The sequence below is a fragment of the Shewanella sairae genome, assembly GCF_023283535.1.
Lineage (GTDB): Bacteria > Pseudomonadota > Gammaproteobacteria > Enterobacterales > Shewanellaceae > Shewanella > Shewanella sairae.
The window spans coordinates 57672-115342 of the sequence record NZ_JAKILT010000004.1; the positions used below are offsets into that span (position 1 = coordinate 57672).

The 57671-nt window shown below is 43.0% G+C and carries 56 protein-coding genes and 1 other annotated feature (2 of these 57 cut by a window edge); of the genes, 38 read left to right on the forward strand and 18 right to left on the reverse strand.

Annotation, left to right across the window (positions count from 1 at the left end; translation table 11 throughout):
- The 3 genes from nhaR to L2748_RS02530 form a co-directional block, all read left to right on the forward strand.
- Nucleotides 1–22: the final stretch of a transcriptional activator NhaR gene (gene nhaR / locus L2748_RS02520; RefSeq protein WP_220779578.1), read on the forward strand. It extends 887 nt beyond the left edge of the window; only the last 22 of its 909 coding nucleotides appear in the window; its start codon lies beyond the left edge, outside the window; it ends in the stop codon at nt 20–22.
- Nucleotides 23–181: 159 nt separating this feature from the next.
- Nucleotides 182–421: an FAD assembly factor SdhE gene (locus L2748_RS02525; protein WP_220779670.1), complete on the forward strand. Its 240-nt coding sequence runs from the start codon at nt 182–184 to the stop codon at nt 419–421.
- Nucleotides 402–815, forward strand: coding sequence for a protein YgfX (locus tag L2748_RS02530; protein WP_220779580.1), 414 nt, complete (start codon nt 402–404; stop codon nt 813–815). Before L2748_RS02525 ends, L2748_RS02530 begins: the two co-directional genes overlap by 20 nt.
- Before the next feature lie 10 nt (nt 816–825).
- Here L2748_RS02530 and nadB read toward each other — a convergent pair whose 3' ends face one another.
- Entirely contained in the window at nt 826–2436 is a 1611-nt protein-coding gene (gene nadB, locus L2748_RS02535; protein WP_220779583.1) for an L-aspartate oxidase, read from the reverse strand.
- A gap of 220 nt (nt 2437–2656) precedes the next feature.
- On the opposite strand from nadB, the gene rpoE reads away from it, so the two are divergent.
- From rpoE to acpS, 11 genes are all read left to right on the forward strand, one after another.
- Nucleotides 2657–3235 carry an RNA polymerase sigma factor RpoE gene (gene rpoE, locus L2748_RS02540; protein WP_220779584.1) on the forward strand — a complete coding sequence of 193 codons (579 nt, stop codon included), beginning with the start codon at nt 2657–2659 and terminating at the stop codon, nt 3233–3235.
- A 25-nt stretch (nt 3236–3260) separates the two neighbouring features.
- Nucleotides 3261–3878: a sigma-E factor negative regulatory protein gene (locus tag L2748_RS02545; RefSeq protein ID WP_220779586.1), complete on the forward strand. Its 618-nt coding sequence runs from the start codon at nt 3261–3263 to the stop codon at nt 3876–3878.
- Between the two features lie 12 nt (nt 3879–3890).
- Nucleotides 3891–4823 (forward strand): MucB/RseB C-terminal domain-containing protein, encoded by a 933-nt coding sequence (locus L2748_RS02550; protein ID WP_220779588.1) that lies wholly within the window; start codon nt 3891–3893, stop codon nt 4821–4823.
- 13 nt (nt 4824–4836) lie between these two features.
- Nucleotides 4837–5301, forward strand: coding sequence for a SoxR reducing system RseC family protein (locus L2748_RS02555; RefSeq protein WP_220779590.1), 465 nt, complete (start codon nt 4837–4839; stop codon nt 5299–5301).
- 130 nt (nt 5302–5431) lie between these two features.
- On the forward strand, nt 5432–7222 hold the full coding sequence (gene lepA, locus L2748_RS02560; protein ID WP_220779592.1) for a translation elongation factor 4: 1791 nt from the start codon (nt 5432–5434) through the stop codon (nt 7220–7222).
- 136 nt (nt 7223–7358) lie between these two features.
- Nucleotides 7359–8276: a signal peptidase I gene (lepB, locus tag L2748_RS02565; protein ID WP_220779594.1), complete on the forward strand. Its 918-nt coding sequence runs from the start codon at nt 7359–7361 to the stop codon at nt 8274–8276.
- A 1-nt stretch (nt 8277) separates the two neighbouring features.
- Nucleotides 8278–8955, forward strand: a complete 678-nt coding sequence (rnc, locus tag L2748_RS02570; protein ID WP_220779596.1) for a ribonuclease III — start codon at nt 8278–8280, stop codon at nt 8953–8955.
- Nucleotides 8952–9944: a GTPase Era gene (gene era / locus L2748_RS02575; protein WP_220779597.1), complete on the forward strand. Its 993-nt coding sequence runs from the start codon at nt 8952–8954 to the stop codon at nt 9942–9944. Before rnc ends, era begins: the two co-directional genes overlap by 4 nt.
- 144 nt (nt 9945–10088) lie before the next feature.
- On the forward strand, nt 10089–10778 hold the full coding sequence (gene recO, locus L2748_RS02580; RefSeq protein WP_220779599.1) for a DNA repair protein RecO: 690 nt from the start codon (nt 10089–10091) through the stop codon (nt 10776–10778).
- A gap of 440 nt (nt 10779–11218) precedes the next feature.
- A complete protein-coding gene (pdxJ, locus tag L2748_RS02585; protein WP_220779601.1) occupies nt 11219–11956 on the forward strand; it encodes a pyridoxine 5'-phosphate synthase in 738 nt (245 codons plus the stop codon).
- 109 nt (nt 11957–12065) lie between these two features.
- Nucleotides 12066–12461: a holo-ACP synthase gene (acpS, locus tag L2748_RS02590; RefSeq protein WP_220779603.1), complete on the forward strand. Its 396-nt coding sequence runs from the start codon at nt 12066–12068 to the stop codon at nt 12459–12461.
- A 59-nt stretch (nt 12462–12520) separates the two neighbouring features.
- Here the strand turns inward: acpS and L2748_RS02595 are convergent, their stop codons facing one another.
- Both L2748_RS02595 and L2748_RS02600 read right to left on the reverse strand, forming a co-directional pair.
- On the reverse strand, nt 12521–13042 hold the full coding sequence (locus L2748_RS02595) for a GNAT family N-acetyltransferase (protein WP_220779605.1): 522 nt from the start codon (nt 13040–13042) through the stop codon (nt 12521–12523).
- 135 nt (nt 13043–13177) lie between these two features.
- Complete coding sequence (locus tag L2748_RS02600) at nt 13178–14119, reverse strand: Dyp-type peroxidase (RefSeq protein ID WP_220779607.1); 942 nt, start codon at nt 14117–14119, stop codon at nt 13178–13180.
- Between the two features lie 415 nt (nt 14120–14534).
- On the opposite strand from L2748_RS02600, the gene L2748_RS02605 reads away from it, so the two are divergent.
- Together L2748_RS02605 and L2748_RS02610 are read left to right on the forward strand one after the other, a co-directional pair.
- A complete protein-coding gene (locus L2748_RS02605) occupies nt 14535–15584 on the forward strand; it encodes a toxin-antitoxin system YwqK family antitoxin (protein ID WP_220779608.1) in 1050 nt (349 codons plus the stop codon).
- 316 nt (nt 15585–15900) lie between these two features.
- Nucleotides 15901–16440, forward strand: a complete 540-nt coding sequence (locus L2748_RS02610) for an Mpo1 family 2-hydroxy fatty acid dioxygenase (protein WP_220779610.1) — start codon at nt 15901–15903, stop codon at nt 16438–16440.
- Between the two features lie 75 nt (nt 16441–16515).
- Here the strand turns inward: L2748_RS02610 and L2748_RS02615 are convergent, their stop codons facing one another.
- Nucleotides 16516–17796 (reverse strand): HlyC/CorC family transporter, encoded by a 1281-nt coding sequence (locus L2748_RS02615; protein ID WP_220779618.1) that lies wholly within the window; start codon nt 17794–17796, stop codon nt 16516–16518.
- Between the two features lie 144 nt (nt 17797–17940).
- Entirely contained in the window at nt 17941–18729 is a 789-nt protein-coding gene (locus L2748_RS02620) for a cytochrome C assembly family protein (RefSeq protein WP_220779622.1), read from the reverse strand.
- A 406-nt stretch (nt 18730–19135) separates the two neighbouring features.
- Between L2748_RS02620 and ffh the strand changes: the two genes are divergently transcribed.
- From ffh to L2748_RS02675, 11 genes are all read left to right on the forward strand, one after another.
- Complete coding sequence (gene ffh / locus L2748_RS02625) at nt 19136–20509, forward strand: signal recognition particle protein (protein ID WP_220779625.1); 1374 nt, start codon at nt 19136–19138, stop codon at nt 20507–20509.
- A 217-nt stretch (nt 20510–20726) separates the two neighbouring features.
- The gene (gene rpsP, locus L2748_RS02630) at nt 20727–20978 is read left to right on the forward strand and encodes a 30S ribosomal protein S16 (RefSeq protein ID WP_012154307.1); all 252 of its coding nucleotides are present in this window, start codon (nt 20727–20729) and stop codon (nt 20976–20978) included.
- Nucleotides 20979–20998: 20 nt separating this feature from the next.
- Nucleotides 20999–21529 (forward strand): ribosome maturation factor RimM, encoded by a 531-nt coding sequence (gene rimM, locus L2748_RS02635; protein WP_220764433.1) that lies wholly within the window; start codon nt 20999–21001, stop codon nt 21527–21529.
- 15 nt (nt 21530–21544) lie between these two features.
- Nucleotides 21545–22291 carry a tRNA (guanosine(37)-N1)-methyltransferase TrmD gene (gene trmD, locus L2748_RS02640; RefSeq protein ID WP_220779627.1) on the forward strand — a complete coding sequence of 249 codons (747 nt, stop codon included), beginning with the start codon at nt 21545–21547 and terminating at the stop codon, nt 22289–22291.
- Nucleotides 22292–22327: 36 nt separating this feature from the next.
- Nucleotides 22328–22681 carry a 50S ribosomal protein L19 gene (rplS, locus tag L2748_RS02645; RefSeq protein ID WP_012276214.1) on the forward strand — a complete coding sequence of 118 codons (354 nt, stop codon included), beginning with the start codon at nt 22328–22330 and terminating at the stop codon, nt 22679–22681.
- 307 nt (nt 22682–22988) lie between these two features.
- Entirely contained in the window at nt 22989–24080 is a 1092-nt protein-coding gene (locus tag L2748_RS02650) for a 3-deoxy-7-phosphoheptulonate synthase (RefSeq protein ID WP_220779629.1), read from the forward strand.
- A 14-nt stretch (nt 24081–24094) separates the two neighbouring features.
- Nucleotides 24095–25234 carry a bifunctional chorismate mutase/prephenate dehydrogenase gene (tyrA, locus tag L2748_RS02655; protein ID WP_220779637.1) on the forward strand — a complete coding sequence of 380 codons (1140 nt, stop codon included), beginning with the start codon at nt 24095–24097 and terminating at the stop codon, nt 25232–25234.
- A 400-nt stretch (nt 25235–25634) separates the two neighbouring features.
- The gene (hcp, locus tag L2748_RS02660; protein ID WP_220779639.1) at nt 25635–27299 is read left to right on the forward strand and encodes a hydroxylamine reductase; all 1665 of its coding nucleotides are present in this window, start codon (nt 25635–25637) and stop codon (nt 27297–27299) included.
- A 105-nt stretch (nt 27300–27404) separates the two neighbouring features.
- The gene (locus L2748_RS02665) at nt 27405–28529 is read left to right on the forward strand and encodes an FAD-binding oxidoreductase (protein ID WP_220779641.1); all 1125 of its coding nucleotides are present in this window, start codon (nt 27405–27407) and stop codon (nt 28527–28529) included.
- A 164-nt stretch (nt 28530–28693) separates the two neighbouring features.
- Nucleotides 28694–29032, forward strand: a complete 339-nt coding sequence (locus L2748_RS02670; protein WP_220779642.1) for a hypothetical protein — start codon at nt 28694–28696, stop codon at nt 29030–29032.
- A gap of 35 nt (nt 29033–29067) precedes the next feature.
- Complete coding sequence (locus L2748_RS02675) at nt 29068–30354, forward strand: cation:proton antiporter (protein ID WP_220779644.1); 1287 nt, start codon at nt 29068–29070, stop codon at nt 30352–30354.
- A gap of 29 nt (nt 30355–30383) precedes the next feature.
- Here the strand turns inward: L2748_RS02675 and pheA are convergent, their stop codons facing one another.
- A complete protein-coding gene (gene pheA / locus L2748_RS02680) occupies nt 30384–32357 on the reverse strand; it encodes a prephenate dehydratase (RefSeq protein WP_220779646.1) in 1974 nt (657 codons plus the stop codon).
- Nucleotides 32358–32425: 68 nt separating this feature from the next.
- Nucleotides 32426–32544 (reverse strand) — a sequence feature (Phe leader region).
- Between the two features lie 121 nt (nt 32545–32665).
- A complete protein-coding gene (gene hpf / locus L2748_RS02685) occupies nt 32666–33028 on the reverse strand; it encodes a ribosome hibernation-promoting factor, HPF/YfiA family (protein WP_220779648.1) in 363 nt (120 codons plus the stop codon).
- 309 nt (nt 33029–33337) lie between these two features.
- Between hpf and L2748_RS02690 the strand changes: the two genes are divergently transcribed.
- Nucleotides 33338–34030, forward strand: a complete 693-nt coding sequence (locus L2748_RS02690) for a cytochrome b/b6 domain-containing protein (RefSeq protein ID WP_220779650.1) — start codon at nt 33338–33340, stop codon at nt 34028–34030.
- A gap of 71 nt (nt 34031–34101) precedes the next feature.
- On the opposite strand, the gene L2748_RS02695 is transcribed toward L2748_RS02690, so the two are convergent.
- Nucleotides 34102–34545, reverse strand: coding sequence for a c-type cytochrome (locus L2748_RS02695; RefSeq protein ID WP_373317180.1), 444 nt, complete (start codon nt 34543–34545; stop codon nt 34102–34104).
- A gap of 246 nt (nt 34546–34791) precedes the next feature.
- Here L2748_RS02695 and trpR point away from each other — a divergent pair, with 246 nt between their 5' ends.
- Complete coding sequence (gene trpR, locus L2748_RS02700) at nt 34792–35067, forward strand: trp operon repressor (RefSeq protein ID WP_220779654.1); 276 nt, start codon at nt 34792–34794, stop codon at nt 35065–35067.
- A 146-nt stretch (nt 35068–35213) separates the two neighbouring features.
- Here trpR and L2748_RS02705 read toward each other — a convergent pair whose 3' ends face one another.
- Together L2748_RS02705 and slyD are read right to left on the reverse strand one after the other, a co-directional pair.
- The gene (locus L2748_RS02705) at nt 35214–35588 is read right to left on the reverse strand and encodes a hypothetical protein (protein WP_220779661.1); all 375 of its coding nucleotides are present in this window, start codon (nt 35586–35588) and stop codon (nt 35214–35216) included.
- 167 nt (nt 35589–35755) lie between these two features.
- A complete protein-coding gene (slyD, locus tag L2748_RS02710; RefSeq protein WP_220779662.1) occupies nt 35756–36370 on the reverse strand; it encodes a peptidylprolyl isomerase in 615 nt (204 codons plus the stop codon).
- Nucleotides 36371–37082: 712 nt separating this feature from the next.
- On the opposite strand from slyD, the gene thrA reads away from it, so the two are divergent.
- The 4 genes from thrA (at nt 37083) to L2748_RS02730 (ending at nt 42347) form a co-directional block, all read left to right on the forward strand.
- On the forward strand, nt 37083–39548 hold the full coding sequence (thrA, locus tag L2748_RS02715; protein WP_220783288.1) for a bifunctional aspartate kinase/homoserine dehydrogenase I: 2466 nt from the start codon (nt 37083–37085) through the stop codon (nt 39546–39548).
- Complete coding sequence (gene thrB / locus L2748_RS02720; RefSeq protein WP_220783287.1) at nt 39545–40480, forward strand: homoserine kinase; 936 nt, start codon at nt 39545–39547, stop codon at nt 40478–40480. The genes thrA and thrB overlap by 4 nt, the downstream gene beginning before the upstream one ends.
- Nucleotides 40481–40524: 44 nt before the next feature.
- Nucleotides 40525–41811 carry a threonine synthase gene (gene thrC, locus L2748_RS02725; RefSeq protein WP_220783286.1) on the forward strand — a complete coding sequence of 429 codons (1287 nt, stop codon included), beginning with the start codon at nt 40525–40527 and terminating at the stop codon, nt 41809–41811.
- A 245-nt stretch (nt 41812–42056) separates the two neighbouring features.
- Complete coding sequence (locus L2748_RS02730; protein ID WP_220783285.1) at nt 42057–42347, forward strand: hypothetical protein; 291 nt, start codon at nt 42057–42059, stop codon at nt 42345–42347.
- 85 nt (nt 42348–42432) lie between these two features.
- Here L2748_RS02730 and nfo read toward each other — a convergent pair whose 3' ends face one another.
- Nucleotides 42433–43287, reverse strand: coding sequence for a deoxyribonuclease IV (gene nfo / locus L2748_RS02735; RefSeq protein WP_220783284.1), 855 nt, complete (start codon nt 43285–43287; stop codon nt 42433–42435).
- 246 nt (nt 43288–43533) lie between these two features.
- Between nfo and L2748_RS02740 the strand changes: the two genes are divergently transcribed.
- Nucleotides 43534–44073 (forward strand): hemerythrin domain-containing protein, encoded by a 540-nt coding sequence (locus tag L2748_RS02740; RefSeq protein ID WP_220783283.1) that lies wholly within the window; start codon nt 43534–43536, stop codon nt 44071–44073.
- Nucleotides 44074–44131: 58 nt separating this feature from the next.
- Here L2748_RS02740 and L2748_RS02745 read toward each other — a convergent pair whose 3' ends face one another.
- The 5 genes from L2748_RS02745 to L2748_RS02765 all read right to left on the reverse strand — a co-directional run bounded on the left by L2748_RS02745 (nt 44132) and on the right by L2748_RS02765 (nt 51141).
- Nucleotides 44132–44317, reverse strand: coding sequence for a DUF3545 family protein (locus tag L2748_RS02745; protein ID WP_220781052.1), 186 nt, complete (start codon nt 44315–44317; stop codon nt 44132–44134).
- Between the two features lie 241 nt (nt 44318–44558).
- A complete protein-coding gene (gene pgi, locus L2748_RS02750) occupies nt 44559–46196 on the reverse strand; it encodes a glucose-6-phosphate isomerase (RefSeq protein ID WP_220781053.1) in 1638 nt (545 codons plus the stop codon).
- Nucleotides 46197–46212: 16 nt separating this feature from the next.
- Nucleotides 46213–47169 carry a transaldolase gene (tal, locus tag L2748_RS02755; protein ID WP_220781054.1) on the reverse strand — a complete coding sequence of 319 codons (957 nt, stop codon included), beginning with the start codon at nt 47167–47169 and terminating at the stop codon, nt 46213–46215.
- Between the two features lie 286 nt (nt 47170–47455).
- Complete coding sequence (locus L2748_RS02760) at nt 47456–48547, reverse strand: OmpA family protein (protein WP_220781055.1); 1092 nt, start codon at nt 48545–48547, stop codon at nt 47456–47458.
- 227 nt (nt 48548–48774) lie between these two features.
- Nucleotides 48775–51141 (reverse strand): phosphoketolase family protein, encoded by a 2367-nt coding sequence (locus tag L2748_RS02765; protein ID WP_220781056.1) that lies wholly within the window; start codon nt 51139–51141, stop codon nt 48775–48777.
- A gap of 420 nt (nt 51142–51561) precedes the next feature.
- On the opposite strand from L2748_RS02765, the gene L2748_RS02770 reads away from it, so the two are divergent.
- Nucleotides 51562–53049: an alanine/glycine:cation symporter family protein gene (locus L2748_RS02770; protein WP_220781057.1), complete on the forward strand. Its 1488-nt coding sequence runs from the start codon at nt 51562–51564 to the stop codon at nt 53047–53049.
- A gap of 113 nt (nt 53050–53162) precedes the next feature.
- Nucleotides 53163–53936, forward strand: a complete 774-nt coding sequence (gene yaaA / locus L2748_RS02775; RefSeq protein WP_220781058.1) for a peroxide stress protein YaaA — start codon at nt 53163–53165, stop codon at nt 53934–53936.
- 57 nt (nt 53937–53993) lie between these two features.
- Here the strand turns inward: yaaA and L2748_RS02780 are convergent, their stop codons facing one another.
- Entirely contained in the window at nt 53994–55394 is a 1401-nt protein-coding gene (locus L2748_RS02780) for a M20/M25/M40 family metallo-hydrolase (RefSeq protein ID WP_220781059.1), read from the reverse strand.
- 136 nt (nt 55395–55530) lie between these two features.
- Here L2748_RS02780 and L2748_RS02785 point away from each other — a divergent pair, with 136 nt between their 5' ends.
- Nucleotides 55531–55845, forward strand: a complete 315-nt coding sequence (locus tag L2748_RS02785; RefSeq protein ID WP_220781060.1) for an ArsR/SmtB family transcription factor — start codon at nt 55531–55533, stop codon at nt 55843–55845.
- Nucleotides 55846–56229: 384 nt separating this feature from the next.
- On the opposite strand, the gene rpsT is transcribed toward L2748_RS02785, so the two are convergent.
- Nucleotides 56230–56496: a 30S ribosomal protein S20 gene (rpsT, locus tag L2748_RS02790; RefSeq protein ID WP_220781061.1), complete on the reverse strand. Its 267-nt coding sequence runs from the start codon at nt 56494–56496 to the stop codon at nt 56230–56232.
- 255 nt (nt 56497–56751) lie between these two features.
- On the opposite strand from rpsT, the gene murJ reads away from it, so the two are divergent.
- Nucleotides 56752–57671: the 5' portion of a murein biosynthesis integral membrane protein MurJ gene (gene murJ / locus L2748_RS02795; protein ID WP_220781062.1), read on the forward strand. 640 nt of this gene lie beyond the right edge of the window; the window shows 920 of its 1560 coding nt (coding positions 1–920); its start codon is at nt 56752–56754; its stop codon lies beyond the right edge, outside the window.

The window sequence follows — 57671 nt, forward strand, 5'->3', positions numbered from 1 at the left end:
TTTAACTGTGCAACAACTCTAACGATTATCGCCGCAGATCTTTTGCGATTAAAGTCAGCACTATTCGTGAGCTTGCTATTTAACATTATCGACATTAATACAGGGCTGCTGATACACTAGTTAGACTATAACAATATCAATACTTGGAGTGTTCACTTTGCCTGATCTAAACGCAGAACCAATGAAGTTACCAAGAGTTAAATGGGCCTGCCGTCGAGGCATGTTAGAGCTTGATGTATTATTTCAACCTTTCGTTGAACAGCACTACGAATCGATGTCGGCAGCAGACAAAAATGTCTTTGTGAAATTGCTAGAGTGTGAAGATCCTGAATTGTTCGCCTGGTTTATGGGTCATGAAGTCTGTCCAAATCCAGCGTTCGCTGAAATGATTATTAGAGTTCGTGGACGCCCAGCAGCATAGTTTTGATGTAAACTCCTCTTTCGGTCAATGTTTGTCATTGACCGTCGTTTCCCTCGTTTGTTTAAGTTCATTTGTCGTTTGGCCTTACTCTGATAACCTACTTTACCTGTGTTTTAAATATGTGCTTTTCATTATTTGTGTGAGTTTTTTTGCTTGGCAATTATGGTGTTTAAGGACCTGGCGTTGCCAATTTGTGCTGAGAAGTGATGGGGTGGGGAAGTTAGCTGGCCAAACAGCGTTTAACGTTATAGCAAAACCCGTTATCACGCCATTTGCAGTGATGTTTGATATTAAGCTTGCAACACAAACGCGTCGAATAGTGATTTGGGCTGATATGCTAGACGACATAAATTACCGACATTTATGTCGTCTATTGCAATTAGCAACGCAATAACCGTTTTCGATTAATCTGGTTGTAAGATTGTTGGTTTAGGCGACGCATCTTTATTAGGATGGTCAATATTGTAATGTAAACCGCGGCTTTCTTTGCGTTCCATGGCACAGCGAATAATTAGCTCTGCAACTTGCACCAAGTTACGTAGCTCAAGTAAGTTATTACTCACTCTAAAGTTACTGTAATACTCTTGGATCTCTTGTTGTAGCATAGCGCAGCGGCGAAGGGCACGTTCAAGACGCTTATCAGAACGAACAATCCCTACGTAATCCCACATAAACAAGCGTAGCTCATGCCAGTTATGGGCAATCACCACCTCTTCATCTGAATTAGACACTTGGCTTTCATCCCATGCAGGTAAAGTGCCTGGCATAGGAATTTTGTTTAGCTGACTTTCAATATCTTCAGCCGCCGCTCTGGCAAATACCAAGCACTCAAGCAATGAGTTACTGGCTAAACGATTTGCGCCATGTAGACCTGTATAGGCCACTTCACCAATAGCGTACAAACCATTGAGGTCAGTTTGCCCGTGCAAGTCTGTCATCACGCCGCCACAAGTATAGTGGGCCGCAGGTACAACAGGAATTGGGTCTGTGGTGATATCAATGCCCAACTCTAGGCAACGCTTATAGATAGTTGGGAAATGTTTGATAATAAATTCTGCGGGCTTATGGGTAATGTCTAAATAGACACAATCAGAACCTAAACGCTTCATCTCATAATCGATTGCGCGTGCCACAATATCGCGGGGAGCAAGTTCAGCGCGCTCATCAAAGTCTGGCATAAAGCGGCTACCGTCTGGGCGACGTAAAAATGCGCCTTCGCCACGCAGTGCTTCAGTCAGCAAGAAATTACGTGCATCAGCATGGTAAAGGCACGTTGGATGGAATTGATTGAATTCCATATTTGCAACACGGCATCCAGAACGCCATGCCATCGCGATACCATCACCTGATGCAATATCGGGATTAGAGGTATATTGATAAACCTTCGAACTACCACCCGTTGCTAAAGCGACAAAACGTGCTTTAACTGTTTCTACATGCTCTGCATCTCGGTTCCAAATGTAGGCACCTTGTACACGATTGCCTGGACGATTTAATTTACGTGTAGTAATCAAATCGATGGCATTGTATCTTTCTAGTACTTGGATGTTTGGATGGTTTCGCGCTTGATCTTGCAGTGTTACTTGCACTTCTTTACCGGTTGCATCTGCGGCATGCAGAATACGACGGTGGCTGTGCCCACCTTCACGGGTTAAGTGATAAGGCGCTTCAGCGGTACTACCTGCAGGGATCTCTTCTTTATCGAAAGCAACCCCGCAAGTGATTAGCCATTGCATCGCAGCTTTGGCATTTTCAGCGGTAAACTTAACGACAGGTTCATCGCAAAGACCCGCCCCGGCAACTAATGTGTCGGCAACATGAGACTCAATGGTGTCCTCTTCATCGAAGACTGAGGCAATTCCACCTTGAGCATAATAGGTTGAGCCTTCGCTGAGAGGCCCTTTTGAAAGCAGAATAACTTTTGATTTTTCAGCAAGATGCAAAGCGAGTGTGAGGCCAGCGGCACCGCTGCCGATAACCAAAACATCAGATTGGTGTTCAACTACTTGTTTCATCGGGTATCATAGCGTTATCAGGAAGTCTGACTATGGTAAACCATGCCGCTGAATATGGATACTTTCATTGGTCGCATATAAATAAATCAATGCCTGCAGAAAATAATTTAAGATCTTTGCGAAATTAATTAGAACTTTTTTGAAACGCGCTAGTCTACATAAGTGAATATGATTCGAGCGGCTGAGAAATCAGTATTAGATTTAGGAGTAGTCGGCTCGGATGAGTGGACAAATAAGTGATCAACAGTTAGTTGAGCGCGTACAGCGTGGAGACAAAAACGCTTTTAACCTTTTGGTACAGAAGTATCAAAATAAGGTTGCCAACCTGATATCTCGTTACGTACGAAATCAGGCCGATGTTGCTGATGTTGCTCAAGAAGCTTTTATTAAAGCTTATCGAGCATTACCCAACTTCCGTGGTGAAAGTGCGTTTTATACTTGGTTGTACCGCATAGCAGTAAATACTGCCAAGAATCATCTGGTTGCTCAGGGGCGTCGTGCTCCTGCCAATGATGTCGATGCTGAAGAAGCTGAATATTATGATGGTAGCGATGCGTTGAAGGAGTTTGCCTCCCCAGAACGCCTCGTTTTATCTGAAGAAATTCAAAAGGTGGTTTTCGATACCTTAGACACATTACCAGAAGAATTGAAGATGGCCATTTCTTTACGTGAGCTTGATGGTATGAGTTACGAAGAGATAGCCAACGTTATGGATTGCCCGGTTGGAACTGTTAGATCTCGAATCTTCAGAGCCCGTGAAGCAATCGATAAGAAGCTTAAGCCGTTGCTAGAACGTTAGCATCTTAAATAAAGATAGGTGAATAATGGATAAGTTAGGTCAGGAATGGGTGTCTGCTGCCGTCGATGGTGAAATTGATGAGCACACGTTAGCTGAATTAGCGGCTGACGCAGATTCACATGAGCAGTGGCGTGATTATCATATGATTGGTGACGCAATGCGTGGAGAGCTTCCTAAGGCAATGTCTTTGGATCTTAGCGCAAGCATTATGGCCGCTATTGAAGATGAGCCTGCTATTGTGGCGCCTCAACCAATAGTAACTGAAGAGCCGAAGGTCGCTGAGACAAAGGTTGCATCTACGGGCAAGATTATTCCGTTATTTAAGCAATTCGGCCAATATGCAATTGCCGCATCAGTTGCTTTAGTTGCAGTAGTTGGTGTGCAGAATTATAACCAAGAAACCTTAGTTGATAATTCACCTTTGCCAGTACTTAATACGCGACCATTAATTGGTAGCGCGTCACCTGTTAGTTTACAAACAGGTGCAGTACAACAAAATCAAAGCTATACCAATGATCAAGTGGTTGAGCAGAGACGTCGCATTAATGCTTATATTCAAGATCATATGTTGCAACAAAGATTGAATAATGGGGTCAATATCGACGACAATACTGAGGTCGATACTATACCTGTTGCTCAATAGTGAGGAGTTAGCTTGCGTCTAATCCTATTGGCTATCTTAGCCATGAGTTTTCCCGCGATGGCGCGGGAAGACATACCCGCCAAAGCTTGGCTAGATAATATGAGCCAAGCACTGCGAGAACAAGAATTTAAAATATCCCTTATCCAACTCCAAGCTGATCACATTCGTCCTTTGGTTTATATCCATGGCAAAGTGAATGATGAAGAAGTGGCTTTTTTAGAGCATTTAAATGGGCCACCTAAAAATGCTGTACGAGTTGGCAATACCGTCACTTTTATTGAGCATGACCAACCGGCTTATAGCGTGCATGCTAATCGCATTCAAGGCGTTATTCCTGCGGCTTTTGCTGATGATGTGTCTAAACTAGAAGATGGTTACCAATTTGTATTGGGTGGACGCAGTCGTATCGCCGGACGCCCAGGACAATTGATCCGTATTATTCCAACTGACAATAATCGTTATGGTTATCAGATTTGGGTTGATATGGATACTTTCTTACCGCTACGTTTTGACATGATAAGTGGCGATAAGCAGTTACTTGAACAATTGCTAGTCGTTGAGCTATTAGTGTTAGACGAAGTGCCTGCGATTTTAAAGGAAGCTTACAAACAAGAGTGGCCGGCAGTTATGTCACAATCTGACCGTGATAGCGGTGAAGATTGGCAATTTAGTTGGTTACCTGCTGGCTTTAAAGTACTAGTAAAAGATCAGCACCGCTTAATTGGTAGCAAAGAAGCTGTTGAGTATATTGCGATTAGTGATGGTTTAGCGAGTATTTCTGTTTACGTAGCTAAAGCGGGTGAATCGTCTTTACCTGAAGAACTGGTTACGCGAAATGGATTATCACTTGCTACAGAGCGAGTTGGTAATGCTGAAGTCGTTGCTGTAGGTAAGGTTCCGGCTGAGACGTTAAGTCGCATAGCTAAGAGCATCATGCTCCAGTAATCAGGGTTTAATCATGATGGAAGAAGTTGCTAGAGTTGTCGCCAACGGCAATTCTGGCTGGATAGTCGTCGAAGTCGAATTAAAGAGTGCTTGTAATCACTGTGATAGTGGTGACTCTTGCGGGACATCCGCTGTTTCTAAAGCGTTTTCGCCCAAGGTGCAACGTTTTTCAATCCAAACAGAGCAAGCCTTTGTTAAGGGTGAACGTTTAAAGCTAGGCTTGCCTGAAAGTGTTATCTTGAAAGCGGCTGCATTGGTATATATGTTGCCGCTTATTGGTCTGTTTATTGGTGCTTTTATCGGTAATCAGTTGGCTGTACTGACAGCAAGTCACCCTGATTCATTTTCTATTATTTCAGCATTACTTGGTGGCCTCGGTTTTTGGGCCTTAGGTAAGAAAACCGCCAAAAAACTAGAAGAGCAGGCTCAACCTGTGATTATTAAGTCTTTGGGAAAGCCAATAGAAGTAAGCTTGTAACGGCAGCAATCGCGCTGCCGTTATCTTTTCCGCAGTAATTGCACTATATAAATTGGTATTAAAGCTGCAATCGGGTACAATTCTGCACTTTAAAATTTTTATCAACTTCGAGTTAAGTCATCCCAGCATAATGAAGCATATTAGAAACTTTTCAATTATTGCCCATATTGACCACGGCAAATCAACACTCTCAGATCGCCTTATTCAAGAATGCGGTGGCTTAACCGATCGTGAAATGGCTGCGCAAGTTCTTGACTCAATGGATATTGAGCGTGAGCGTGGCATCACTATTAAAGCACAAAGCGTAACCTTGGATTATAAAGCTAATGACGGTGAAACTTACCAGTTAAACTTCATTGATACGCCAGGCCATGTTGACTTCTCTTATGAAGTATCACGTTCGCTGGCAGCTTGTGAAGGTGCATTATTGGTGGTTGACGCGGGTCAAGGTGTTGAAGCACAAACCTTAGCTAACTGTTACACCGCACTTGAAATGGATATGGACGTTGTTCCTGTTCTAAACAAGATTGACTTACCTCAGGCCGATCCAGATCGCGTAGCTGAAGAGATTGAAGACATCGTAGGTATCGAAGCAACTGACGCTGTGCGTTGTTCTGCTAAAACCGGTATCGGTATTAAAGATGTGCTTGAAGTGATTGTGGAGCAAATTCCACCACCTGAAGGTGATCCAGAAGGCCCACTGCAAGCGCTGATTATTGATTCTTGGTTCGATAGCTATTTAGGCGTTGTGTCATTAGTACGTATTAAAAATGGCGTACTGAAAAAAGGCGATAAGTTTAAGGTGATGTCTACCGGGCAAAACTATAACGCAGATCGTGTGGGTATCTTTACGCCTAAGCAAACAGATACTACCGATCTTAAAACCGGTGAAGTAGGTTTTGTTATTGCAGGTATTAAAGAGATCCACGGCGCGCCAGTTGGTGATACTTTAACCCATTCTAAGCACGGTGCTGAAAAGCCGCTAGGCGGCTTTAAAAAGGTTAAACCACAGGTTTATGCGGGTTTATTCCCAATCTCTACCGATGATTACGAAAACTTCCGTGAAGCACTAAACAAGCTAAGCTTGAACGATGCGTCATTGTTCTTCGAGCCAGAAACGTCTTCTGCACTTGGTTTTGGTTTCCGTATCGGCTTCTTGGGCCTACTCCACATGGAGATCATCCAAGAGCGTCTAGAGCGTGAATACAACCTAGAGCTAATTACTACAGCGCCGACCGTAGTCTATGAAATCGTTCAGACTAATGGTGAGATTATCTACGTTGATAACCCATCAGATCTGCCTGCTGTTAATAACATTGCCGAGATGCGTGAGCCAATCGTAGAAACCAATATTCTGGTTCCAAAAGAATATTTGGGTAACGTAATTACTCTATGTATTGAAAAGCGTGGCGTACAAACCAATTTGGTTTACCACGGTAATCAAGTTGCATTGACTTATGAATTACCAATGGCTGAAGTGGTAATGGATTTCTTTGACCGTCTAAAATCAACGAGTCGTGGTTATGCATCACTTGAGTATAACTTCATCCGCTTCGAGCCAGCTGACATGGTACGTTTAGATATCTTGATCAATGGCGATAGAGTTGATGCGCTTGCGATGATTATCCACAAAGGTTTGATCCGCACTAAGGGTCTAGCACTTGTGAATAAGATGAAAGAGCTTATTCCTCGTCAGATGTTTGATATTGCTGTTCAAGCTGCTGTGGGTAGCCAAATTATTGCCCGCTCGTCTATTAAAGCAATGCGTAAAGACGTAACAGCAAAATGTTACGGTGGTGACGTATCGCGTAAGAAGAAGCTACTGAACAAGCAGAAAGAAGGTAAAAAGCGTATGAAGCAAGTCGGTAACGTTGAAGTGCCACAAGAGGCATTCTTAGCGGTACTGAAGCTTAACGATTAAGCAGATTCGTTAAGAATTGTTAATATATCGCTAGACTGAGCGCCGCAATTTGCGGCGCTTTCATTACTGGCGTATAACCTTAAAGACAATGGCATTTCGTCATGCCCCGACTATGTTTGGCAGGAGTTAATTTATAATGGCAGCCCATTTCTCTCTAATATTAGTATTGGTGACCTTAGGTAGCGGCTTAATTTGGTTGATTGATGCGTTATTTTTCGCACCTAATCGCCGCGAAAAGTTGGCAAGCGCACAAGCTGCTCACACTGATTTAAGCGACGAGAGTGCTGAAGAGATCATGCGTGAATCTGCAATCGTGGAAACATCTAAGTCTATCTTTCCTGTTATCGCATTCGTGTTGATTTTACGCTCTTTTATTTACGAACCATTTCAAATTCCATCAGGTTCTATGATGCCAACGCTACTGGTTGGTGACTTCATCTTGGTCGAAAAGTTTAGCTACGGTATAAAAGATCCAGTATGGCGCTCAACCCTAGTAGAAACGGGTAAGCCTGAGCGCGGTGATGTTGCTGTGTTTAAATATCCAATTAATCCACAGGTTGATTATATTAAGCGTATTATCGGTTTGCCGGGTGACCGTATTGTTTATCGTAATAAAGATCTGTATATCCAACCAGCCTGTGCAGAAGGGCAAAGCCCATGTCCTGAGTTAAAGCAGGTTGATCGAGCATTGGTTAATCGTGGTGAGTTTTCGCAAAGTGGCATGCCTTTGGTGCGTTATAAAGAGCAGTTAGGCGATATTAGCCATGACATTTTGGTTAATCCAGCTATCTCAGACAGAATCAATCATTTCTACCGTCAAGAAAATGTGCCGTTAACAGAGTTTATTGTGCCAGAAGGTCAGTACTTTGCGATGGGCGATAACCGTGACAATAGTACAGATAGCCGTTTTTGGGGCTTTGTGCCAGAAGAAAACTTAGTAGGTAAAGCGGTGGCAATTTGGATTAGTTTCGAATTCGATAGAAGACCATCTGACTTTTTACCGACTTGGATCCCAACTGGGGTTCGCTTTAACCGTGTAGGCGGAATAGTTTAATATGGAACCAATTAAAAATATTCCACGTTTGTGCCGTACTTTAGGCTACGAATTTAGTGAGCAAGGCTTTTTAGATCAGGCGTTAACTCATAGAAGTGCATCTAATAAGCACAATGAAAGATTAGAGTTCTTAGGTGACTCAATTTTGTCAATCGTGATTTCAGATGCCTTATACCACCAATTTCCGGCAGCAACGGAAGGTGATTTAAGCCGTATGCGCGCGACACTAGTGTGCGGAAAAATGCTTGCTGAAATTGCGCTAGAATTTAAGTTAGGTGATTACTTAAAGTTAGGCCCTGGTGAGCTAAAGAGCGGTGGTTTTAGACGGGAGTCGATTCTTGCTGATGCCGTAGAGGCAATTATTGGTGCTATCTATCTCGATTCAAATATCGAAAAGTGCCGTGGACTCGTGCTTAGCTGGTATGAATCACGTTTAAAAGTGATTGAACCAATTAACCAAAAAGATCCTAAAACGTTACTGCAGGAACATCTGCAGAAGTTTAAAAAACCTCTGCCGATTTATAAGGTAGTCCATACTGAAGGTGATGCTCATGAGCAGACTTTCACCGTTGAATGTATTGTTGAAGACTTGAGCCAAGCCGCTATCGGAGTAGCCAGTTCACGCAGAAAGGCGGAACAAAGTGCTGCTGCTCAAGTGTTGGAGTTAATTAAGAAATGAGTGACAACAAAGATTTACCCGAAAGCCATGAGCCAAGTTTAGACGAACTATTGGCAAACATGAACAACCCATCATCAGCGGTTAAATATGCGGTGACCTATTGTGGCATGGTGGCAATTGTTGGTCGTCCAAACGTGGGTAAATCAACATTATTGAATAAGCTTTTAGGGCAAAAAATCAGTATTACCTCTAAGAAGCCGCAAACAACGCGTCATCGTATTATGGGTATTCATACTGACGGTCCACGTCAGGTGGTGTTTATTGACACCCCTGGTTTGCATATTGAAGAAAAACGCGCCATTAACCGTTTAATGAACCGTGCAGCAGCGAGCTCGTTAGCAGAGGTTGCTTTAGTGGTATTTGTTGTCGACGGTATGAACTGGACGCCAGATGACGAAATGGTATTGCGTAAGCTGCAAAGCCGTGACGATGGCCGTAAGACGATTCTAGCGATTAACAAAGTCGACAATATCAAAGACAAGGAAGCATTATTCCCGCATCTTGAAGAGTTATCGAAGAAGTTTCCGTTTGATGAGATTTTACCTATCTCTGCAACCCAAGGCACTAACGTACAGCGTATCTTAGATATGTCTGTTGCCTCTGTGCCAGAGTCACCACATTACTTTCCTGAAGATTATGTGACTGACCGTTCACAAAAGTTCATGGCATCTGAAATCGTGCGTGAAAAGCTAATGCGCTTTTTGGGCGACGAATTGCCATACGATTGTACGGTAGAAATTGAACAGTTTAAGATGATGGAAAACGGCGTATACCAGATCAATGCTTTGGTATTGGTTGAGCGTGAAACTCAAAAACGTATGGTCATCGGTAACAAAGGCGAACGCATTAAAAAGATCAGTTCTGCTGCTCGTGTTGATATGGAAGTCTTGTTCGATAACAAGGTTTTCTTGGAAATGTGGGTTAAAGTTAAATCTGGTTGGGCTGATGACGAACGTGCATTACGCAGCTTAGGTTACGGTGACGAATAGTCGCTGTTAGCTTAGCTGTGAATGATGCCTCTTTTTAGTGATAAGAAGGGGCATTTTTATTGGTTATAATTGAATTTTGTATTACGTTTTTATTGTCTTATATTGCTCATAGCAAAATGGGCTTATTGAATTGGAATAATCAATATGGAGCGTGGCTACGTTCTTCATAGCAGACACTTTCGTGATGGCAGCGTTATCGTTAACTTATTGGTTGATGGTAAAGGGCGTGTTGATGCCGTTGCACGCTTAGGCGGCGCTAAAAATTCTATTCGTAGTATTATTCAGCCTTTCCAGCCGATTATCTTTCAGCTGCACGGTAAAACTGATCTTAAAAACCTCAAACAAGTGGAGGCTGCGAGCCCTGCAGTGCCATTAGCTGGAGATTGTCTTTATTCCGGTTTGTACCTTAATGAGCTGCTTATACGCTGCCTAAGCGTACAGCATAGCGCCGAGAACTTGTTTTTTGACTACCATCGCACCTTAATAGCTATGGCGACAGAGTTCAACCAAAGCCAACTTAGATACTTTGAGCATGCACTTTTAAAAGAGCTAGGTACTATGCCATCACTCGATTTTGACCCAAGTGATGCACCGATCACTGCAAGTGGTTTTTACCGTTTAGAGCCAGATCATGGTTTTACGCCAGTTATAGCTACCGCTTACAACCAGCATCGATTTTTTACTGGCGAAATGTTGGTTGCCTTAAATCAGCGGACATTGACTGCAGAGCACTATCTAGAAGCCAAGAAATTAATGCGACAATTATTAGCGCCAGTACTTGGCGATAAGCCACTGCATTCAAGAAGCTTATTTGCCAAGAAACCGAAGATTTAGCTTATTCCTGTCAAGACTCAGCAACAACAAATTATACCAATCAGTATAAGAATTTGATCAGCTCAGAACGATTTTTGGCAAACTAATTCAAGGCGAATAGCTGTAATAATGGTTATTCCCTTATAAATCTATTCAACGCAGAAGTAGGCAGCCAAAAACGTTCCAGACTGGCGAGTTTTAGCGATTCTGATGCTGTGTTAACGAACTTGAACGTAGAACAACTATGCTCTTCATTCGTTGCGAGCTGCATGGATGCAGCGAATGTCATTAAAGCAGGAGCACTTAATGACCTTGCCTCAAAACCGCTAAACTCTCGCTGAGTGACTAAATGTTTATACTGATTGGTATTAAATACTGTTTAGCTCGCGATACTGGCTAAACAGCAAGCCTATCAGTACAATATCGTCTCTTATTTCTGCTTATTTTTTTAAGGAACAAACATGGGCCGGATCTTATTGGGCGTTAACATCGATCATATTGCGACTTTACGTCAGGCACGCGGTACAAATTATCCCGATCCTGTTCATGCTGCGGCCGTAGCGGAGCACGCTGGCGCAGAAGGCATTACGATTCATTTGCGTGAAGACCGTCGCCATATTATTGACCGCGACGTGTATACGCTGGCAAAAACCTTAAAGACGCGTATGAACTTTGAGATGGCTGTTACCGAAGAGATGCTTAATATTGCCTGTGAAATTAAGCCTGCTTACGTTTGTTTAGTACCAGAAAAGCGCGAAGAGCTAACCACCGAAGGTGGCCTTGACGTAGCCGGGCAGCAAGACAAGATCGCTGCGGCTGTGGCTCGCTTAAGCAAAGAAGGCATTAAGGTGTCGTTATTTATTGATGCAGATAGCACGCAAATTGACGCGGCTGTGGCAGTCGGCGCGCCGGTTATTGAAATTCACACCGGTTGCTATGCGGATGCTGAAACTGATAGTGAGCAAGCTGCAGAACTTAAGCGCATTACCGAAATGGCGAGCTATGCTCACAATAAAGGTCTAGTGGTTAATGCGGGTCATGGTTTGCATTATCATAACGTTAAAGCTATTGCTGCTATCCCTGAGCTATATGAGCTTAACATCGGTCATGCCATTATTGCTCGTGCGGCAATCGATGGTTTGGATAAAGCTGTGCGTGACATGAAACAGTTAATGTTAGAAGGCCGTCGCGGCGACTAAAGCCAGTATCTAATTGTTATTAATAGCCGAGGCCTTTGCTCTCGGCTTTTGTTTATTCTAGCTGGTTGTTTGCAAACAACCGCCACATAGCTTGTTATAAAGGCTCAAAATGATTGTAGGTTTAGGCACTGATATTGTTGAAATAGCGCGGATTGAAGAGCGGATCCCTGCTGTAGGAGATGAGGCATTGCTAAGTTGCCGTTTAGCCAAGCGAGTATTAACAGCTGCTGAGTTTAGCATATTTGTCAGCAGTGCTCAGCCTGGGCGCTATCTTGCTAAGCGCTTTGCAGCGAAAGAAGCAGCGGCAAAAGCGTTAGGCACAGGGATTGGTCGCGGGGTATCATTCCAGCATATTGAGATCAGTAACAACGCGAATGGCGCACCGCTAATAGCGTTTACTGATGGCGCAGCAGCAAGGCTAGAAGAAATAGGTGGTAAACATGCTCACCTTTCTATTGCAGATGAGCAGCGTTATGCCACAGCAACGGTTATTTTAGAATCTTAGTTTGTTATCGCAGGGCTGTTAATGCAGCTGAATAGCTGCATTAAAAGAGGCTTTTAAAGCTAGCAGTTTGTGTTTAATGCATCGCGTTGACAGCTCATGACTCGCTCACCCTCACAAACATACTCACCAGTAAACTCAAAACCAAGCTGTTTATATAACGCAATAGCCTTATGGTTATTGGGATAAACGCTGAGGAACATTTGCTGGCAAGCAAAATGCTCGAAAAGAGTGTTAAGTAATAATTTGGCGAATCTTTTGCCTAATCCTTTTCCTTGAAATCGCTTATCAATCAAAAATCGGTCAAACCACACTCTACTCGATGGTTTCTTATTGGCTTGTCTTGTTTGCTCATCAACCGTTAATTGATCGCATTCTTCAAATTGGCCGAACATGGCAAATCCAGCAATATCTTCGCCATAGTAAAGGGCTACAGGTGTGAAGCGAGGATCTTGTTTGGCCTCTTGTAAACAGTCGGGAATTGACTCAATAAAACTATTTTGATCCGTATTGAGCTTTAGCGCTAGAACAGTTTGTTGATTGGTTATATCAATTGCTTGGATACTGAGGGATAGGGTGTTCATGTTGGATTTGTTGGCAATGATTTATGCGGAGTTTAATCGAACTAAGACTCAAGTTAAATAAATAGCTCAATTCTTAGTTCGACAGGTGCTTGGCAGCACAATGTGTTTATTTAAACATTGTGCTGCGAACGAGGCTTATTCGTCGTCAAATTGCTCCAAAAAGGCCTTTGAAGGCATAAAGAACAAGCAGCCAGTTTTTGCCTCAACAAAGTCTAATAGACGGTCGTAGTGACCATCCGCATCGGCATTAATCATTTGACTTAGAGAGGTGTTGATAATTGATGGCGTAGCGGCAAAGCCAACAAACATGGTGCCATGTTCCATAGCGTTACCATAGGGGCGGTTTTGTCTGAGCATTTTTATCTCTTCGCCATTAATTTCAACCTTACTCTTGGCGTTGTGCGCCCAAGCAGGCTTTACATCATCACTTAGCTCTACGTTATCCATCTTAGTACGGCCAACTACTTGCTCTTGATACTCTGTCGTCTGCTTGTCCCACAAACCTTGACGGTCGATATAACGTTGTACATGTAAATAGCTGCCACCTTGGTGTAATTCAATGTCATTAGCGACTAACACCGCTTCGACTCTTTCATCACCGTCAGGGTTTTCTGTACCATCAACAAAATCAATCATGTCACGGTTATCTAAGTACTTATAACCTTGAATATCTTCGGTAAGGGTTGCGATATCTGCCAGGCTATTGCGTATATATTTTGCTGCTTGGAAGTTCAGATCAATACGCTCAGACTTTATCATCACAAAGATGTCGCCAGCAGTAGCGGGAAATACGCGCTCGCCATTGCTCATGGCTGTAAAAGGGTGTAACTCAGCCGGCATGGGGTGTTCAGGGAAAAGCTGTGGCCAAGCGTTTGCCGAAAACCCAATAGAAATACTAAGACCTGCAGTAAGATCTTTATGGTTGATGGACTTTTCAATACCACTAATTGCAGCGATGCAATCAGCTATTGAGTCCGATAAGGCTGAGCCCTGTTTGAGGCAAAAGGTGAGGTACTCAACGTGGGAGGTCGGGTTAGATAACACCCCTGATTGTGCGAGTGAGCAAAGCGCTGTCATTAAAGTTTCCCCATCAGAAAAGGTTAGCTAAGGTAATTGCGTCAATCCCTATTGCTGGTGTACTTCGCAAAAAACACCTTTGTTAAAGATATGACACAACAGGCTGGAGTACTTAAAAAACTATACGCCTTTAATTATAGATGTGAAATTAACTAGTGTTAATCATTGTCTTGGACCCGTTAACGGATAGATATTTTGACCGGGTTTGATTGAATAAAGTGACATGAGTTAAGAAATTGCCAATAAAGTCATCGCTGTTGGCAAGGCAGTTTGAGAAGCCTGTTAACTCTGTGTATGGTGCGGCTAGCTAAGTTGATGTTTATCAGCGTGTTTGAACTGTGTGCATTGAGTCATAGACTTTTCATTTGTCATTGACTTGCTAGCCAAATATCTCTAACCCAGTTGAGTAATGATTATGTTTTCCCCCCACAGACTAAAGCGAGTAGCTCCCTTAATAATACTACTGATAAGTGCGTGGTTAGCATCGGCATGTGGCAACGCACACCTGCCAATTAGTGAGGACGACCTAAATCAAACTAAGTGTGACGCGCAATATCAAAGCGATTGTCCTGAGTATTATCGAGGTGAGTTATTTACCGGCATTGCGACTAATTATGCTTATGGTAAGGCGTTTTATAGAGTGACTCAGTATCAAGATGGACTCGAACACGGCTATAGCTTCTCGACGCTAAACAATCAACTCAATGAAACGGCTTGGTATAAGGCGGGTAAGTTAGATGGAAAGCAGATTAGTTATCACTTTTCCACCACTGGAAAGCCGCAGTGGGTGCGACTTTACCAAGCAGGAGTAAAAACGGAGCATTGGCTTTATGATGAGCAGGGCGTAATCCTCAGCTATAAGCGATTCGAAGGCGACAAAGAAGTCGAGAGCATTAGTTATGAAAAAGGCCGAGAATGGCGTCTGTACTATTTTGTTGATGGCGAAAAGCGCCAACGTCACAAGGACTATTATGCAGATGGCCTGCTTGAGAGCGAGAGTGAATTTATTTATGCCGATTATAAAAAGCTCAATGAGAAAACTTACTATCGTAATGGTCGCTTAAGAAGCAAATTTAACTACGACAGGGTAACCAATACCGGCATATTAGAAACCTACGGCTCAGATGGCAAGCGGCGCTCAGAGCAGCATTATGGCTATAACCCACTCAATACCCTTCATGGGGTGCAGTTAACCTTTTGTGGTGAAAATGGTCAGGTTGATTCTCGCGAGCATTACAACATGGGCGTAGAAGATGGTGAGTTTGCTAAATATCACTGTAATGGCCAGTTAATATCCAAGCGTACTTATGTAAACGGCGTGGTGACAGATAAACAGATTAAAGTCTATGATGAGAATGGCCTGGCAGTGGTGATAAAAAAGCTTGATGGCAAAGGTAAGATCATCCAAGAAAGCTACTTTGATGATGACTCTGCTAAATGGGTGACTTATTCAACATCAGACTAGTTGCTAGATATACTCTCTCCTTGCGAAGAGGGCGGCGACTTAGCATAAGCTGCTTTATTGCAGAGTAATGCAGCTTTAAGGGCTCATTTGAATTTTTACTCTATTAAAATGCGATAAAATCCATTAGGTTAAGATGTAGTTAAATTTGGCCGGTGTTAACGGGGCATTGAAAATAAGCCTATCAATATACGTATATGGAAAGACTAGTGCGATTTATGCCCCCGCTGAGCCAAATACAGTCGCCATGTTAGAAGCGCTAGCTAATACAAATCCTAGCAATGCTTCTATCCTGGCAAGCCTATATGGAGAAGAGCAGATGAAATCCGCCGAAGAACAGTTATCAACCTACAAAAGTGTTCATTTAAACCCTAAAAATATTCGGACTCACTTTGTGGGCGTACCTTTGATTATTTGGTCACTATTTTTATTACTGAATTTAATCCCACTTAATTTTGCCGTGTCTAATGAGCCCGTCATCACGTTTAATGTTGCCACGATTTTTACAGTCGGTGTGCTTGTTTATTACTTCCTTTTACATGCTAGACTAGCCATTGGTTTAACGATTTTTATTATTCCAGTACTTTATACATCAAGCCTTGTGGCGCAAATACCCCATGCATTTTGGATTGCTATCGTAGTGTTTTTTGTTGGTTGGGTGATTCAATTTATTGGCCATCATTACGAGAAAGCCAAGCCTGCATTTGTCGATGACTTAAATCAATTGCTAATAGGACCGTTCTTTTTGATGGCAGAGGTTTACTTTATGTTCGGGCTAGAAAAGCAGTTACTCGCAGATATTACGCCTCTAGCTCGAGATAAACGTAGAGCGCTAGAGGCTGCAAGAAAAGCCGCTTAAGTGCTATTAGAGATAAACATAGATAAGTAAAAAGGCGCGACAGCGCCTTTTTATTGTGAATAGCGTATCGCACGGTTAATCTGCAGTTTTAGGCGCAAGGTAATGCTGTGGCATCACTCTAACCGTTTTTATCATATTGTCAGCGACATCTATCACTTCCAACGGGTAGCCATATAAACGCATTGAGGTGTTTGGCTCAGGAATATCTTCTAAGTACTCAAGTACTAAACCATTGATTGTTTTAGGGCCATCAATCGGGAAGTGCCACTCCATCTCTTTATTGAGATCGCGTATGTTTATTGTGGCTTCAATCAGGAAACTGCCGTCTTGCTGAGGGGTAATATCTTCGCTCGGCGTAGTCACCATAGACGTAGTAAAGTCACCGACAATCTCTTCTAAAATATCCTCAAGGGTCACGAGTCCTTGAATGTCGCCATATTCATCTACAACGAGTCCAATACGTTCTTTATTTTGCTGAAAGTTGGCCAGCTGCACGTTAAGCGGTGTCGCTTCAGGAATAAAGTACAGCTCTTTTACTGCCCGCAGCAACGAAGATTTACTAAATTGGCCTTTCGATTGTAAGCGCAACGCATCTCTTAAGTGTACAAAACCAACGGCATCATCAATCGTGTCTCTATATAGCAACACCCTTGTGTGTGGGCTTTGAATAACCTGCTTATTAATGCTCTTAAAGTCGTCGTTGATATTAATGGCGTAAAGCTCGTTACGCGGGATCATGATGTCGTCAACGGTGACTTTCTCTAGATCCATAATGGATAGCAGCATCTCTTGGTGACGCTGTGGAATTAAGGCGCCAGCCTCATTTACTACTGTGCGTAGCTCCTCTTGACTAAGTGCATCATCGGTTTTGACTGAGTGAATACCGAGTAAATGCAAAAAACCTGAGGTAATAAAGTTGACGACCTTTACGAAAGGAGAAAGTACTGTGAGTAATACTCGTAGGACAACACTGGAGGGAAAGGCGATACGTTCTGGGTGAAGCGCTGCAACAGTTTTAGGGGTAACTTCGGCAAATACTAACACGACGAGCGTTAATACACCGGTCGAGATGGCGACCCCCACGTCACCAAATAAACGTATGCCGATAATGGTCGCTATCGCAGACGCTAAAATATTAACTAAATTGTTACCGATTAGGATGAGTCCAATCAATCTATCTGGTCGCTCTAACATTTTTATCGCGCGCTTAGCGCCTTTATGGCCGCTATTTGCTAAGTGGCGCAAACGATAACGGTTTAGTGACATCATGGCTGTTTCTGAGCCAGAGAAGTAAGCAGACAGTAGGATTAAGACGAACAGAATAGATAAAAGTACGCCAGTGGATATATCGTCCAAGAGTTGGAGCTCCGCTGTTGTTTAAAGAAAGGGCGAAAATTCTAGCTAGATAAAGCACTATAAAAATAACTAATTACAGAACTTTCTAAAGTGTGTCAAGTTTGACCCATCAAGCGGTGATGGGTCAATTAACGAAAATGAAGCTTAGCGGAGGATTAACTCTTTAACAATACGCGCACCAAAGTAGGCAAGTGATAGCAGTACGCCGCCTGTTAAAGTATAAGCAACGGCGGTGCGAATACGGCAACCAACCCAGTATTGCTGAGCTAACATGGCGATATAAACACACCAAGCCATAATCGATAATACCGCTTTGTGACCCTTACCTTCTTCAAACATATCATCTAAGAAGATAAAGCCAGTGGCTAAAGATAAACTTAATAAAATCACCCCAACAATCACTAAGTGATAAAGCTGCTTTTCAACCGTCATTAATGGCGGCATAGCCGATGTCATGACAATTTTCTTATTCTTAAGGCGATTCTGAATTATTGCTAATTGAATCGCGTAAAGCGCTGCAATCATCAAGGCACTGTATGCCATAAGTGATAAGACAACATGCACTAGCACATCAGGGTGAACTTCAAAGTGAATGATGTATTCTGGTGGCACTAGCCATAATAGCGCCACTGAAATGATTGAGCAGACATAAACCACAGGCAAGACAACGATGACTTTAAGCCTGAATAACAAAATGGTAAAGCTGAAGGTTATTATCCAGTTAACCATCGAAATTACGTTGGTTAAGCTAAAGTTTTGCCCGTCACTAGTCATAATGGTTTGCGATAGTGCAGCAGCATGCAACACCACGCCTACAGCAGCAAACCCAGCGACGAGCTTTCTGTTTGGTCCGTCTACATGAAACAGGCGACTTGCGACGAGAACCAAAGCAATACTATAAAATAACATGGCTGAAGCAGAAAAAATGACCATTGAGTATTAACCTATTGTTTATGAATCTGATGCTTTACGCATACTTAATAACGTTTAACTAAAGCTGACCAAACGAGTTGCATACTAGCCTGATTCAAACAGGAGTTAAATCGCAGAATGAGCGAAATTATCGCTTTAGGTCTCTTTGCCTACGTTATTAGGATTTTTATCTCAGAATTCACCGATAACGTTGTCAACTAGAATAACATGAGCAAAGGTCTTTTGGGCAGTGACCTTGATTGCAAAAATTGGCTGATTCTTTGTCCTAACAGCGATTTTTGTTAAATATTTATCGATTGTAAGGCCTAGTTATAAAAGTTACTTGCGTCATTCTGTAGCATAATATCTGGGCATCGCTATAATACAGCCCCATCAATGTAAATTTTAAACGGTAAAGAACTGGATAATGTTTGAGAACTTAACTGACAGATTGTCACGGACTCTGAAAAATATCAGTGGCCGTGGTCGCTTAACGGAAGAAAACGTTAAGGAAACCTTACGCGAAGTCCGCATGGCACTTCTTGAGGCCGATGTTGCCTTGCCTGTGGTTCGTGAATTCGTAAATAGCGTTAAAGAACGCGCTGTTGGACAAGAGGTTTCTAAGAGTCTAAGTCCAGGCCAAGCCTTTATTAAGATCGTTCAAAGCGAACTTGAAAATGCGATGGGCGAAGCGAATGAAGCTTTAGACCTATCGGCACAGCCTCCAGCTGTAATCATGATGGCGGGTTTGCAAGGTGCGGGTAAAACCACCAGTGTTGCAAAGCTGTCTAAATTCTTGCGTGAGCGTGAGAAGAAATCTGTGCTTGTGGTTTCTGCCGACGTATACCGTCCTGCAGCAATCAAGCAGCTAGAAACCTTGGCTGCTGAAGTAGACGTTCAATTCTTCCCTTCAGATGTTAGCCAAAAGCCAGTCGATATTGCTAATGCAGCAATTGCGCACGCAAAGCTTAAGTTTATTGATGTGGTTATTGTCGATACTGCAGGTCGTTTGCACGTCGATGAAGCCATGATGGACGAAATTAAGGACCTTCATGCGGCGGTTAAGCCTGTTGAGACTCTGTTTGTGGTTGATGCCATGACAGGTCAAGATGCGGCAAACACAGCTAAAGCTTTTAATGAAGCCTTGCCACTTACTGGTGTGGTTCTAACTAAGGTTGATGGTGATGCACGCGGCGGTGCGGCGTTATCGATTCGGCATATCACTGGTAAGCCAATTAAATTCTTGGGTGTGGGTGAAAAAACCGACGCACTAGAAGCGTTCCACCCTGATCGTGTAGCTTCACGTATTCTTGGTATGGGCGATGTGCTTTCTCTTATTGAAGAGGTTGAGCGCGGCGTTGACCAAGAAAAAGCTATGAAGCTTGCTGCTAAAGTTAAGCAAGGCGGAAATTTTGATTTAGAAGATTTCCGTGAGCAGCTGCAGCAGATGAAGAATATGGGCGGCATGATGAACATGATTGAGAAGCTACCGGGTGTGGGTCAATTACCCCCAGAAGCACTTGCTCAAGTTCAAGACGGCAAGATGACTGGGCAGATGGAAGCGATTATCAATTCTATGACGCCAGGTGAGCGTCAACGCCCTGATATCATCAAAGGTTCGCGTAAGCGCAGAATCGCGATGGGCAGCGGCACACAAATTCAAGACGTGAACCGTTTATTGAAACAGTTTACGCAAATGCAGAAGATGATGAAGAAAATGTCATCAAAAGGCGGCATGAAAAAAATGATGCGTGGTATGAGCGGTATGCTCCCACCAGGCATGAAAATGCCCGGCCGCTAGGCATTATTAATATTCTGCAAAGCTAAATTTACAGACTAGAGTAAAACTTGCTCTGGTCTGTTTATCGTTTTAGGTGTAAAAAACGCCGATTACGGTTGCATTCGTCGGTCAGTCAGGTAAAATCTGCCGGCTTTCTATCTGGGGCTCTCCGCGAACACGGAGTTTCAGTTTTTATTTTTGCTTGATAAAAAGCAAATCATTAGAGGATACCAAACGCATGGTTACCATTCGTTTAGCTCGTGGCGGCGCAAAAAAGCGTCCATTTTATAACATCGTTGTAGCTGACAGCCGTAACGCCCGTGACGGTCGTTTCATCGAGCGCGTTGGCTTTTTTAACCCTGTAGCTCGTGGCCAAGAAGAAGCTCTACGCTTAGATCTTGACCGTGTTGAGCATTGGGTTGCTAACGGTGCTGCTACTACTGATCGTGTAGCAAAACTGATCAAAGACGCTCGTAAAGCTGCTGCTTAATAGCGTTAAGGTATAGATTGATGAGTAGTAAACAAGAACCCGTCATCCTTGGCAAAATCGGTTCAAGTTATGGCATTAAAGGTTGGTTGAAGATCACTACCTATACCGACTCTGTTGAAGGTATCTTTGACTATTCACCTTGGCTTATTAAAGAACAAGGCGAATGGCGCGAGGTTAAGGTCGCCCAGTGGCGTTTCCAAGGTAAAGCCGTAGTTGCTTGTCTTGAAGGCGTATCAACACGGGATGAGGCGCAAGCGCTTACTAATTGTGAGATTGCTGTGCCTGCGGATCAGATGCAAGACTTACCAGAAGATGAATTCTACTGGCGAGATCTTATCGGCTGTGAAGTTACCAATACCAAAGGCTATAACATGGGTACAGTGCAGGAGATCGTGGAAACAGGATCAAATGACGTACTTTTAGTTAAAGCAAATGCGAAAGATGGCTTTGGCAAAGCGGAACGTATGATTCCCTTTGTTACTGACCAGTTCATCCAAAAGGTGGACTTGGCAGCAAAACAGATTTTAGTGGATTGGGATCCGGACTTTTAAGTCGAGGTAGAACATATGTGGTTAGGGGTAGTAACCCTGTTTCCCGAGATGTTTCGTGCCGTAACAGACTTTGGTGTAACGGGTCGTGCAGTTAGTAAAGGGTTACTAGAGTTGCAAACGTGGAATCCTCGTGATTTCACCCATGATAAACATAAAACTGTGGATGACCGCCCTTATGGTGGTGGCCCAGGAATGTTAATGATGGTGCAGCCTTTACGTGATGCCATCCATGCAGCTAAGGCTGCAGCCGGAAAAGATGCAAAGGTGATTTACCTGTCTCCTCAAGGCCGTAAGCTGACACAGCAAGGCGTTGAAGAGTTAGCACAATCATCCAGTTTGGTTTTAGTGTGTGGTCGATACGAAGGTGTTGATGAGCGCATTATTCAAACTGAAGTGGACGAAGAGTGGTCAATAGGAGATTACGTGCTTTCGGGCGGTGAACTTCCAGCGATGACTCTGATTGATTCAGTTTCAAGATTGGTTCCTGGCGTGCTAGGAAAGCAAGCTTCTGCAGAGCAAGATTCTTTCTCTGACGGATTACTGGATTGTCCCCACTATACGCGTCCTGAAAGTTTGGATGGACTGGATGTTCCAGCCGTATTACTAAGTGGCAACCACGAACATATTAGACGCTGGCGTTTACAGCAAAGCCTAGGTAGGACTTTGTTGAGACGACCAGAATTACTTGAAAATCTAGCTCTGACTGGCGAACAAGAGAAGCTTTTAGCTGAATTTGTTGACAGCATCAAACAAGATGATTAGTCGAAGCGCAGTTATTACTAGTATGGAGTTTATTTAATGAATAACATCATCAAAATGCTCAACGAAGAGCAAATGAAAACCGACGTACCACAATTTGGTGCCGGTGATACAGTAGTTGTTAAAGTACGTGTTGTAGAAGGCGGTAAAGAGCGTCTACAGGCGTTTGAAGGCGTTGTAATCGCGAAGCGTAACCGCGGCGTTCACTCTGCATTCACAGTACGTAAAATCTCTAATGGTGAAGGTGTTGAGCGTGCGTTCCAGACTCACAGCCCAATCATCTCTAGCATCGAAGTTAAGCGTCGCGGCCGTGTTCGTCGTGCTAAGCTTTACTACCTACGTGATCGTTCAGGCAAGTCTGCACGTATCCGTGAGAAGCTTGCTACTAAGTAATTTAGTACTCGCTAAAAAAAAGATGCAGTGTTCGCACGAGAAACCGCCTATATGGCGGTTTTTTGTTGCCTAAATTTTAGTAACCCGTCCTCCACTTCCCTTACCGCCAAATTTTTTCATTATTTAAAATCAGTGCTTGATCTCAACAGCACGAATAGGCATAGTGTTCTCAAGGTGTAATGGTGTACCGTTACAGTATTACTTGTGGTTTATTTGATAACAATCACAAGAACAGCAATTGAGACGTTTTTCAGTGAAATAGAAACTGGCAGCGAAATACAGTAAGCGATAAATACAGGTGATAAACATGCAACAAGACACAATCAACAATGTTCATATTAGTTCCGAGCAAGTGCTGGTAACTCCGGAAGAACTAAAACGCGATCTGCCTTTGTCTAAGCATGCTTATCAATACGTACTTAATGCCCGCAAAACGGTTGCAGACATAGTGCATAAACGTGATAACCGAGTATTGGTGATTTCAGGTCCTTGTTCTATCCATGATATTGATGCAGCTAAAGAGTACGCGCTTAAGCTTAAAAAACTGCATGAGGAATTAGGTGATGAGTTCTTTGTACTGATGCGGGTTTACTTTGAAAAGCCGCGCACTACTGTTGGCTGGAAGGGCATGATTAATGACCCTGATATGGATGAATCCTTTGATGTGGATAAAGGCCTAAGAAAAGCCCGTGAGTTGATGATTTGGCTAGCAGAGCTTGAGCTGCCTGTTGCAACAGAAGCATTAGATCCTATTAGCCCACAGTACATGTCAGAGCTTATCACTTGGTCTGCAATAGGTGCGCGTACCACTGAGTCGCAAACTCACCGTGAGATGGCGTCAGGCCTTTCGATGCCAGTAGGCTTTAAAAACGGCACCGACGGTAAGTTAGGTGTCGCCATTAATGCACTTGAGTCTGCAGCAAGTAGTCATCGTTTTATGGGGATCAACCAAAAAGGCCAGGTTGCGCTATTACAAACGGCAGGTAATCCTGATGGGCATGTGATTCTACGTGGCGGTAAAGCGCCAAACTATGATGCCGCGAGTGTGGCAGAGTGTGAGCAGCAGCTGCATGCTGCTAACTTAAGCGCACGCTTAATTGTTGATTGCAGCCATGGCAATTCGTCAAAAGATCACAACAAACAAAAGCCTGTCTGTGAAGACGTATTTAACCAAATCGCTTTGGGTAATAAATCGATTATTGGTGTTATGCTTGAAAGTCACTTAAATGCGGGTAAGCAAAGCAGTGACATACCTATGAGTCAACTGGCTTACGGTGTATCGGTAACAGATGCGTGTATCGACTGGCAAACCACGGAAACCTTGTTGCGCGATGGTGCTAGCTTATTAGCCCCAATATTACCGACTCGATTTGATATGCTCAAAGTAGCAAATGGCTGATGGAAGAAAGATTGATGAATGAGAAGACGACAGCAGAGCTTGAAAACCTAAGAGGCTTAATTGATGGTGTTGATCAGCAGCTTCTACACTTACTTAGAAAGCGTCTCGATTTAGTCGCCCAAGTTGGCGCGGTAAAACATGGTACAGGTTTACCGATTTATGCACCGCAGCGTGAAGCTAATATGCTCGCTAAACGCCGCGCTGAAGCCAAAGCCATGAATGTTGAGCCGCAACTGATTGAAGATATCCTGCGCCGCTTGATGCGTGAGTCTTACCTCAACGAGAAAGATGTTGGCTTTAAGCAAGTAAAACAAGATTTAGGCCATGTAGTAATTGTAGGCGGTGAAGGCAAGCTTGGCGGCTTGTTCTCGCAAATGCTGACTTTGTCTGGTTACCAAGTAAAAAGCTTAGATAAAGATGACTGGGTCAATAGCGAAAGCATTTTTGATGGTGCGGGCCTAGTGATAGTCACCGTGCCAATCAATATTACCTGTGAATTGATTGCTGACAAGCTAACCAATTTGCCTAAAGACTGTATTCTTGCAGATCTCACATCGATTAAAGGCGCGCCGGTAGAGGCAATGCTTGCTGCACACTCAGGCCCTGTTCTTGGGTTACACCCAATGTTTGGTCCGGATGTTGGTAGCCTTGCTAAACAAGTTGTGGTGGTGTGCCATGGCCGCGATAGTGATGCGTACCAATGGCTGATTGAACAGATTGAAATTTGGGGCGCACGTATAGTTGAGGCTGAGGCGAGTAAGCATGATAAAGCCATGCAGTTAGTGCAGGCGATGCGGCACTTCTCCTCTTTTGTTTACGGTCTTAACCTATACAAAGAAGAAGCGGATATCGAGTCATTACTGCAGTTTAGCTCGCCAATTTACCGCTTAGAGCTGGCGATGGTAGGGCGTCTGTTTGCTCAAAGCCCAGAGTTATATGCCGACATTATTTTTGCTCAAGAAGAAAGTTTAGTAGCGATTGGTGACTATTTAGATAACTACTCCCAAGCATTATCTATTCTAAAGTCCGGTAATCGTGATGCCTTTGTTGAGCAGTTTGCTGAAGTGTCGCGTTGGTTTGGTGACTTTGCGCGACAGTTCCAACGAGAGAGCCGGGCGATGTTGCAATCAGTTAACGATATGAAAACCGGCTAACGCAAAGTGTTAAGTTTAAGACTGGTGATTAGCATCGGCTTTTAGCAAAAATGAATATATTTTATAGAAGGCGCTTAGGCGCCTTTTTTGTGTTTTGCTATTGAATTCAGGCTGCAGTTGATAATGCTTATCAGTACTCCTTAAATTCCTCCCTGACGGAGTATTTTTAGTCACTCCTCTTTTTAGCCCCTTATATGAATAACCTTAATTATTGAAAATAAACGTTTTAACTCGCGGTCACATTAGGGCTTTCAGTCTTTATTAGTGAAAACTAAAAGTGATCTCTTTCATAGTTTCAGCCTTTAATCATAGAAAGTCCTTTTGCAAATTTTCAAGAAGCGTAGACTAACTTTAAAACATGCAAATTAAATGCATGATTAAAATTATAGGAGTTAGTGTCGTGTTTTGTATTCAATGTGAGCAAACAATTAGAACACCTGCGGGTAATGGCTGTAGCTACACGCAAGGTATGTGCGGTAAGTCTTCAGATACTTCAGACTTACAAGATCTTCTTATTTATATCTTACAAGGCGTGTCGTCATACGCAGCCCTTGCTCGTGAAGTAGGTATTGTTGATCATGAGATTGATACCTTCGTGCCTAAAGCATTCTTTGCGACACTAACCAATGTGAATTTTGATGATGAGCGTATTATCGCTTACACCACTCAAGCTGAAACCTTCCGTAATCGCTTAAAAGCGGCTTATGAAGCTAAGTGCAGCGAGCTCAATATCCAAGCTAAACCAATGAATGCGCCAATGCAGTTGGTACTTGGTGCTAGCAAGCCTGAAATGCTATCTCAAGCGCTACAAGCTGTGCCTAATCGCGGTAAAGACGAAGTTCATGAAGATATCATGGGTTTACGTTTACTTTGCTTATACGGTCTTAAAGGCGCTGCAGCCTATATGGAGCATGCTCGTGTTTTAGAACAAACTAGCGATGAAGTGGCTGGTGAGTTCCACCAGATCATGGCGTTTCTTGGTGAAGACTCTGTTGATGCTGATAAGCTATTTAATACTGCAATGCAGATTGGTCAGCTTAACTACCGCGTAATGGCAATGCTAGATGAAGGTGAAACTCACGCCTTTGGTCATCCAGAGCCAACTCAAGTGAATACTAAGTCTGTTAAAGGTAAGGCGATTTTAGTGTCGGGCCACGACATGAAAGATCTCGAGCTTATTCTTGAGCAAACCCAAGGTAAGGGCATCAACGTCTTCACTCACGGTGAGATGCTGCCTGCACTGGCTTACCCTGAACTTAAAAAGTACCCACACTTAGTGGGTAACTACGGCAGTGCATGGCAGAATCAGCAAAAAGAATTTGCGACATTCCCTGGCGCAGTTGTTATGACGTCTAACTGTATCATCGACCCAAATGTGGGTGATTATTCTGACCGTATCTTCACTCGTAGTATCGTGGGTTGGCCTGGTGTGACTCACATCATTGGTGACGATTTCAGCGAAGTAATTGCTAAAGCTGAGTCTTTAGAAGGCTTCATCTATGATGAGATCCCCCATCTAATCACCATAGGTTTTGCTCGTAACGCGCTAATGGCAGCGGCTCCTACCGTAATTGAAAATGTGAAGAGTGGTACAATCAAGCATTTCTTCTTGGTAGGCGGTTGTGACGGTGATAAGCAAGAGCGTGGTTATTTCACTGATATCGCGACTCAAGCACCGGCTGACTCAGTTATTCTAACCCTAGGTTGTGGTAAGTATAAGTTCAACAAGCTTGAGTTTGGTGACATTAATGGTATTCCACGTCTATTGGATATTGGTCAGTGCAACGATGCTTACTCGGCTATTCAGCTTGCGATTGCGCTTTCTGAAGCATTCGAGTGTGACATCAATGAACTGCCGCTTACTTTAGTCCTTTCTTGGTTTGAGCAAAAAGCGATTGTTGTACTGCTAACGCTATTGTCTCTGGGTGTGAAAAACATCATGACAGGTCCAACAGCGCCAGCATTCTTAACGCCGAATCTAGCTAAAGTGCTAGAAGAGAAGTTTGGTCTGCGTAACACCACCACAGTTGAAGCTGATTTAAACCGTGTGCTTAACGTCGCGTAGCGTTAACTAATTGGGTGAAAATTAAGTCAAGAATGGTCACCAGAGTGTGACCATTTTTTTAGTTTTAAAGTTTATTCGCTTTAATGTGTGATAGGTAGGTGTCGTATGAATGTAGCAATTAATAGTCAAGTTTCTAAGCCAGATCCATTTTCTGCCCAGCAGTGGCAATCGGGTGAGCATCAGCTAGTTTGTGTTGAAAAGTGGAATGAAACTCATGACGTGATGAGCTTTCGCTTTCAAGGAACACAGCCGGTTAAGTTTCATTTTAAACCGGGGCAGTTCTTGACACTGCTGCTTGAAATTAACGGCGAGAAAATTGGCCGCAGTTATACCATTAGCTCATCACCTTCACGCCCTTATTCGATTGTATTAACTGTAAAGCGAATTGCTGGCGGCAAGGTGTCTAACTACCTGGCTGATCACCTTGAAGTCGGGCATGTTGTGCGCGCTTTAGGCCCAGATGGCGCATTTAACTTGGTGGATATTACTGCGCAGAAATATTTATTTTTGAGCGCGGGCTGCGGCATTACGCCTATGTATTCGATGTCGCGTTGGTTAACTGATACCGAAATGGGGCCAGATATCAGCTTTTTACACAATGCAAAGTCCAATAAAGATTTGATTTTTGAATCCGCTATAGCGCAGATGACTGAGCGTAGTGGTGATTTTAAGCTTAACTATATTTTAGAGGAGCTTGGCATATTCGCTAATGTTGGCATTAGCGCTAAGTTTACCGACAAACAAGCAGGGCGTTTAAATGCTGAAAACCTTGCGCGTTTAGTGCCAGATTTTAAAACCCGTACTGTATTTGTCTGCGGTCCAGAGCCTTATATGAACGCTGTTAAGGCATTACTTGAGTCATTAGACTTTGATATGAGCAAGTTTCACCAAGAGAGCTTTGGTAGCTTTAAAGGCGATAGTGCAGAACTCAATGCAGCTCAAGTGCAGACTCAAAATAATAGTGCAGAAACGAATGGCTTTATGCTGAGTGTTGCTGACAGAAATCGCCCCTTATCTGCTGAGCAAACACTGCTGGACGGCATTGAAGCTGAAGGCTTGCCGATTATTGCCGCTTGTCGCTCTGGGGTGTGCGGCGCGTGTAAGTGCAAAGTAGTGGAGGGAGAAGTCGAGTCATCAAGCCAAATGGCGTTGACAGCGGATGAAATAGCGCAAGGATACGTACTTGCTTGCTCAACTAAATTAAAGTCAGATGTAACCTTAGAACTTTGAGAGCTAAAAGTCGTTTGTTGAGCTTTATAACCGACGTAAATCTGAAATAAATCAGCGGTGAAAGTTGCGTAACTCAGTTTGAGAAAGTAAGGTTAATGACAGGCCTTGATGGAATAGCGCCTGTCTCTTATCGTCTTAGATAATATATCTCTATGGAGTGGCGTATGGCATCAACCTTACATTCTCAACCGCTAGCACTAGAAGACAAGAGTCTTGCGCACCTCTTATATGGCTTAATGGCCTGTTTTCCGCTTTTTCTTGTTCCAGCAGCACTTAGCCTGCTTATCAACTTTTATCAGCCACAACATCACCCCGATAGTGCTCTTGCCGTGCATTTACGCTGGCAGCGCTGGTCCCTTGTTGGCATGTTCACTATTATGCTTATAGGTTATCTTGTTAGCAGCCAATGGCTCAGTACTACGCTTTATGTTGCTGCTGCAGTATGGTTTATTGGGCGTGTATTTAAAGGTTGGCTTAGTCTTATTGAAGGTCGAAACATCTAACTCCCCTTACTATTACATCTGACTGAGAATCGCCTGTGACGAGTTACGAAATCCTCTGCCTGCTATCTGCGCTTTCTTTAGTGATCTCATTGATCTCCTCTCGCTTACACCGTTGGCAGCAAACCATCACCATTACGGCATTAGCTTTAGGCTTGAGCTTAGTGATTTTAATTGCCGGTAAAATCTTTGGTGTGGAGCTCTATTCGACTTTGGTGACCGATCTCGAGCAGCTTGATTTTAAAGCCTTACTGCTTAATGGCATGTTAGGTTTCTTATTATTTGCTGGCGCGCTGCAGATAAAATTGAATGTACTCAAACAACAGCGTTGGGAGATCTTTGTGTTGGCTTTTGTAGGCACCTTGATCTCGACATTGATTATCGGTGGTTTGTTATATCTGTTGTCAGGTTTATTAGAGCTGCAGCTTAAATTTAGCTATTGCCTGCTGTTTGGCGCGTTGATTTCACCAACCGATCCAATTGCAGTGCTCGCGATTATTAAACAGCTTGGCGCACCGGAAGATATTGCTATTCAGGTGGAAGGCGAGTCTTTATTTAATGATGGTATTGGTTTGGTTATTTTTGTTGCCATTTCACAAGTGGCATTTTCGACAGAGCCGCTAACTGTGGCTGGGGTCAGTGGTTTATTTATTCGTGAAGCACTTGGTGGGCTGCTTTATGGCGGCATTTTAGCTGCAATTCTGCATGGTATGCTGCATTTTTCTGAAGAGCGAACTCAGTACTTATTGATGACACTACTTGTGCCTAGTGCAGGCTACGTTGGCGCAGATATGCTTGGTGTGTCAGGGCCTTTGGCTATGGTGGCATCGGGGATAATTATTGGCAATGTCAGTGTGCCTAGATTACTCAAAGAGAGTGAGTGGGAGCATCTTGATAGTTTTTGGCTGTTAATTGAGTCGTTCTTTAATTCATTATTGTTTTTGCTACTTGGCTTGTTGCTGCTGCTGATCCATTTTGATGCAGAATTATGGTGGTTTATGGTACTGGCTGTGCCGATAGTCCTTATTGGGCGCACGATCAGTATCTACCTGCCCTATATTGGGTTTCGGCGTTTTAGGCGCTATAACTCATACGCAGAGAAGATTTTAGTATGGGGTGGGCTGCGCGGCGGTTTAGCACTGGCTATGGCAATGAGTTTGCCTACTGGGGTGGTGATTATTAGCGGCAGTAATATTGATTTACGTGAGTTACTGATGGTGATGACATACGCGGTGGTGGTGTTCTCGATTCTGGTTCAAGGCACTACGATTCCGAGTTTAATAGATAAAAGTAACGCTGAGCACGAAGCCCAGCGTAACGCCTAATTCAGCGTAAACCTTAAGTTCGAGTTGAGTTAGTGGTACAAGTTACCTAATACTGCTTTAATTAGCATCGAAGAGTCACCTTGAGTTGCAGGCTCAATGGCACTTAAGTTCATCATTACGCCATCACCTTTAAGCTGTTTAATCGCTTTAGCAAACGTTGGCAGTTGTTCTGCATCAATGGCATAACTCGGATTAACGATAACCGGTAAGTGGCTCAGTGCTTTAATCTCTACCAGTGCCGCTAAGTCTAATGACGGTCTACCAGAATTATTTAAGGTTGTTACCCCTGACTCACACAAAATGAGTTGCTGGTTGCCTTGGCTGAGGATCTCTTCTGCCGCATTTAATAAGTCATCCACACTGGCCATGGCATTGCGCTCTAAAATTACGGGCACAAGCAGGCTACCAAGTTGATTGAGTATCGCTTGGTTATACATCAAATTGCCAGCGAGCATCACCACATCTGCAAACTGTATAGCCATGCTTAAGTCGGTTTCGTGTTCAATAGCGAGAATGCAGATCAGGTTAAATTGGCTTAGGGCATGCTTAAACTTCTCGATTGAACTAATCAGATCACTTTGTTGGCTAAGCCCTTGGATCACAACCGCTTGGAACCCTGACTCTTTTAACTCTTTTGCCATCTGTTCAAATTGTTGCAAGTCAATGGGCAGCTGCACTTGAGCAACTGCGCCTAAGCTGCCATTCCCTAGCGTTAATTGGCCACAAATGACTTGGGTTAATTCATTCTTGTACTGTTTGCTAAAGCGCTGCTGCTTTTGGTCAATAGCAACAGGAGCGGTAGTTGATTTAGACGTATTTGGCTCAATCATTAATTGGCTATTGCTAAGCTGAGTCGGTTTTACCGTTTCACAGGGGTAGCATCCCAGTACTTTGATAAAGCGAGTCGTGCGCTCAAGCTCTTTTAATGCCGCCTGCATTGGCTCGCTGGAAAGGTTTGCGTCGATATCAAGGTAGAACATTTCTTCCCAAGGCGTGCCTGGAATTGGGCGTGACTCAAGTTTGCTCATGTTTAGGTTGCGAGCTTTAAGGACTAATAAGGCTTCAACCAATGCGCCAGGCTTTTGGCCTGTAGCCATAATCAGGGTGCACTTTGCCGGTAATTGTGACGGTACTTCAACTGCTTTTCTCGCTACCACAATAAAACGGCTCTGATTGACTTTTTGGTTGGCAAGACCCGTTTCAACCGCTTCCAATTGATACAATGCACCGCCTTCTGCACTGCCGATTGCAGCGACACTATTATCATTGGCATTGCAGACCATTTCCATTGCCTCAGCGCTGCTTGAGCAATACTCCAATTTAAATTCGCTGTGTTGGCTCAGGTAGCGACTGCATTGACTTATTGGTTGCGGGTGGGCGTAAACGGTTTTGATATCGTTAATGGAGCTGCCACTATTTGCTAATAAGCAATGGCCTACTTCAATAGTTGTTTCACCGACAATAGCAAGACTGGTGTGCTGCAGAACATCGTAAACTTCATTGATTGAGCCTGATGAGGTATTTTCAATTGGTAAGAATCCATAATCCGCATGTCCAGACTCTACAGCTTCCACAATTTCATCAAAACTTTGGCAGCCTAAGTCTTGCATTTCCACTTGGCGTCTATCGCAGTAGCGGCTTGCTGCTAGATATGAATAAGAACCACGGGCTCCGAGATAAGCAATGCAATATTGTTGCTGTTGGGTTTCAGGGTTGGCACGACCATGCAAATAGGCTTGCTGATTGAGCACAGAGTCTTCAATAATGCTTTGATACAGTGAAATCACGTAGTGGGCATCTAGCCCTTGTTCCCGCCCTTGCTTGACGAGTCTTGAAAGCAGTTCTTTTTCACGGATAGTATCGCGGATAGGTCTAACATCGACCTCTTTGCTGCGTGCTACATCTAGGCTAAGTTCTCTTCGTCTTGCGAGTAGCGCTAATAAGTCATTGTCGAGACTAGTGATCTGTTCACGAGTGTGATCTAAAGGTTGTGGTTTGTTCATCTTGGCCTCTGTATCTTTTAATGCGCACTGAGTTTTTGAAGTTAAAAATTAGAACTTGCCTTTGCTGACATAAAAAAGCCTCCCATGTGGGAGGCTTTGGAATTTTCACTTTCGTTTTTACACCGAAATTCCGCCTCCAGAAGTAGGGGGTATAAAAAAGAAAGTAAAAAATGCAGTGTGGATTTTGTTCATGCAATTAAAACTAAAGGTGGGGCGCTTGAGTGTCAATCAAAACTTGTTGTTATTGAGTTTTTTGCATTAAAAAGCGCACCCGAGGGTGCGCTTTGCGTGTAAATTTAACAATGATATCAAGCTGCGTATTCCTCCTCTAAGTTGTCATCAAAGTCGTCATCAATGGCATCATCTTCTACTTTAAGCGCTGCGTGACGTTGACTTTCTGGTTTATGAGTCAGGCGATTTAGCTGTTTCTCCAGCTTTTGTCCCATTGCATTAATTGCTGCGTAAAGGTCGTCGTGTTTCGCCTGGGCAAATAACTTGGCACTTGGGATGCCGACAGAAGCTTCAATTTTAAACCCTTGCTTCTCCTGTTCAATAATAACGTGCGGATTAATTAGCTGCACATCGTGTCTTGCTAACTTACCTAGTCTGGTTTCAATACGTTCGCGGATAGATTCAGTAACTTCAAAGTGCTTGCTAGTAATCTTTATCATATTTCGAACCTTTTGTTGTTTCCTTGAATTCAGACTACCAATCTCAGAATCAAAAGTCGTGATCTAAATCACGTTTCGTTGGCTCTTTTAAACTGTTCGCTTTTTATTTGATCACTTAGACAAATATAGACAATAACTGGGCAAATTTCCTTGTAAACCCTGAAAAATTGGCTCATATTGGATTAGATAAGTTGACTCTACTTTAGCCTTTTTCGCAAAAATCCCAGTGTAAATAACTCGATAGCCCTCAGGTAATTCCCGCTCTATAATGTCGCCACCAGATGAATTATTTTTCAAGAGTGCCGTAACATGGAACAAAATCTAGTCAAAGTTAAAGTGTGGGATATTCCAACTCGCGTTTTCCATTGGGGTATGTTGTGCTTGCTCGCAGGATTATGGTGGACCGCCGATGCGGGTGAAATGGAATGGCATCAGATTTTAGCCTACGGTTTGATGGTACTGATTGGTGTCAGACTGATTTGGGGATTTATTGGCAGTGATACTGCAAAGTTTAGCCACTTTGTTCGTTCGCCAAAAACGGTTTTGAACTACCTTGGCAAAACAAAGCGCGAAGGGATTTCAACATCGCTTGGTCATAACCCTGTTGGTGGCTATATGGTTGTGACTTTAATTACCCTTGTGTGTGTGCAACTAGGCACGGGATTATTCGCCACTGATGAGATTTTTACTGAAGGCCCACTTTATGGATTAGTCAGCTCTGATACCGCAAGTTGGCTTACATGGTTACATAAAAAGAATTTTGATTTGATTTTAATCTTAGCGGCAGTGCACGTATTAGCGGTTGGGGTGCATATGATTAAAGGCGATAAAATTCTTGGGGCTATGTTTAGCGGTTATAAGAAATTACCTGAGTCAAAGGCTGCGGCTGTAAACACTGATGAACTTGCCTTTGCCTCTGTAATTAAAGCGGTTGTTATTGCGGCTGTGATTGGTGCTCTTGTTGTGAATTACTTAATGTTACCTGTGATTGATATGCTTTAAGTAAGGTATAGCATTTATAATTTAAAAAGCCTGTTTAATTAAACAGGCTTTTTTTGTGGCAGAAAGACTAATTAGTCTTTCTTATATACGTCGTGACAGCCTTTACAGCTTTTACCTGTATTGCCAAAAGCTTTTTTTAGTTCTCTTTTATCGCCTTTAGCTGCAACTTGCGCAAGAACCGCCGCATTTTCTTGGAAGGTTTTCATCTTCGCGTCAAAATCAGCTTTGTCTGTCCAAATTTTAGCAAGTGCTTCCGTATCGCCTTTATCAGAACCTGCGATGAAGCCTTCTAGTGGCAGCTTAGATAGCGCTGCTACATTGTCAGCACGCATAGCAAATACTTCAGCGTTAAATTCTTTCTTACCTTTTAACATGGCGCCCATGTCACCAAAGTTATAGGCAATCATGCTAAAAGCAGATTGACGGTAATGCACTGCATCTTCTGCTTCTTTAAAGTTATTTGCGTAAACACTGGTTGCGAACGTTGCTGTTGCTGCTAGTGCGATAAGGCTCATCTTTGCAATTTTATTCATGGTTATTTCTCACGTTTTTATTGTGTTATGTGATCCGTTCTGCCGCCATTGTATATAGTTTTATCCTATGTGCACCAATCGTTTTTCATAATAGTTACTCTTAGTTACAAATGAGTGATATTTAGCAAATCCTAACCATTTAGCAAAAGTGTATTGGTTCGCTATTTTTGCTACAATCGCTGTGTAATGACGCACTAGTACGTGATTAACTTGAGGTGAGGATAATTTATGCGCGCAGAGTGGGATTCAGTATTAGAGAAGGTGTTAATGCAACCTGATCAGCAAAGCTTAATCGTGTTATTTGAGCTATTACTGACGGAAGAAGAGCGCAGCGCCGTTGCAGGTAGGTTGAAAGTATTTCAAATGTTACTGCAAGGCGAGATGAGTCAGCGTCAAATTGCGCAGGAATTTGAGATTAGTATTGCAACCATTACTCGCTGTTCCAATTACCTTAAGCATATGCCAGTTGAGCAGCGGAACTCTATAAAGCACTTAATCATGTAGCTAGTGCTCAACTATCAATTTATTTGAATTAAACACGCAATTTTATGTGTTATGTAGCCTATCAAAGTAGCAATCTTAATCATATGCCCAAGAGGATGAGTGATTGTCTCTAAAACTTGGCTAGATAAGAGTGTTCTCTGATTAGATTAGCTTAATTTTATGTTGATGACTTTATGCTTCCGGTATTGGCGGCGCCTTACCACTAAATAAGCTGCATAGCTTAATAATACTAAAGTGATGACAGGTATATGTGTTGAGTCAACTTTTTGGATTAATAAGGCCGTCAACAAATACAAGCTTGGTAGATGTTCGTAAATAGAGTGAGGTAAGATCCCTTTTTTACGTCGTTTTGACGGGTCTGTACGGCGATTTTGGGAGCGAAGGGAGTAAATCCAACTACCAAATAGGAAAATGGCGATGCATGCGGCTTGGGCTAATACTGAGTCGAGTAGGGTGATCCCTAATCCACCGAGAATTACGTAACTAAGAGGCAGGGCCTCGTATATGGGTTTCGATAACATTCGCAGTTCCTTTGCAAAGTGAAGTTAAAAATCTTGAGCTATATTAGGCGTTGTATAACTTGATCAATGTTGCAGTCTAGAACATAAAAAAGCTCGTTTCATTATCATTAATGAAACGAGCTTAAATTCAATCTAAAGAACGAGTGCTAATGGCTACTAGCTACTCGTTAGTGTCTGCAACCACAGCCGCCGTTGCCGTCACAACCTTCTTTTGCTTCTTTAGTTTCATCTTCGCTACAGCATCCGCCTTCGTGCTTATGCTCGCCACCACAGCAACCACCTTCACTGCCGTGATCGTGACCGCCACATCCGCCGCCATGAGCGTGGATATGACCGTGTGCGATCTCTTCTTCAGTTGCTGCACGTACTTCAAGTACTTCAACGTTAAATACTAAAGATTGACCTGCTAATGGGTGATTACCGTCAACAACGACAACATCATCTTTAACTTCAGTAACTTGAACTGGACGTTGGCCCATTTCAGTTTCAGCAATAAAACGCATACCAGGAACGATGTCTTCAATGTCGCCAAATGCAGATAGTGGTACTTCTTGACGAAGACCATCATGGTAGGCACCGTAGCCTTGCTCTGCATCTACAGTGACATCAAGGGTGTCACCTTGCACTTTACCTTCAAGAGCCGCTTCTAAGCCTGGGAGCATGTTTTCTGCGCCATGCAGATAGATCATTGGCTCGCCTTCAAAAGAACTTTCTACAAGCTGGCCTTTTGCATCTGATAATCGGTAATGGATGCTAACAGCACATTTTTCGGTGATTTTCATATTCGCTCCAATCGGAAATTTGCGCGCATTCTAGCCTGCTTTAACGCTATAAGCGATAGAGTCAATGCACTTATGCTACCTAAACCACATCTTTTATCTGTCGAAAGCACAAAACCATTGCCTAAGTTTTATCCGTTATAGAACTTATCTGTATACTTTGTGCGATTTTATTTGGATAACCTTCCATAACAGCTTGTTAATTAGCTTAATGTCAAATTGTTGAGAATATGCTGTTGGGAGGTTTTATCTCTCAATATTATGTTTTCCCTATTTATGTTCTATATCTAACATTTGTAACTTATATAAGTTACTGTTTAATATGAGTATTAAATCGCGTTGTATTTTAGTTTACGTAAACGTAAATCAACAATCCTTGATGTAATGAGTCAGCAAATGCTTATAAATGAGAGTTTATGACACTTTTGCTACCTTTTAATCTAAAAGGCTCAATAATAACAATTTAGTTAAATTTAGGGGTTGACAGCGTCCCCGTAAAAAGCAATTCTGTTAGTACACAAATTAATCCAATTGGATATTACCTAATTTTATGTTTAGCCACGTTTTAATGACCACAACCATTATTACAACCACCACGATTACCAACGTGGGGGCGGGCTAAGCACAACCTGATATAAGCTAAATATCAAGCCCGCTCCCCCAAAAGGAGCGGGCTTTTTTGTTTCTTGGGCGGGCGTGGTAAAAGGAGTTTACAATGAAAGTTATGAAGTTTGGCGGTACATCGCTTGCAAATTGGCAGCGATTTAAAGACGCGGCAGAGATCGTTAACCAATCAGCTCAAGTAGAAGCTACTGCTGTTGTATTGTCAGCGCCCGCTACTGTGACTAATGGTCTAATTGAAATGGTTGAAGTGGCGGTAAGCGGCGGCGAACACGCTAAAGTTCTGGCTCAAGTTGAGCAGGTTTTCAATGACCTGTATAGCGCAGCTGCAGTGAATTTGAACGCGGAGCAGAACCATTTACTGAATCAGAAATTACAGCAGCAACTGCAATTTTGGGATAGCAAGCTTAAAGGGGTAAGTTTATTAGGTGAATGCCCCGCGAGTGTTGAAGCACAAGTGTTGGTGGGTGGTGAGAAGTTATCAGCAGCCTTAATGATTGAGGTTATGAAATCATTTAATCATAGTGCTGACCTTTTGCTGCCTGAGTCATTGCTGGTGGGATACGGTCCTCAGTTAGAGTCAGCAGTTGATATTGAGGCGAGTAAGTTACGTTTCAAAGCAATTAACTTGGACTCTGCCCAAGTATGGGTGATGCCAGGTTTTACTGCTGGCGATAGCCAAGGAAACATCGTCACTCTTGGGCGTAATGGCTCTGACTATTCAGCTGCGGTATTGTCTGCTTGTTTAGGTGCTAGCTGCTGCGAGATCTGGACCGATGTTGACGGTGTTTACAATACCGACCCACGTGTTGTGGCGGATGCGAAATTGTTGTCGCAGCTTAGCTATCAAGAAGCGATGGAAGTCTCTTACTTTGGCGCTAAAGTACTGCATCCTAAAACCGTTGCCCCAATCGCGCAATATCATATTCCTTGTTATATCCGTAATACCTTTAACCCTGCAGCTGTAGGTACATTAGTATCTGATCAGCCTGATGAAACAGGGCTAAATGTAAAGGCGATTTCTAATCTTGATGATCAAACGATGTTTGATGTATCAGGTCCAGGCATGAAAGGCATGGTCGGCATGGCAAGTCGCACACTTGGCGCGATTTCTCGATCGGGTGTATCAGTGTCTTTAATCACTCAAAGCTCCTCTGAATATAGCATTAGCTTTTGTGTTGCCACAGAAGATGCGAGTAAAGCCAAATCTGCATTAGAACTCGAATTCGAACTTGAACTTAAAAGCGATATTCTTGAGCCGATTGAGATGCGCCATCACTTAGCGATTGTGTCGCTAATTGGTGATGGGATGCGCACTCATAAAGGCGTAGCGGCTAAGTTCTTCCAAGCGTTAGCACAGGCGACTGTCAATATTGTTGCCATTGCTCAAGGCTCATCAGAGCGTTCAATTTCAGCAGTGGTAGAGCAACGTAAGACTAAGCATGCAATTTCGGCTTGTCATCAATCTTTCTTCGACGTACAGCACTATTTAGATGTGTTCTTGGTCGGTTGTGGCAATGTGGGCGCAGGTTTACTTGAGCAGATAAAGCAGCAACGTAACATGTTAAAAGAACAACACATAGCCATGCGTGTCTGTGGCATCGTTAACTCTAAGAAGATGTTGTTAGATCCTCAAGGCGTTGACTTAGGCAATTGGCAGGGTTTATTAGCCGATTGTGAGCAAGAGGCGGATCTTGATGCAATGCTAATGTGGGCGAAAGAGCAGCAGTTACTCAACCCTGTGCTGGTGGATTGTACTTCTAGTGAGTTGGTATCGAATAAATACCTTGATGTAATGAATGCTGGTTTGCATGTGGTGACGCCAAATAAGAAAGCCAACACACGAGATATGGGTTATTACCAAGACCTGCGTAAAACAGCGCTTAAGCAGCGACGTCAGTTCCTGTATGAAACTACAGTGGGCGCAGGTTTACCGGTTATCGATAACTTGAAGAAACTGCTGTTTGCTGGTGACAAGTTACTGCGATTTAACGGTATTTTATCAGGCAGTTTATCTTACATTTTCGGCATGCTGGATGAGGGTATGACTTTGTCTCAGGCCACTTCAATAGCCCGAGATAAGTGCTTTACTGAGCCCGATCCACGTGATGATTTAAGTGGTATGGACGTTGCGCGTAAAGTGTTAATTCTTGCTCGTGAGGTGGGAATGGATCTTGAGCTTAGTGACATTCATGTTGAGTCAGTATTACCTGAGTCATTTGACGCCTCCGGTGATGTTGAAGCGTTTATGGCTAAGTTGCCACAAGTCGATGCACAAATTGCTCAGCGTATTGAAGCCGCAAAAGCGATGGGTAAAGTTCTGCGCTATGTTGGCCAAATTGATGACGAAGGCTGCAAAGTGAAAATAGCGGAAGTCGATGCAACTGACCCATTATACAGCGTTAAAGGCGGTGAAAACGCATTGGCTTTCTATAGCCGTTACTATCAGCCTATTCCATTTGTATTACGTGGTTATGGTGCAGGTACCGATGTGACAGCTGCGGGGGCGTTTGCTGATATTTTACGTACTTTAAATTGGACTCGTGAGGTTGGCGTATGAGCGTAACAATTTATGCACCGGCATCTATGGGAAATGTTGGGGTTGGCTTTGATTTACTCGGTGCAGCCCTAGCGCCAATTGATGGCAGCTTACTGGGCGATAAAGTGACAGTTGCAGCGGCTGATAGCGGCATTTCGCTCGCTTTGGCGGGTTATTGGGCAAATAAGTTGCCACAAAACCCGCAAGAAAACATCGTCTATCAATGTGCTGAGTTCTTTTTAGCACATTTGAATAAAGATGCGGGCTTACAGTTAACGCTTGAAAAAAACTTGCCTGTGGGAAGTGGACTAGGCTCAAGTGCAAGCTCGGTCGTCGCAGCACTGATGGCGTTAAATGAGTATTTTGATAAGCCTTTTAACCAGCAAGAATTGCTGCGTTTAATGGGCGAGTTCGAAGGCAAGATCAGCGGCTCTATCCATTATGACAATGTGGCCCCTTGTTACTTAGGCGGTATGCAATTAATGCTAGATACGCCCAAATCAGTATGTGAAGCGATTCCTGATTTTAAACAGTGGTACTGGGTGGTTGCTTATCCGGGGATTTCATTATCAACGGCTAAAATGCGTGGATTAATGCCAGAGCAGTTTAATAAGCAAACCACGATTGATTTTGGCCGTTACTTAAGTGCATTTGTGCATGCTTCTTATAAGCAAGATGCAGAACTGGCTATTACTGTATTGAAAGATGTACTTGCTGAGCCCTATCGCGCTGGTGAAATTCCTAAATACTCACAAGCTAAAGCGGCTCTTGCTGAACTTGGGATGCTGACGACTGGAATTTCAGGCAGTGGGCCAACTTTATTCAGTATTACCGACGACTTAGAAGTCGCCAACCGCGCTCAGCAGTGGTTAAACGAGCATTATATTGAGGCTGATAAAGGCTTTTCACATATTTGTCGTATCGATGCTCAGGGCTCACGCGTTGTCGATTAACGGCGCTTAAAAAAGAATTAATAACAGAATTAAAGGAAGTCATCATGGAACTGTATAACCTAAAGCACCCGTCACAGGTGGTGAGTTTTACACAAGCCGTTAAGCTAGGTTTAGGTAAAGATCGTGGCCTGTTTTTTCCGAAACAGATCCCAGAGCTGCAAGACATAGATAGCCTATTAGCGCTGCCATTTGTTGAAAGAAGCAAAAAGGTGATAGGCGCTTGGTTAGCATCAGAGTTAGGCCAAGATACCGTTGATCGGTTAGTTGAAAAGGCATTTAACTTCGATGTGCCATTGGTGAAAGCTGATGATAACTTATATAGCTTAGAGCTTATTCACGGACCAACATTAGCATTTAAAGACTTTGGCGCGCGTTTTATGGCGCAGTGTTTAAATGAATTAGCACAATCGGAAAAGATAAATATACTGACGGCGACATCAGGTGACACTGGTGCTGCGGTAGCTGATGCTTTTTATGGACTCGACAATATTAATGTCGTGGTGCTTTACCCTAAGGGGAAAATTAGCCTGCTGCAGGAAAAAATGTTTACTACTCTAGGAAACAATATCCATACGGTAGCAGTCGCGTCTGATTTCGATGCTTGCCAAACTCTGGTTAAGCAGTCTTTCGAAGATTTAGATATACGTGACGGTCTGCACCTCAACTCTGCTAATTCGATTAATATCAGCCGCTTACTGGCTCAGATTTGCTATTACTTTGAAGCGGTTGCGCAGTTTAAGCAGCATCATGACGCTGATCCGGTGATTGCAGTGCCAAGTGGTAATTTTGGCAACCTTACAGCAGGCCTCTTTGCTAAAGCGATGGGCTTGCCAGTTAAACGCTTTGTGGCTGCCACCAATAGCAATGATACTGTGCCACGCTACTTAGATAGTGGGGCTTGGCAACCAGCAGCGACAGTCGCTACCATGTCTAATGCAATGGATGTTGCAGAGCCGAGTAACTGGCCAAGAGTCGAGGCAATTGTAGCTGCAAAGGGCTGGTCACTTGACGATATTGTGGGTGTTGGGATTTCAGAGTCAGATACTGCTGATTCGGTAAAGGCGCTCAATAACGCAGGTTATTTATCTGAGCCCCATGCGGCAATTGCGGCATTTGCGCTTAAGCAAACCTTAGCCGCCGATGAGCAAGGGATATTTTTAGCCACAGCGCATCCTGCCAAGTTTAATGAAGTGGTGGAAGATATCTTACAAATTGATCTCGAATTACCAGAGGCGCTTGCTAGAGTGGTTCCTAAAGCTATTTTATCTGCTGAACTTGAAGCTGATTTTGGTCAGTTAAAGCAGCACTTATTCAAGGTTTTAGCTGTTTAAAAGTCTGATGTTACGTAAAAAGGGAAGCTGTTAATGCTTCCTTTTTTTTGTTGGTAAAATGTGTTTAATCATTTAAATATACACTTGTCTGTTATGCTGGGTTTTAGCTTTGAATTATCAACTCATAGTTATTAACATTCGTAGCGCCTTGTAGCATCCAAACCTGACGTAGTGTGATCTATCTCTCAAATGTTGCTGGCTAACTTCTATATTGTGCGCCGCAGTTTTATAGAGGAGTCTGCATTGTGTTTCGTTTTGTTCTAGCTGTTTTATGTGCGGGTCTGTTAAGCGGCTGTGCAACTGAAGATTTTGAATTGTATCATCGGATTAATGAAGCCTATGATTTTGAAGTCACCCATTGCGATAGTTTCGCCATGGTGACAGGTTTTGGTCGTGGTGATAATGCTTTAGCAGAGGCTAAGCTAAGCGCTATTAAGCAAGGCGAAGAGCTTAAGGGCACCCATATCGTTTGGTTACAATCAGACTTAGGCGAACCGACTAAAGTGGTTGCCGTCATCTATAAATGCTTAATGTAACCTTTAATGAGCACCTTTATTAAGTGCTCATTGAAGGCTTATGCAGAGATTAAGAGGTTAGGGCACGTATAAGGATTTGTTAGCGTTATTGCTTTGCAAGAAAGCGTAACCAGTTTATCTCTTGTTGCCAAATCTCCGGTTGCACCGTTTCTAAAATCAGTGGGATCCCTTGCATAACCTCTAATTTCATAAGACTTGCGAACGCCTCTTGACCTATTTCCCCTAGGCCTAAAGATTGATGGCGGTCGACACGGCTATTCAGCGGTGTTTTGCTGTCATTTAAATGCATCGCTTTTAAGTATTGATTACCAACGACTTTATCTAATAAATCAAAAGTTTGCTCACAGGTTTCTTTTGTACGGATATCGTAACCTGCAGCAAACAGGTGACAGGTATCAATACATACTCCAACTCTAGATTTATCTTCAACGCCTTCAATTATCTGTGCTAGCTGTTCGAACGAGTGCCCTAGGTTTGAACCTTGCCCGGCAGTATTCTCAATCACAGCCGTGACACCTGAGCTGCAATCTAACGCTAAGTTTATTGACTCGCTAATGTTAGCTAAGCAGTCATCAATAGAGATTTTTCTTAAGTGGCTGCCAGGATGGAAGTTAAGCAGGGTTAAACCTATCTGCTCGCAGCGCTTTATTTCATCAAAAAACGCTAACCGAGATTTAGCCAGTAGTTCTGCATCTGGATGACCTAGGTTTATTAGGTAGCTGTCATGGGGCAGTATGGCTTCCATTAAGATATTGGCATCATCACAGTGACGTTGAAATAGATCTATTTGCTCGGTTTCAAGCTCTTTAGCTTGCCAACGACGTTGGTTTTTGGTGAATAGAGCAAATGCATTGGCGCCTATTGCGGCGGCATTGAGTGGGGCATTCGCTATACCTCCAGAGGCACTTACATGGGCACCGATAAAATGAGTTTGCTGCATTTGATCCATTTTCGTTAACGTATGTTGATGGCTGCCATTATGCCATGGGATAGCGTCTGCATAGACGACTTTGTCGTTGGTTGATGTTTTTTATAAATACTTTTTGTACGCAAGTGATTGTTCACTAATTCAAAACAGCTTGATCTACATCATTCAGTTAGCTTTTCACTGCTTGCTATATTGGGTGTTATTTATACGCTTTACTAATATTGAAGGTAGTAGGTGAGAATGAAAGTGGAGACAATTATGCTTGCGAGGCTCATGCACGATCATAAACACATTACGATTTTGCTTAAGGTATTAACCGATAAACATACAAAATTAGCCGCTGGGGAGGCAATTAACTACAATGTTGTGCGCGATATTGTTGAGTATATGCAAAGTTACGCTGAACATAGCCATCACCCTTTAGAAGAAGTAATTGATGAGTTTTATAGGGACAAAGTCGGCTCAGAACAGATTAATCAGCAGTTGACTGATGAACATGAGCGGCTGGGCAAAGCTTCTTCATCATTAATGGCAACCTTAAACTTGATCCTCAGCGATATAGTAGTATCGAAAGAGCAGTTGATTAACGATTTAATTAGCTACGTTAATTTGCAAGAGACACATATGCAGTTTGAAGAAACGGTGGTATTTCCTAAGTGGCGGGAGGTGATTGCTGACAATGAGTGGCAAAATGTTCGCAAGATGTGTCAAGCACGTTTAGTTGACGACCCATTATTTAATGAAAGCGACTCAGCGTTGTTTGAAGAACTGAGGGAATATTTAGATTGCGCTGATTAGTGCAAGCCTAAGATCAAAAAAGAGCGCTACTAGCGCTCTTTTTAATGGTATTAACTTATTACATTAGGAGGCTGTCTAACTCGCCATCAAAACCATTATCCATTTCTTGAAGTTCTTTGAGTAAACGATGCTTCTCTTTTAGTACTTCAATTTCTCGCCATTTACGCTTTTTATTGGAGCTTCTCGAGCGGCTTGGCTTTTCAACAATACTATCTAGCGCACTACCATAATCAAGACGATTCATGGCAACCTCCTTTTTGTTTATTTTGTTTATTTTGTTTATTTTGTTTTCAAATAAATAGCATGATTTTTGTTCATAGTGCAACTTAAATGTTTCAAAAATGTTAAATCGGGATGAAGTTTTAATGTTTTACTTTTGCTTTAAGGGAGCTAGAAATGAGATTTTAAAGGGGGTATTTAGAATGCTTTGCTTTAAAAAACAAAAAAGCCAGTCGAAACTGGCTTTTTACATTTTGGCGCTGTTGCTAGATATTACCCTGTCTAAACAGGTTAATTAAATTATTGCTTGATGCATCTAGCTCGCTAGCATCTTTATCTGCTGTTAGGCGATCAAGTACGTCATTACCTAATTGCTTACCGAGTTCAACGCCCCATTGATCAAACGAATTGATTTGCCAGATGGCACCTTGAACAAAAGTTCTATGCTCATAAAGAGCAATCAGTGAACCTAAAGTTGATGGGGTAAGTTTATCCATCAAAATAGTATTGCTTGGTTTGTTGCCAGGCATGACTTTATGTTTGGCAATCAGTTGTTTTTGCTCATCATCAAGGCTGCTATTGCTTAACTCTGCAAGCGCTTCTTCATAAGTGCGCCCCTGCATTAACGCTTGGGTTTGACCAAAGCAGTTTGAAGCAAGTTGCACATGATGCTCACCTACAGGGTTATGGCTATTAAGCGGCATAATAAAATCAGCAGGCACAAGTGCGGTACCTTGATGCAATAGCTGGTGGTACGCGTGTTGACCATTAGTACCTTCTCCGCCCCAAATAATTGGGCCAGTGCTGTAGTCAACATCGGTGCCGTTTAAGGTGGCTGATTTACCATTACTTTCCATGTCTAATTGCTGGAAGTAAGCAGGTAAGCCTCTTAAATAATGATCATAAGTCAGTACAACATGTGACTGCGCATTGAAAAAGTTGCCATACCAAAGAGAGAACAAGCCCATAATTACCGGCATATTGTTTTCTAAAGGTGTATTGGCAAAATGCTCATCCATTTCATGAGCACCGGCTAGTAACTCACGAAAGTTATCCATGCCAATCAGTAGCGCAATAGGTAAACCTATTGCTGACCAAAGCGAGTAACGACCGCCAACCCAATCCCACATAGGGAATATATTGTTCGCATCAATACCAAACTCTGTTGCTTTAGCAACATTAGAGCTAACAGCGACAAAATGCTTAGCGACATCTGCTTGTGATGCGCCTTGGCTTAAAAACCACTCTTTGGCAGTCAGTGTGTTGGTTAACGTTTCTTGGGTGCCAAAAGATTTAGAAGACATAACAAACAAGGTTGTTTGCGGATCTAAGCCTTTTAGCTTCTCGGTAATAGAAGTTCCATCAACGTTAGCGACAAAATGACAGTTTAAGTGACCGCTCCAGTATGGACGTAGCGCTTGTGACACAATTTTCGGGCCCAGAAAAGATCCACCAATACCAATGCTGACAACGTCAGTAATGGTTTTACCTGTGTAGCCTTTCCAATCGCCAGTGGTTAATGAGTCAACGAACTCCCCCATTTTTGCCAGGGTTTGCTGCACTTCAGCAACAATATTGTTGCCGTCAACATTAATGACTTTGTCTGCAGGCGCCCGAAGAGCGGTATGCAATACGGCTCTTTGTTCGGTGTTGTTGATGATATCGCCTGCAAACATCGCCTTAATCTTGGTTTCAAGTTGCGTTTCTTTCGCAAGCGAGAATAAAAGAGATAGGGTCTCTTTTGAGGCGCGGTTTTTAGAGTAATCGAGCAACAATCCACAAGCCTGAATCGACATGTCATTAAAACGCTGAGGTTCAGTGCTAAATAGCTCGCGCATGTGAGGTAGCGTATTTCTGTGCTGCTCTAATGCTTGCCAAGTGGCTTTTTGAGTGAGTTCAGTCATTTTGAGTCCTATTCCGTTAAGACGAAAGCTTGTCTTTTAGCATCACTTCTAGTTTGCCTTGGTCGATGGCAAAATTACGGATGCCTTCAGCAAGTTTTTCAACTGCCATTGGGTCTTCGTTAAACTCCCAGCGGAACTGTGCTTCAGTCATTGCAGCTTCTGGTGCAACAACTTCGGTTGCAGGCAATAGCTTTTGTACAATAGGTGTCGTGCTATTTTGTAGCTCTTCTAGAAGTGCTGGACCAATTGTTAGACGGTCACAACCCGCTAATTCAATGATCTCGCCTGTGTTACGGAAGCTAGCACCCATCACCACGGTATTGAAACCATGGCGCTTGTAGTAGTTGTAAATACCGGTTACTGAAACCACACCAGGATCTTCGCTTGCTGAGTACTCTAAACCGGTATCTTTCTTATACCAATCTAGAATGCGTCCAACGAATGGTGAAATCAGGTAAACGCCAGCTTCAGCACATGCACGTGCTTGAGCAAAGCTAAATAACAAGGTTAGATTACAGTTGATACCCTCTTGTTCTAGCTGTTTGGCGGCGCAAATACCTTCCCAAGTTGATGCTAGTTTAATCAGGATACGAGACTTATCGATACCAGCGTCTTGGTATAGTTTGATTAGCTTATGGGCTTTAGCAATTGAGCCTGCTTGATCAAATGAAAGACGCGCATCAACTTCTGTTGAAATACGACCAGGAACAATTTTTAGGATCTCAAGGCCGATATTAACCGCAAGCTTATCACCAGCATCTTCGACTTGCTGAGTGATATCGTTGCTTTGCCCTTTGGCATAGTTGATAGCATCTTCGATGAGTGAGCTGTATTCAGGAATTTCAGACGCTTTTAAAATCAGAGACGGGTTCGTCGTGGCATCTTCTGGCTGGTAACGTTTTATGGCTTCAATATCACCGGTATCGGCAACAATGGTAGTGAATGGTTTGAGTTGTTCTAATGTGTTGGCCATTGGTATTACATCCTTACTCTATGAACAGCATCGAATTGGACAATTAATTTAGCAGCTATTAAAAGCCATTTTAATGAACATTCCAACTATATATGAAAAAAAATTACACAAAAGTTGCTAAAAATCATTTAAACGGGCGTTTTTGGTAATCTAACTACGAAATTTTGCTAAGAATTGGTGTTGGGTAAAAGTGTAGTCAAGAAGTATAGCGGTTTTATTAAAGCATCAAATTAAAAAGCTCACGACTTATGAAAGTTCGTGAGCTTTATTCGCAACTTAGATTATCTTACTTTAAGACCGCAGTCTTTTCTGTTCCAGTAACATGCGCTTCGATACGGCGGTTAACGCGATTTGCTTCTGCTGAGCTACCTTCAATCAATGGCTGAGTAATACCAAAGCCTTTAGAAGTCACTTTTGCGGGAGCAACGCCATACTGATTAATTAAAATATCAGCAACAGCTGCTGCGCGGCGCTCAGATAACTTCATATTGTAAGCTGGGCTACCAGTGTTAGAGGCGTGACCAGATATCAATACTTTTGCATCAGGGTGTTGATTGATAAAGTCTGCTAGCGTCTTAATGTCGCCAAGCGATGACTGTTCAACTTTTGCTGAATTATTTTTGAAGTTAGCCTCTAGGTCAAAGGTGTATTCAGTTTCTTCATAAATAGTACAGCCATAGTTATCGACTTGGTGGGTAGACGGTGTATCTGGACATTGGTCCATATCATCATTGACGCCATCGTTATCTGAATCCGCAACGACTAAAGGTGCAACTACTGGTTTAGCTTTACTGCCGAAACGGTAGCTAAGCTCTAAACCCCAATAGTTACTTTCCATCTCCAATGTTTTCCATTTATCTTCGTCAAGGTTTTCATAGCGGCGGTATTTAGCTTGCAGCTTTAGGTTGTCTGTGATGTTGTAACCAATACCTGCGCCAACATAGGGCGCAACGCCGTTATCACTGTAGTATTCTGTGCCCCATTGCTTGTTATTAGAGATAACATAGTTAAATGCACCAGCTTCTGCTGACAAGCTCCAGTCACCAGCAAACGGCCAAAATGCTACCAGACCAAGGTTCATCCCTTTAGCACCAACATCATTTAGCTTGTTTGAGTAATCGACCCATTGCGCTCGCCCTAGGTCACGGTAACCAAGTTCTACGCCAAAGTTGTCATTAAATAAATAACCTGCAAATACGTCCCAGGCATAGGGGTCGTCTTCACCACAGGTCTTCATGGTTTTTTGGTCACAATTAGGTTGGTAGTTGTTGATGCCGACACCGCCACCTACGTACCAGGGACTCATGCCGTCAGCTGCGTTAGCAGCAAAAGGTAACATCGAAGTAAGCAGAACTGCTTTGAGTGTATTGTTCATCATTCAAAATCCTTATGTTTTATTTTAAAACCCCTCCGTCTGTTTGAAATTATTTTAAACAGTGCCAGCACTTATCACGGAGATCCTTTATATTTTAGCTGGCTGACACTATTATCTGTTGCAAATGTAGTATTTTCCACTTTTGCATGTAAATATTTGATTAAATTTTGGTTGTAAAAAAGGGCGCTTAGAATAAGCGCCCTAATAGATAGTTGACTAAAGTGTCTGTATTAACGTGTCCACACCCAGTTTTCGATACTCTCAGGATCGACGCCATTGGCTTTAATATAGTTTCGATGATCAACTAAGCGCTGTAGCATGTCGGTGGTAATCGCTACGTGCTGGGTTTCATCGATGACAGCTTGTTGGAAGAGCTTATAGGCCATATCAATGACCAAATGATAGCGTGATGTACCATTACGTACCCCCATATCAAATGGTGTTGTTGTAGAGCCTTCTTCTTCATAGCCCTTGATTCTAAAGCGCTTACTACCTTTATAATCAAATACTAGCTTTTTAATGGTGTTAGGGTAGCCGTGATAGTTAAATACTACGCCTTTATCAGCGGTGAAGATTTCATCCATTAACCATGGCTTGCTTTGGAAATCTAAGCTACCTAAGCCACTGCTAGTTAATTCTGTCACGCTGACAAAACGGATGCGTACTCGTGGTAACAGTTCACGAATGAGTACAAGCGATGCCATGGCTTCTTGAGTGACGTAATCACCACAACCCACTAGTACGACATCAGGGTTTTCATCAGAGGCAAAATCCCAAACCATCACACCATCTTTAGCTTGTTGGCGTGCTTCCTCAAGGGTGAGCCATTGTGGCAATTCTTTTTTACCAGCAACTAAGATATTGAGTTTATCTCGGTCGGCATAAGCGCGCTCGGTATAAACCAGTGTGCTATTACCATCTGCAGGAAGGTAAGCTGAAATAATCTTTGGATGCTTCTCGAGCATAGCGCCCAAGAATGATGGGTTTTGGTGTGAGTAACCATTATGATCTTGGCGCTCAAGGAGAGATGACAAAACCACGTTACACGCAGGTACAGGTTTGCGGAAGTGCACCCCTTGGCTGGCGTAAACGTACTTACAATATTGGTCAGCCATTGAAGACACAACTTGAGAAAATGCTTCATAAGTTGGGAACATAGCGTGACGACCCGTTACTGTGTAGCCGTGGAGCATACCGAATAGCAAGTTCTCGGATAGCAGCTCAATGACTCGACCATCACGAGACATATCTTCATCCCAACTTTCTATTGGCCATTGCCATGCGCGGCTTGTTTCTTCAAATACCGCTTGTAGCTGATTGGAATAGGTTTCATCTGGACAGAAAATACGTAAGTTGCGTTGATCTCGGTTGAGCTTGAATGCATCACGCATCCACTGTCCCATCTTGTACATAGATAACCCACGGTGGCCGCGAGGAGTTTCGGGTCCGTAGGCAAGTTTAGCGAGATCTGGGTTTGCTAAGGCGCGAACAACTTCACCACCGTAACTTAGGTGCTGGCGACCGCAGGTGAGCTCTTTAGGCGGTAGTAATGTTTGAATGTCTTCATCAAAGATTAATTCACCTTTGTCATTGATAGAGTAAAGTTCATTAAACTTGTAGCTAGCAAGCCAAGTATTTAACGCGTCGAGATGGGCTTTGTCTGTAGCACATTTATTGACGATAACTTGGTGAGACTCGCAGTTACCTTCAAGTTTTTTACCGTTAAACTCAGCAGTACCTGTCCAACCTTTTGCTGTGCGCATTAAAATCACAGGCCAACGCGGTTTTACGATGTCTTCACCTGCACGTGCACGAGTTTGAATATCGTTAATCATTGCATAAGAGGTATCCATGGCGGCAGCCATTTGCAGGTATACGTCTTCTTCTAGTTGATCATCAACAATGATTGGGTGATAACCTAAACCTCTAAATTCTAAATCTAGCTCTTCATGGCTCATGCGTCCCATACGCGTTGGGCCTGAGATCTTATAGCCATTGATATGAACAATTGGCAGTACGGCACCGTTATTCTTAGGAGACACTAAGCGGTTAGCATACCAAGAGGCGGCAAGCGGACCCGTTTCCGATTCACCATCGCCGATTAGACAAGCAGCAATCAGATCTGGATTATCGAGAACAGCTCCCCAAGCAACAGACAAAGAATAACCAAGTTCGCCGCCCTCTAAAATTTGTCCCGGTGCTTCAGGGTTTGCATGTGAAGGGTAACCGTAGGCGGCAGAGAACTTTTGACAAATATCGGTAATGCCGACTTCATTATAAGGAATCGTTTCGGGGTAAAAGTGACTCAGAGAGCCTTCCATAAATAAGTTTGCTTGCACTGCTGGAAAACCATGACCCGGGCCAACAAGATACACAAAAGAGCGGTTATGTTTAGTGATTAGCCGGTTGACGTTTGCATAGACAAAGTTGATTCCTGGGCAAGTTCCCCAGTGTCCCAGTAGCCTCGGCTTGATATCGCTGTGTTCAAGTGCGCGTTTATGCAGCACGTTCTGCTTTAAATAAATTTGTGACGTCGCCAGAAAGTTAGTTGCTCGAACAAACTTTTTAAGTGCGATGATTTCTTGTTGATGTGCCATAAATAACCCCATTTACGTAATCATAAAGTTAAACAAATTTCTTACTAAGCACTATATTTGTAGTTTTATTACAAAAACGTGTGGTACCTCTGATTTTTTGAAAGCTTTTTGTACAAATAAATGTAGGGGAATTGCATGTAGTTGTTGTGTTAATTTGGTTAAAATGATTAACGGCATATAAAGAGCAATGTGATGTGGTTGTCAGCTAAATGAGAAACTGTGATCTATATCGCTCGGGGTTGAAGCAATGCTATGCTATTTTGCTGCGCGGAATACAGCAGGCGTGATGTAGCTTTTCCACGTTTAAGATAATTTGAAAATAAAATCTGCTGTTATTTAAATACTTTATGAAGGACAAACACAGGGGAAACCTAATCTAGTGATTCGTTAGATTAAGTTTGTCATGGGGATTGAAATTATATGATAGAAACAACGGTTAATTTTCTCAATGCGCTGCTTTGGGGAAAGCTATTAGTATACGGACTGGTTGGCGCCGGGCTGTACTTTACCATTCGACTGGCATTTATCCAGCTTACTCACTTTAAGCATTCAGGTGAAATTATGCTTAAGAGCCGCCAAGGTGGCGGAAGAAGTGGTCTTTCATCATTCCAAGTTTTTTGTACCAGTATGGCTGCTCGCGTAGGTGCAGGTAACATGGCTGGGGTTGCGGTAGCGATTACAGCAGCAGGTCCAGGAGCTGTATTTTGGATGTGGCTTATCGCTATTTTAGGTATGGCAACTGCGATGATTGAATCGACATTAGCACAGGTTTATAAAGTGCGTGATGAAGACGGTCAGTTTCGTGGCGGCCCTTCGTATTACATGGAAAAAGGCCTTGGTCAGCGTTGGATGGGGATTCTATTCTCTATATTCCTGATCGTAGCCTTTGGTCTAGTGTTTAACGCGGTACAGGCAAATACTATTACTGGTGCGATGACCCAGGTGTTTGGTCTTGACCCAGTATACGTTGGTATCGCGATTGTATTTGTTAGTGCATTTGTGATTGTCGGTGGCTTGAAAAAAGTTGCCAAAGTATCAGAAATTGTTGTGCCGATAATGGCTGTTGCTTATATCTTGATTGCTTTTGTTGTTGTTGCAATGAACATTGAAAAGCTACCTGATGTATTTATGCTGGTTATTAGAAGTGCATTTGGTCTACAAGAAGCGGTTGCTGGTGGCGTGGCGTATACCATTGCTCAAGCGATGCAAGCAGGTATCGCTCGTGGCTTGTTCTCTAACGAAGCGGGTATGGGTAGTGCTGCGAACGTTGCGGCAAGTGCATCACCAAATCCCAATCACCCTGCATCACAAGGCTTTGTGCAGATGATGGGCGTATTTGTTGATACTATCGTTATCTGTACGGCTACCGCTGCAATTATTTTGTTAGCGGGTGACTTAGGTTCTGATGGTGACGGTATTAAGTTAACCATTGAGGCGTTAACTCAGCATGTTGGCCCATGGGGTGGTGGATTCGTAGCGTTAGCTATTTTACTGTTTTGCTTTACCTCTATCATTGCCAACTACTCTTATGCTGAAACCAATGTTATTTTCTTATCTGGTAATAGTAAGAAAGCATTGCCAATATTCAGAGTCTGTGTGCTTGGTATGGTAATGTTTGGTGCAGTTGCAAAAATTGGTCTTGTATGGAATTTAGCCGATGTTTCTATGGGATTAATGGCGACAGTTAACATTATTGCTTTGCTGCTTTTATCGGGTTTGGCAGTTCGTGTGATTAACGATTATCGCCAGCAACTAAAGGGTGGGGTTACTCCTACATTTGACGCTAGCAAGTTTCCTGAACTATCAAACTTAGAAGGCGGGATCTGGACCAGCAAAACTGTTGAGGAAGAAGCTAAGGCACAAGCAAAAGCTGAAGCTCAGGCCGAGGCCGATGCAGCTAGAGGCTAATCTATAAGTTTTATTAGCCCAATCTAAAAAACCACGCTGTTTAAGCGTGGTTTTTTTGTATTTGATCAGTATGATTGTGGCAATTGAAAAATATCTCTTTAAAGGACTTAGGCATGCTGATTTTGATTTCTCCGGCAAAAACATTAGATTTTGAAAACCCAGCGGGCAGTGATAGCTACACGATGCCAACATTGCTGGAGCAAAGTGAACAGCTTATTGAGGTGTGTCGAAAGTTAACGCCAGCAGATATTGCGACCCTAATGAAAGTGAGTGATAAAATTGCGGGCTTAAACGTAGCGAGATTTAGCTCTTGGCAGAAAGAGTTTACGCCAGAAAATGCCAAGCAGGCGGTGTTTGCCTTTCGCGGCGATGTATACACGGGTCTAGATGCCGATACACTTTCTCCTCAAGGAATTGATAAGGCTCAACAGCAATTAAGAATTTTATCTGGCTTATATGGATTACTGAAGCCATTAGATTTAATGCAACCATATCGTTTGGAGATGGGAACGCGTTTAGCTAACGAACGTGGTACTAATCTTTATCAGTTTTGGGGCGATATCATTACTGACGAACTGAACCAAACAACCGCAGAACAGGGCAGTGAGTTTATTGTTAACTTAGCGTCTAATGAGTATTTTAAAGCGGTTAAACCTAAGAAGCTTAATGCAAGCTTAATTACGCCAGTGTTTAAAGACTGTAAGAATGGCCAATACAAGGTGATTAGCTTCTTTGCAAAAAAGGCCCGAGGCATGATGGTGCGTTACATTCTCGACAATAATGTAGACTCTCTTGAGGGGGTAACTGAGTTCAATACCGCAGGTTATTACTATAGTGAGAAAGACTCTAGTATGAATGAGCCTGTGTTCTTACGTGAAGAGCAGTAAGCCAACTCATACAAAAAAGCAGCCTAATGGCTGCTTTTTTGTTTCAACTACTTGCCATTACTTTGTAGCGATTGGACGTAGCTCTATTTTTGACTGCGCCATTAAATAAGCGAACTGCGCATAAGCAGCCACATTTTGCTGCAGTGCTGCGGGGTCAATTTTGTCCAAGGTATCGTTCGGGGTATGGTGATAGTCAAAATAGTCACTGCCATCTTGCCTTAACGATGCAACTGGAACGCCCATTGAGGGTAGCATGGATACATCAGGGCCTCCAGAGGCCTTGTTGTTGCCCATAACCACGCCATTTGCCGTCATAGGTTGGCTATGCTTAATTAGCTCTTTATAGCCTTGCTCACTGGCTTTGAAATCGATTTGATAAATACGACCCGCGCCAAAGTCCGATTCGGCAGCAATATAGTGCTGCTGAAGCTCTGCTTGATGGGCTTTAGCATAGGTCTTACCGCCAATGAGACCAACTTCTTCAGCGGCATATAAAACCACTCTCACTGTTCTTGCGGGTTTAAGGGGTAAATCTTGGATTAGTTTTCCAGCAGCGGTAACAATGGCAACACCGGCGCCATCATCAATAGCACCAGTACCTTCATCCCATGAGTCTAAATGCGCGCCAATTAATACTATCTCGGTAGGCTTAGTTGAACCGGTGACTTCAGCGATGACGTTGTATGAGGTAGCTACGCCTTGGTTTTCTGCCGACAGCTGTAGCTTAATGCTAATATTTTTACTGCGCTTAAGCATTGCATTAATCAGATCCGCATCAGGATTAGACATGGCTGCAGCGGGGATTTTTTTCACGCCCTCTTGGTAACGCATCATACCTGTATGCGCCATTCGGTCGTGATCAGTACCAATTGAGCGAATGATTATTGCCAATGCGCCTTTTTGCGCAGCAGCAATGGCGCCTTTTGAACGACCGCCAACGCTTTGACCGTAACCTTTGCCGGTTTTATGGCGTTCAGTCACATGGTCAATAAAAACGATTTTTCCGGCAACACTGGCTGCGTTTGCCGCTTGCAATGCCTTGAGGCTATCAAAGCGAATAATGTTTGCTTCGACTCCTTCTGTCGGTGTGGCGACACTTCCCCCTAATGCTGTGATTACTAAAGGTTGAGGGTAGGGCGCTGTTATTGAGGCTTTGGCTTCACCACGATGCCAAACAGGCACCTGAACAGCTTCTTTATAAACTCTGTCAAACCCTAGTCCTTTTAGTTTACTTTCAGCCCAGGCGACAGCAACCAAATCTTGTTCACTTCCGGCGAGTCTAGGCCCAACTTCTACCGTTAATGATTCAACTAATTCATAGGCGAGATTAGAGCTAAGTGCTTTTTGTTGTAATTCTTGACTCACAAGCTTATCCGCAGAGTCCGTACCGGTCGTTTGACAACCAATTAAGCTAAGCGAAATCAGGCCAAAAAGTACATTGAGATAGTTGTTTTTCATAAGTTTCCTTTGTTTTTATTACGTATATCTCACTTTTAAAAACAATCTAGCAAAAAGTGTGCTTTATGTCCCGACTATATCTGTAAGGCGACGCTATATTAGGGGGGTCGGTTTGTTTTAGGAGAAATGGCTCGTAATGAATATAGAATTAATGCAGCAACGAGCAGATCATGCCGTTGTACTTTTGAAGGCGTTGGCCAACGAACGTCGTCTGTTTATTTTGTGTTACCTTCTAAATGAAGGCGAGATGTGTGTTGGTGAAATGAACAAAAAACTGGGCTTGAGCCAATCAGCTTTATCTCAGCACTTAGCTTGGTTACGTAAAGATAATTTGGTAGAAACACGCAAAGAAGCTCAAACGGTTTATTATTCGTTAAAGAGTGACGAAGTCGCTGAAATTATTAAATTGCTTAACAATATCTATTGCGAAAGTTTAAAAACAGTTGCTTAGTAAGCGTGTTTGCAAATGAAGACCAGTTGCCGAGCAGCTGGTTTTTATTGTTTGGAATAACACTGAGATAGTGAGTAACTAAGCGTGGAGGTTATCACGTAAGTTAGTAGAGTTTTGTAAATTAGAAGAACTAGTTAGATATTACTCTGGAAACTTATGCTGCTCGCTTTTAAATGCGATTGCATTGGGTTACTCATTTATAACTTGGTTATCTGAACGTAGAATTGAAAGACTAATGGAGAGGCGTGCCTCTCTATTTTTATGCCTGTAATTTGTGAAAGTGGTGGTATTGCGCAGATTTTGCTATCAGTTTGCTTTTCTAGGAAGTAATAGATATAAAAAAACCGGCCGAGGCCGGTTTTTATCTTGCTTTAAAGCTAAAAATTAAGCAGCGATTGCTTTGATTTTAGCGTTTAAGCGTGACTTATAACGAGCAGCCTTATTCTTGTGAATAAGACCTTTAGTCGCCATACGGTCAACAATTGGTTGTGCTACAGCGAAAGCAGCAGTAGCTGTCGCGTGGTCACCTGCATTGATTGCAGCGATTACTTTTTTAACGTAAGTACGTAGCATTGAGCTACGGCTAGCGTTGTGCTGGCGACGCTTTTCAGATTGAAGCGCGCGCTTCTTTGCAGACTTGCTATTAGCCAAGGTGCAACTCCTAAAACTGGGATTGGTATTTTTAAGGTCGAGGAATATGCCCTATTTATGTCACTTTGTCAATGACAATGATTGAATCAGTTCGATTAACTCAAAATAATCCAACCAGCTTGGCTATCTTCAACCTAACTCGTGTAATATGTGGCGCAATTCTAGCAGGTATTACAATAAGACAATAGGGCTAATACCGATTTTTCCGTGATATTGCCAAAGTTATTTAGCTCCGTTATGGGAGCAGGGGGCGTTTTGAGCAAGAAGTTACTAAGGTCAGGCATAATAGTGAGTGCCATGACATTGATTTCCCGTGTTTTAGGTTTGGTCAGAGATGTGGTCATTGCCAATCTCATGGGGGCAGGCAGCAGTGCTGATGTTTTTTTCTTTGCAAATAAGATCCCAAATTTTTTAAGGCGTCTTTTTGCTGAAGGCGCGTTTGCTCAAGCCTTTGTGCCTGTGTTAACTGAGTATCAAGAAAAGAACACTCGTGCCGAGGTTAATGAATTAATCGGTAAAGTAGCCGGTACTTTAGGGATATTGGTAAGCATAGTGACTTTGGTGGGGGTTATTGCTTCGCCAGTGTTAACGGCACTATTCGGTGGCGGGTGGTTTCTTGCTTGGCTTAATGATGAGCCTAATGGTGAAAAATTCGAGCTTGCCTCGTTAATGTTAAAAATTACCTTCCCGTATTTGTGGTTTATTACGTTTACGGCCTTAGCCGGTTCTATTCTTAATACTCGAGGCCGCTTTGCGGTATCCGCTTTTACACCGGTATTTTTGAATATCGCCATTATCAGCGCCGCAATTTTTCTGGCGCCAAATATGCAACAGCCGGAAATAGGCTTAGCTTGTGGGGTGTTCTTAGGCGGATTGATTCAGTTTTTGTTTCAAATCCCTTTCCTTATACAAGAAAAGGCACTGGTTAAACCTAGCTGGGGTTGGAATCACCCTGGAGTAACAAAAATTCGAACCCTAATGATCCCAGCGTTGTTTGGCGTATCGGTATCACAAATTAACTTGTTACTAGATACTTTTATTGCCAGCTTCTTAATGACAGGATCAATCAGTTGGTTGTATTACTCAGATCGTTTACTTGAGTTCCCGTTAGGTTTGTTTGGTATTGCTATTGCTACGGTTATTCTACCAGCTTTATCTAAAAGGCACGTTAATGC

Bases quoted from the DNA above. Each gene is read 5' to 3' on its own strand.
- L2748_RS02525 (WP_220779670.1), top strand. From the start codon at position 182: ATGAAGTTACCAAGAGTTAAATGGGCCTGCCGTCGAGGCATGTTAGAG.
- nadB (WP_220779583.1), bottom strand. From the start codon at position 2,436: ATGAAACAAGTAGTTGAACACCAATCTGATGTTTTGGTTATCGGCAGC.
- rpoE (WP_220779584.1), top strand. From the start codon at position 2,657: ATGAGTGGACAAATAAGTGATCAACAGTTAGTTGAGCGCGTACAGCGT.
- L2748_RS02545 (WP_220779586.1), top strand. From the start codon at position 3,261: ATGGATAAGTTAGGTCAGGAATGGGTGTCTGCTGCCGTCGATGGTGAA.
- L2748_RS02555 (WP_220779590.1), top strand. From the start codon at position 4,837: ATGATGGAAGAAGTTGCTAGAGTTGTCGCCAACGGCAATTCTGGCTGG.
- lepA (WP_220779592.1), top strand. From the start codon at position 5,432: ATGAAGCATATTAGAAACTTTTCAATTATTGCCCATATTGACCACGGC.
- lepB (WP_220779594.1), top strand. From the start codon at position 7,359: ATGGCAGCCCATTTCTCTCTAATATTAGTATTGGTGACCTTAGGTAGC.
- rnc (WP_220779596.1), top strand. From the start codon at position 8,278: ATGGAACCAATTAAAAATATTCCACGTTTGTGCCGTACTTTAGGCTAC.
- era (WP_220779597.1), top strand. From the start codon at position 8,952: ATGAGTGACAACAAAGATTTACCCGAAAGCCATGAGCCAAGTTTAGAC.
- recO (WP_220779599.1), top strand. From the start codon at position 10,089: ATGGAGCGTGGCTACGTTCTTCATAGCAGACACTTTCGTGATGGCAGC.
- pdxJ (WP_220779601.1), top strand. From the start codon at position 11,219: ATGGGCCGGATCTTATTGGGCGTTAACATCGATCATATTGCGACTTTA.
- acpS (WP_220779603.1), top strand. From the start codon at position 12,066: ATGATTGTAGGTTTAGGCACTGATATTGTTGAAATAGCGCGGATTGAA.
- L2748_RS02595 (WP_220779605.1), bottom strand. From the start codon at position 13,042: ATGAACACCCTATCCCTCAGTATCCAAGCAATTGATATAACCAATCAA.
- L2748_RS02600 (WP_220779607.1), bottom strand. From the start codon at position 14,119: ATGACAGCGCTTTGCTCACTCGCACAATCAGGGGTGTTATCTAACCCG.
- L2748_RS02605 (WP_220779608.1), top strand. From the start codon at position 14,535: ATGTTTTCCCCCCACAGACTAAAGCGAGTAGCTCCCTTAATAATACTA.
- L2748_RS02610 (WP_220779610.1), top strand. From the start codon at position 15,901: ATGAAATCCGCCGAAGAACAGTTATCAACCTACAAAAGTGTTCATTTA.
- L2748_RS02620 (WP_220779622.1), bottom strand. From the start codon at position 18,729: ATGGTCATTTTTTCTGCTTCAGCCATGTTATTTTATAGTATTGCTTTG.
- ffh (WP_220779625.1), top strand. From the start codon at position 19,136: ATGTTTGAGAACTTAACTGACAGATTGTCACGGACTCTGAAAAATATC.
- rpsP (WP_012154307.1), top strand. From the start codon at position 20,727: ATGGTTACCATTCGTTTAGCTCGTGGCGGCGCAAAAAAGCGTCCATTT.
- rimM (WP_220764433.1), top strand. From the start codon at position 20,999: ATGAGTAGTAAACAAGAACCCGTCATCCTTGGCAAAATCGGTTCAAGT.
- trmD (WP_220779627.1), top strand. From the start codon at position 21,545: ATGTGGTTAGGGGTAGTAACCCTGTTTCCCGAGATGTTTCGTGCCGTA.
- rplS (WP_012276214.1), top strand. From the start codon at position 22,328: ATGAATAACATCATCAAAATGCTCAACGAAGAGCAAATGAAAACCGAC.
- L2748_RS02650 (WP_220779629.1), top strand. From the start codon at position 22,989: ATGCAACAAGACACAATCAACAATGTTCATATTAGTTCCGAGCAAGTG.
- tyrA (WP_220779637.1), top strand. From the start codon at position 24,095: ATGAATGAGAAGACGACAGCAGAGCTTGAAAACCTAAGAGGCTTAATT.
- L2748_RS02665 (WP_220779641.1), top strand. From the start codon at position 27,405: ATGAATGTAGCAATTAATAGTCAAGTTTCTAAGCCAGATCCATTTTCT.
- L2748_RS02670 (WP_220779642.1), top strand. From the start codon at position 28,694: ATGGCATCAACCTTACATTCTCAACCGCTAGCACTAGAAGACAAGAGT.
- pheA (WP_220779646.1), bottom strand. From the start codon at position 32,357: ATGAACAAACCACAACCTTTAGATCACACTCGTGAACAGATCACTAGT.
- hpf (WP_220779648.1), bottom strand. From the start codon at position 33,028: ATGATAAAGATTACTAGCAAGCACTTTGAAGTTACTGAATCTATCCGC.
- L2748_RS02690 (WP_220779650.1), top strand. From the start codon at position 33,338: ATGGAACAAAATCTAGTCAAAGTTAAAGTGTGGGATATTCCAACTCGC.
- L2748_RS02695 (WP_373317180.1), bottom strand. From the start codon at position 34,545: ATGAGCCTTATCGCACTAGCAGCAACAGCAACGTTCGCAACCAGTGTT.
- trpR (WP_220779654.1), top strand. From the start codon at position 34,792: ATGCGCGCAGAGTGGGATTCAGTATTAGAGAAGGTGTTAATGCAACCT.
- L2748_RS02705 (WP_220779661.1), bottom strand. From the start codon at position 35,588: ATGTTATCGAAACCCATATACGAGGCCCTGCCTCTTAGTTACGTAATT.
- slyD (WP_220779662.1), bottom strand. From the start codon at position 36,370: ATGAAAATCACCGAAAAATGTGCTGTTAGCATCCATTACCGATTATCA.
- thrA (WP_220783288.1), top strand. From the start codon at position 37,083: ATGAAAGTTATGAAGTTTGGCGGTACATCGCTTGCAAATTGGCAGCGA.
- thrB (WP_220783287.1), top strand. From the start codon at position 39,545: ATGAGCGTAACAATTTATGCACCGGCATCTATGGGAAATGTTGGGGTT.
- thrC (WP_220783286.1), top strand. From the start codon at position 40,525: ATGGAACTGTATAACCTAAAGCACCCGTCACAGGTGGTGAGTTTTACA.
- nfo (WP_220783284.1), bottom strand. From the start codon at position 43,287: ATGCAGCAAACTCATTTTATCGGTGCCCATGTAAGTGCCTCTGGAGGT.
- L2748_RS02740 (WP_220783283.1), top strand. From the start codon at position 43,534: ATGCTTGCGAGGCTCATGCACGATCATAAACACATTACGATTTTGCTT.
- L2748_RS02745 (WP_220781052.1), bottom strand. From the start codon at position 44,317: ATGAATCGTCTTGATTATGGTAGTGCGCTAGATAGTATTGTTGAAAAG.
- pgi (WP_220781053.1), bottom strand. From the start codon at position 46,196: ATGACTGAACTCACTCAAAAAGCCACTTGGCAAGCATTAGAGCAGCAC.
- tal (WP_220781054.1), bottom strand. From the start codon at position 47,169: ATGGCCAACACATTAGAACAACTCAAACCATTCACTACCATTGTTGCC.
- L2748_RS02760 (WP_220781055.1), bottom strand. From the start codon at position 48,547: ATGATGAACAATACACTCAAAGCAGTTCTGCTTACTTCGATGTTACCT.
- L2748_RS02765 (WP_220781056.1), bottom strand. From the start codon at position 51,141: ATGGCACATCAACAAGAAATCATCGCACTTAAAAAGTTTGTTCGAGCA.
- L2748_RS02770 (WP_220781057.1), top strand. From the start codon at position 51,562: ATGATAGAAACAACGGTTAATTTTCTCAATGCGCTGCTTTGGGGAAAG.
- yaaA (WP_220781058.1), top strand. From the start codon at position 53,163: ATGCTGATTTTGATTTCTCCGGCAAAAACATTAGATTTTGAAAACCCA.
- L2748_RS02780 (WP_220781059.1), bottom strand. From the start codon at position 55,394: ATGAAAAACAACTATCTCAATGTACTTTTTGGCCTGATTTCGCTTAGC.
- L2748_RS02785 (WP_220781060.1), top strand. From the start codon at position 55,531: ATGAATATAGAATTAATGCAGCAACGAGCAGATCATGCCGTTGTACTT.